This is a genomic window from Xanthomonas sp. fls2-241-TYG-148, assembly GCF_030208815.1.
Taxonomy (GTDB): Bacteria; Pseudomonadota; Gammaproteobacteria; order Xanthomonadales; family Xanthomonadaceae; genus Xanthomonas; species Xanthomonas campestris.
On record NZ_JARVTE010000018.1, the window covers coordinates 1 to 57,671 of the forward strand.

Consider the following 57,671-nt stretch of genomic DNA (forward strand, 5'->3'; position numbering starts at 1 on the left):
GCTTTACCCGAAACCCTCAGTCCGAAAGGATTGGGGGTTTCTTTTTGCCTGCAATTTGACCAAAGACATATCCATCGGCGAGAAGATGGCCATACGTGGACGCGCTCGGTCCTAGCGCTTTAATGCTGGCTGGGCTTGGACACGCTTGCTTTGGTGTTGGTATTGGTGTTGGTGTTGGTGTTGGTGCGCAGCGCCCAGCGACAGAATGCATGTGGTGAGGCTGCGTGGATCGACCGTTTCTTAGTCCGCTTTACTGATCAGCCTGGCGTTATGCGCAAGCGCTCTGCGTGAAACATTGGCCTCTTCGGCACCGGGCAATAGGCATTTGCTGACACGCTGCGGCAGAGATGAGTGGTGTGCTTAGCAACTGCGATGTCTGAGCACGTTCCTGTAGAGCCGCGATGTGTCTAGATCACTTGGTAAGTCCGGTAGACGGCTAGAATCTGCGGCTGCACGCGGGGATCTAGGTCCGCTCATACCGCCATAGCATTTGTGTTTGCCTGCCTGCACCACCATGTGGTGTGCTCCGGTCTGTTGCCGTGTGTCGAGTCGATCTGCATGCCTGAGCTTCCCGAAGTCGAAACCACCTTACGTGGGCTGGCCCCGCATCTGGTGGGGCAACGCATCCATGGCGTGATCCTGCGGCGGCCTGACCTGCGGTGGCCGATTGCAGAGCAGATCGAACAGTTGCTGCCAGGCGCCACGATTACCGATGTGCGTCGGCGGGCCAAGTATCTGTTGATGGATACCGATGCAGGCGGCAGTGCCGTGCTGCATTTGGGCATGTCGGGCAGCCTGCGGGTTTTGCCGGGCGATACGCCACCACGCGCGCACGACCATGTGGATATCAGCCTGCAGAACGGGCGTGTCCTGCGATTCAATGACCCACGCCGCTTTGGTTGCCTGTTATGGCAGCGCGATAGCGAAACGCATGAGCTGCTGGCCAGCCTTGGGCCCGAACCATTATCTGCCGCATTTACGGGCGATTATCTGCACGCATTGGCACGCGGTCGCCGCGCGGCGGTCAAGACGTTCCTGATGGACCAGGCAGTGGTGGTCGGCGTTGGCAATATTTATGCGGCAGAGAGCCTGCATCGCGCAGGAATCAGCCCGCTGCGGGAAGCTGGCAAGGTGTCGCTGGAGCGCTATCGACGGCTGGCGGATGCGGTGAAGGAAATCCTGGCCTATGCAATTCAGCGCGGTGGAACCACGCTGCGCGATTTCATCAGCCCGGACGGCGCGCCCGGTTATTTCGAGCAGGAACTGATGGTGTATGGCCGCGAAGGCGAAGCCTGCAAGCACTGCGGCCGCGAGTTGAAGCACGCCACAATCGGCCAACGTGCCACGGTGTGGTGTGCGGCTTGCCAGCGCTAGCTGCCGCTCAAACACATGCAGTAACGCGACGGAAACAAGCGCCACTTGGTAAGCGGCTACTCGCTGCCAAACGTCGCCGCTTAGACTCCTCCTGAAATCTGTCGAATCATCGATTACATCCACGATGTCACTTTTTAAGCCGCTACCTGCGGCATAGACAGAGCAGCATGGCTTCCAGCTAACGCCTGTCTGTATCACGCGACTAAGAGCGGCTGACAAAACGTAGCGAGCAGTCGTCAGGTGGTGCGGACGGCGCGGAGGAACCGGAATGTACGTGGGTACACGAGGATTCCGAGCACCGGCCGCGCCCGTCTGACGGCTGCGCAATAGTTTTGATAGCTGCTCTAAGTTCACCACTGCCACGTTGTAAGTCGCGAGCCGCAGCGTAGATACAGCAGCTTCCAGCTGAGGCTTGTTGGCATTCGCCAAACGCATTCCACCGCATCACTTTGTAAAACCGCCAGTCTCTGCATAGATGTGCAGCGGCGCTTCCATCTGCTGCGTGTCGGCATCGCGTCTACGTTTCGCATTATTTGGTGCTTTGCCAGTTGCACCTGCAGACATCGGCAGCGCTCGCTCCCGCAGCGCACTTGCTGGTGTGCTGCGCACCAGCGCGCCACAATTGGCTGATCGATGGATGCGGAGTTGGGCATGGCGAAGGTGGAGCGCTTTCCTGTGGTGGCGGTCATGGTGGGACTGCTCGTATTGCCCTCGGCGGGCAACTGCGCAGACACTGCAGCGCGTAAGACGCCCCCCGCCATCGAACGCCTCACGCTCGGTAACGAGGTGATCGAAGTGACGACCACGCCGTCGTTTGGTGGGCGGATCCTGGCGTTTCAGCTGCAGGGCCAGCCGAGCGTGCTCAAGCTCGGGACGACGGTGGAACAGCAGCCGGCACCGCAGGTGTCCGCCACTGCAGGCGATATCGCTTACCTGGGGCATGACGTCTGGGTTGGCCCGCAAAGCCAATGGTGGCTGCATCAACAGGTCAATCCGCAACGCAAGGCAGCAGGCGCGGTGTGGCCGCCGGACCCGTATCTCTCGCTGGCGACGACGCGGGCTACAACACACGACGCGACGCAGCTGGTGATGGACGGCGTGCCCAGCCCGGTGACGGGCGTGCAACTGCGCAAGCGTGTGGCCCTGTCGCCATCGCGCCCGGACACCATCGACGTGCAGGCCAGTGCACGCAACATCCGCACCGAGCCGCTCAGCTGGGATCTGTGGTTCAACACACGTGTGGCTGCAAATACGCGGGTGTTCGTGCCGGTGGCGGAGGCGGCCGATCTACGCCTGCAGCCACCCAGCGATCCCGGTACCGTTGCGCCGCGTTATCGGCTTGAGGGTGGCCTGTTCGTCTTGAGTGCCGACAGGCGCGCGGACACGTTGGTCCAGCGCGGCAAGCTGCTGCTACAGCCGTCCGCTGGCTGGATGGCTGGTTTTGCCGGCACGCAGGTGTTGGTGATTCGCTTTGCGCACCAGCCGAAGGCGCGTATCCATCCCGAACAAGGACAGGTGGAACTGTATCTGGATGCACCCCCGCAGCATCCCGAACACGGTCTGCTGGAAATGGAGGTCCATGCGCCGTATCGCACGCTCGCGCCCGGTGCCGACATGCAGGCGCAGGAGCAATGGACGTTGCTGCGCTATACCGGGCCCGACGAGCCGCAGGCGCAGCGGCAATTCCTGTGCAGCAAGGCGCAGGAGCTTGCGTTGAGCAATGCCTGCGCCGGTTCGCCTGCGGTGCCCTGAGTAGCGCAGAACGTCTGTGCCGGGCGTTGGTGTGGCTATGATGTAGCCCACACCACCGATCAGATCCAGCGCATGCAACGACGCCACTTCCTGAAGAATGCCGCCGCCGCCCTGGCTGCGCTCGGTTTGCCGGCGCTGCCGCAGTGGGCGCTGGCGGCCAAGGCAGTGGGGCTGCGTCGCCTGGGCCAGCCGCAGCCGTTCGATTATGCGTGGCTCAAGGGCCAGGCGCGTGCATTGGCCAAGGCGCCCTACAAAAGCCACAAGCAGGTGTTGCCTGGCCCGCTGGAATCCTTGAACTGGGATCAGTACCAGTCGATCCGCTACCGCCAGGATCACGCGTTGTGGGCCGACGGCAACGGCAAGTTCCAGGCGAAGTTCTTCCATCTGGGCCTGTACTTCCACACGCCGGTGCACATCTACGACATCGTCGATGGCAAGGCGCAGCAGTTGGCGTACGACCCGGCGGCGTTCGATTACGGCCGCAGTGGCCTGGGTGGCAAACAGTTGCCCAAGGACCTGGGGTTTGCCGGCTTCCGGCTCAACACGCGCAAGGATACCGACCGCGATTTCTCCGCGTTTCTGGGGGCGAGCTACTTCCGTGCGGTGGGCAAGGAAGGCCAGTACGGGCAATCGGCACGCGGGTTGGCGATCGATACCGGCACCGGTGGGCCGGAAGAATTTCCCGATTTCATCGCCTATTACCTGGAACAACCGGCCGACGATTCGGACACGGTGGTGGTCTACGGCTTGCTGGATTCGCCCAGCGTGTCCGGCGCGTACCGCTTTGCCATCACCAATGGCGAGGTACTGGTGATGGATATCGACAGTGCGTTGTATCCGCGCAAGGCGATCGAGCGGCTGGGCATCGGCCCGTGCACGAGCATGTACCAGACCGGCGAGAACGACCGCCGCATGGACTGGGACTGGCGCCCAGAAATCCACGATACCGATGGCCTGGCGATGTGGACCGGCGGCGGCGAGTGGATCTGGCGGCCGCTATGCAATCCGCCGCACCTGCGTTTCAACATGTTCGTGGACGAGAACCCGCGCGGCTTTGGCTTGCTGCAGCGCGATCGCAATTTCGATCATTACCAGGACGACGGCGTGTTCTATGAGAAGCGCCCGTGCCTGTGGGTGGAGCCCAAGAGCGGCTGGGGCAAGGGCTCGGTGCAGTTGGTGGAGATCCCCACCGTGGACGAGACCTTCGACAACATCGTGGCGTTCTGGAACCCGCAGGCCAAGCCGCAGCCGGGGCAGGAGCTATTGATGGGGTACCGCTTGTACTGGGGTGCGCACCCGCCGGCCAGTTCGCCGCTGGCGCAGTGCGTGGCCACGCGCACCGGGCTGGGCGGCATCGTGGGCCAGAAACGCAGCCATTTCTCCTGGCGCTTTGCGGTGGATTTTGCCGGCGGTGAACTGGCTGCGCTTGCCAAGGACCCCAAGGCCAAGGTCGACGCGGTGCTGCAGGTGTCGCGCGGCACCACCGAGATCGTCTCGGCGCGGCCGCTGCATGAGCTCAAGGGCTACCGGGCGATGTTCGACCTGGTGCCGCCGGATGAGGGCACCCAGCAGATCGACATCCGTCTGTTCCTGCGCGCCAACGGTAAGCCGTTGACCGAAACCTGGCTGTACCAGTGGACGCCGCCGCCGGCGAACGAACGCAAGATCTACTGACCTGCGTTGCCCGGACCTGGCCGCGCTTAGGCCGGGGTCGAGCGGTTGTCGACCAGCTGCATCCGCGCACGTGGGCGCTGGCAGGCCAGCTCCACGTGGAAGCAGGTGCCGTCCTTGCCACTGGTGATGCGCAGCTCGCCCTGATGGGCCTGTGCGATCTGTGCGGCCATGTGCAGGCCCAGGTCGACCTCGGGTAGGGCACGCCCGGCGGTATGCACATGCGTGGAGGCGTGCAGGACGTCCAGCCGGCGTGGTTCGATGCCGTCCAGGTTGCAGACTTCGATGCGCAGCCGGCCCTGTTCGGTAACTGCGATGGCCTTGATCAGCGAACTCTGCTGGCCTTGCACCACTGCGTTGATCATCAGGCTACCGAACATCTGCGCTAGCCGGATGGCATCGCCATGCACCGGTTCGTCGATGGCCACATGCGCGGAAAGCACCTGGTTGGGATAGGCGGCGCGGGTTTCGTCCACCACCTGCGAGAGCGCATCGAGCAGGTCGCTGCCGTTGCCGTAGTCCAGCTGCAGCCAGTCGCGTTCGATGCCGCGGGCGAAATCGCTGGCGAAGTCGATCAATTCTTCCATGCGCCGCAGGCTGCGCTGCAGCGAGCGGATGGCCCCGCCCTGGCGCTGGCTGAGTTGGTCGATGGACAGCATGTCCACCACCGCATGCATCGATTGCAGCGGGTTACGCAGGTCGTGGCCGAGGATGCCGATGAACTCTTCGCGCAGCCGCGCCGAAGCGCCGACGCGTCCGAGTTCGCTGCGGGCTTGCCGCGATTCCAGCGCGCTCTGTTCGGCGCGGAGTTCGGCCTGGATCTGCGCGCCCAGCAATTGCGCGAGCAGTTCGATCTTCTCCACCAGCGGCGCATCCATCACGCGCGGCTCCGGGTCCAGTGCGCACAAGGTGCCGAACACGCTGCCGTCGTCGAGACGGATCGGCACCGACACATAGCTCTCGAAGCCATACAACTTGGGCGAGGGATGGTCGCGGTAGACCGGGTGCTGCGAGGCATGGCCAAACGACACCGCCTGGTTACGCAGGCGCACGCCATCGCAGAACGTGGTGGCTAGCGGCAGTTCGTCGCCGGGCTGCAGACCGAAGGCGAGCGTGTCCTGCACCTGGCAGGTGACCCAGCGCGCATCGGTGACGCGGGCAACCGCGGCAAAACGCATGCCGGTGAGGCGGGTGAGGATGGTCAGCACATCGGGGACCGACGACAGCCGGCCGACACGCGCGACATCGGCGTGCAATTCGGGAGGAAGCTGACCCATGCGTTTCTTCCCGGACCGTGATGGGCGCAGTTTACAGGAGCCCGGTTGCGTCCGGTTGTGAGAGCGCGGCGTTGCCGGCGCAATCGCGTGTGGTGGTCTGACGATTGGTATAACGCGCTGATACAGCAGTATGTCGCCTGCTGATGGCTGACCCCGCTGGCAGCTGCCGATGCTGTTGTGTGGTGTGGTGTGGAGCCTGCACGCGCGCCACCTGGCACGCGCGCCTGCATCGGGCAGCGGCAGCGCGGAAAGGCGATCGCCGCCAGCAAGGTTGCAGACCTCGTGTCCTTGTCCAACGCACCACGGTTCCCGGCACCCCGGCGTGCGCGTCGTGGCGAAGCGCGACTTACGCCGGCGGCAACGGCAACGCGATCTGCAGCGGGTCGATCCGGCCTTCGCCACGCATGATCTTCTTGAACTCGGCGCGGCTGACCGAGACATAGCGCTCGTTGCCGCCGATCTCCACCTGCGGGCCGTCCTGCACCGCGTGCCCCTGTGCATCCACGCGCACGGTCATGGTGGCCTTGCTGCCGCTGTGGCAGATGGTCTTGATCTCTTCCAGCTCATCGGCCCAGGCCAGCAGGAACTGGCTGCCTTCGAACAGCTCGCCGCGGAAATCGGTCCGCAGCCCGTAGCAGAGCACCGGGATGCGCAGGCGGTCGACCACCTCGCTCAGCTGCCAGACCTGCGCGCGGCTGAGGAACTGCGCCTCATCGACCAGCACGCAGTGCAGCGGGCCGTGCGCGGCAATGTCGCGCTCGATCAACTGCAGCAACTCGGTCTGGCGGTCGAAGGTCTGCCCCTCGGCACGCAAGCCGATGCGCGAGGCGACCACGCCGCTGCCGGCGCGGTGATCGAGCTTGGGCGTGAGGATGGACGTGCGCATACCCCGCTCGCGGTAGTTGTGCGCCGACTGCAGCAAGGTGGTGGTCTTCCCGGCATTCATTGCCGAGTAGTAGAAATAGAGCTTGGCCATCGGGGGATTTTACCGGGCCAAGCCAGCGGCTGCCGGGTCAGGTCCGCGGCGCCGTGTAGCTGCATGAACCGGCCGCGGCGGACCGCCCGCAGCCGCGCCGGTACAATGGCCCGCTCTGTTGGAAGTCCCTATGCACGGTCTCAATCCCCCGCAAAGCGCTGCCGTCCTGCACTGCGAAGGTCCCCTGTTGGTGCTGGCGGGTGCCGGCAGCGGCAAGACGCGCGTGATCGTGGAGAAGATCGCGCATCTGATCGCCATCGGCCGCTATCCGGCCAAGCGCATCGCCGCGATCACCTTCACCAACAAGTCGGCCAAGGAAATGCGCGAGCGTGTGGCCAAGCGTATCCGTGGCGACGGGGCCGACGGGCTGACCATCTGCACCTTCCACGCGCTGGGGTTGAAGTTCCTGCAGATCGAGCATGCCGCGGCCGGGTTGAAGCGCGGGTTTTCGATCTTCGATTCCGACGATGCGGCCGCGCAGATCAAGGACCTGATGCATGGCGCCAAGCCCGATGCGATCGAAGACGCCAAGAACCTGATTTCGCGGGCCAAGAACGCCGGCATGTCGCCCGAGCAGGCGATGGCCGCAGCGCGCAGCAACCGCGAGAAGGAAGCGGCCAGCCTGTATGAGCGCTACCAGGCGCGGCTGACCACCTTCAACGCGGTGGACTTCGACGACCTGATCCGTCTGCCGGTGCAGATCCTGGAGGCCAACGAAGAGATCGTGATGGGCTGGCGCGAACGCATCGGCTATCTGCTGGTCGACGAGTGCCAGGACACCAACGATGCGCAGTACCGGTTGCTGAAGATGCTGGCCGGGCCGCGCGGCAACTTCACCTGCGTGGGCGACGACGACCAGAGCATCTACGCCTGGCGTGGCGCCAACCCGGAAAACCTGCAGCAGATGGGGCGCGACTACCCGGCGCTGGAAATCATCAAGCTGGAGCAGAACTACCGCTGCTCCAACCGCGTGCTGCGTGCGGCCAATGCCTTGATCGCGCACAACCCGCACGAGCACTTGAAGACCCTATGGAGCGACCAGGCCGACGGTGAGCGCATTCGCGTGTGGGAGTGCCGCGACAGCGAGCACGAAGCGGAAAAAGTGGCCGCCGAGATTTCGTTCCTGGGCACGGCCAAACAGGTGCCGTGGAGCGACTTCTGCATCCTGTTCCGTGGCAACTTCCAGTCGCGGCCACTGGAAAAGGCGCTGCAGCTGCTGCGCGTGCCGTACCACCTCACCGGCGGCACCGCGTTCTTGGAGCGGCAGGAGGTCAAGGACCTGCTGTCGTGGCTGCGGTTGATCGTCAACCCGGACGATGACGCGGCATTCCTGCGTGCGGTGCAGTCGCCCAAGCGCGAAGTGGGGGCGACCTCGCTCGCGCGCCTGGCAGAACTTGCCAGCGGCAAGTCGGTGCCGATGTCGCGTGCGGCCGAATCGATGGGCGCTTTGCAGCATCTGCCGCCACGTGCGGCCAACGGCCTGAGCGCGTTCACCGACATCCTGCGCGAGTTGCGCCAGCACGCCACCAGCATGCCGGCAGGCGAGTTGGTGCGCTTGCTGGCCGACAAGTCCGGCCTGCTCAACGACCTGCGCAACCAATCCAAGGACGAAGCCGGGTTCCAGCGCCGCAAGCGCAACCTCGATGAGCTGGCCGAATGGTTCGAAGGCGGCCCGCGTGGCGCCAGCGCCAGCGATCTGGCGGCGCAGTTGGCGTTGCTGTCGCGCAACGACAAGGACGACGGCGGCAATCAGGTGCGCATGATGACCATGCATGCGTCCAAGGGCCTGGAATTCCGCTACGTGTTCATCGTTGGCTGCGAGGATGGCGTGCTGCCGCACGAGGTCAGCCTGGAAGAAGGCAACCTGCAGGAAGAGCGGCGCCTGTTGTACGTGGGCATCACCCGCGCCAAGCAGCAGTTGTGGATGAGCTACAGCAAGTTGACGCGCAAGTTCGGCGAGCATGTGCGACTGAAGCCGAGCCGGTTCTTCGACGAGATTCCGGCGGCCGAACTGCAACGCGACGGCGCCGACCCGGTGGCCGATGCCGAACGCAAGAAGGAACGCGCCAATGCGGGACTGGCGGCGATCCAGGCGTTGTTCGACTAACGCACGCTGACAACACGTACGTGTGAGAGGCGGTAAGTCGCTGGTCGACGTCGATGCGCATCGCTTGCACGATGAGTCCCTGGGGTTTCAATCAGCGAGTTGATGCGCTGTGTTTGCGCGTGCTGCACGCGTCTGGAATCCCGCAGCATGTGGTCGCATGCGTGCTGCGGCGGACGCCTTCTCAACCATGGCAACGATGCAGGCACTCTCGGTCGTGCGCATAGCACGCGATCACGGCGCGCAGCGTGCCAACTGCACGAGTAGAGCGAGGTGTGCAGCAATTGTCGTGTGGCATTTGTTGATGCTTATCGCCAGGCGGTTTTGCCTTGCAAGTAAACGCCTGCCACCCCACGACGCTGCGCCCGCACAGGCTTGCCAGTGAGGCATCTGCACGGCAGGCTGGGTGTTCCTGATGTCGGAGCACACCGTGACCGTGGTGATCGAAACCCCGCGCCTGCGCTTGCGGACGCTTGATGCGGAGCGCGACGCCGACGCAATGCTGGCGTTGGTCAACGACCCCGCCTTCATCGCCGGCATCAACGATCGTGGCGTACGGACCCGCGAGCAGGCGCGCGCGCACCTGCGCGAGTGGGCGCAGGCGCATCAGGAGCGCCACGGGTTCGCGCACTGGGCGGTTGAAACGCGTGACGAAGGCGCCTTCGCAGGCACCCTGGGGTTGTTGTGCCGCGACACCTTGCCGGTACCGCATATCGGCTTTGCGCTGCTGCCGGATTATCGCGGCAAGGGCTATGTGCGCGAGGCCGGGCATGCCGTGCTGCGGTATGCGCGCGATGTGCTGCAGCTGCCGCAGCTGTGCGCGATCGTGTCGCCCGACAACAGCGATTCGATCCGTGCGCTGGAACAACTCGGGCTGCAGCGGCAGGGGCTGCGGGTGCTGAGTCCGGGCACCGAGGAGGTGCTGTATTACGTGATTGATCTTGGCCCTGGCGTGGACAGCTGAGCTGGCCTGCGGCACGCTGCCGGCCTGTCTTGCCGCCAAAAGGACGCGTCATGCCGTTGCTGGTCAATGCCTATTCCACGCTGCGCGATCCCGTGTGGCCGGATTTTCTGCCGCAGGCTGCGGTGCAGCACCGCGACCACACCGACCCGGAGTTGACCAACCATCTGCACGGGTTTGTCGGCTATGTGAGCCAGGCCGGCGATGGCCAGATGACGCAGGCGCGCTACCACCTGATGCGCCACGTGCAGCGGGTGCGCCAGCAGTTCACCTTCGAGGTGGACGATGCCGCCTTCGGTGCGTTGGCCGCGTGGGCCGAGCAGGCCAACGCGGTGTGCTTCCTGGCCGATGGCAGCGTGCGCGACCCGCACGGGCAGGTGCTGCTGAGCCAGGGCGAGCCGCCGCTCGATGGCGATGCGCAGGTGCCGTATCCGCCGGACGCGCTGGAGCGCCGCGCGCGGCAGCAGGATCAGTTGGCCGTGCTGGGGATCCGCGTGCCGCCCAGCCTGCCACCGGTGCCCGGCGAGGCCGAAGCCCGGGTGCGCGATGCCACAGCCGTGGCCGAGCGCATGCGCGCGCTGTTTGCGGTGGCGCTGCGTGCAGAGATCCTGGCCGCAGGCGATCCACCGCCGTCGCTTGCCGAAATGGGCGCGCGGCTGCCGGGCCTGGCGGCCGCGCTGTCACCGCAGGAACTGGAATTTTTCGAGCAGGCGCAGCCGGATCCGCAGCAGCTGGCCAACTTCGGCTGGCGCTACGAAAGCCTGGCGACGCTGCAATGGGCGGCGGGCATGACCGACACGCTGCCGCTGCCAACCGATCTGTGCGATGTGCCGGGCGTGGCCCGGCGCGCGCTGGAGCACGCCGAGGCGCACACGCCGCCGGTGCTGGCGTTGCGCCCGCTGCCGGAGCTGCTGGATGCGCTGGACCGGCACCTGCGCCTGCACTGGGCAGTGCGCCAGGCCGGGCAGTCCAAGCAGCCGGTACCCGCCGGCGTCGTGCCTGGCGTGGTCTACGAGCGGCACTACGCGCTCAACTGGCTGCTGCATTTCGAAGATGCAGCCTGGGACGAGGTGGATACGCCGACCTGAGGGCGTGTTCTGCGGGTAGCGGTTTGTGACGGCGCTGCCATAGCGCCCCGCTGGTACTCCATCGCGCGTGCCGGCTGGAGTGCGGCAAGCAGTTGGGCTGCCCTGCTGCGGGCTGGTGCGCATGTGCCCAAAGCCGCCAGTTACCCTCAGGTGGCAGGCGGGCCTGCAAACGGCCAGGGCTGCACTTCAGCCGATCTGTCGCCGGCTAAGCGGCGTCTCGCTCCGAGGCCGCCACAAAACCGGCCACGCGCGACCTGCACTCTCCTCAGGCGCCAGCCGCATCCAGGCGTGCCTGTAGCGCGCTCAGCGCGTCCTGCAGCTCGGCCACGGTGGTTTCCAGGCTGAGCACGCGGGCTTCCAGCTCGCTGCTGTCGGCGCCGCTGCGGGCGCTCGGCGCCGCACGTGCGGCGGCGGCCTGCAGCGCCTCAAGGTCCAGCTCGCCGCTGAGCAGATGCGCGTAGCGGTCTTCGCGCTGGCCACTGGCGCGCGGCAGCTGCACCGCCAGGCCCCGCTGGATCAGCCGTTCCAGGTGATGACGCACATCGTCGCTGTCATTGAAACGGGCCAGCCGCTCGCTACGCGCAAACAGCTCGCCCAGCGTCTGCGGGCCACGCAACAGCAGCAGGCCGATCACCGCGACCTGTTGCCGGGTCAGGTCCAGTGCGCTGCCCAGCCTGTGTTCGTAACGCTCGGCCCGCGAGGAAAACTGCTGGCGCACCAGGCCCAGGGTTTCCAGCTGGCGCAGCGCGTGATGCACCACGCCGGTCTGCAGGGTGAGCACCGGCTCGCGCGCGGTCTTCTGGTTGGCAGCCACCTGGGCGGCATTGACGGTGAGCGGGTAGGCGTCCGGCGTGGTCGCTTCCTTCTCGATCAGGCAGCCGAGCACGCGGGCCTGGGCGGTATCGAGAACGGGCGTGGGCAATGTCTCTGTCATGCGGCGACTCCTGGGCGATCAGCCCGCAAGGATATGCCGATCCCGTGCCGGCGTTTTGCGCATCGTTCGCCGCGACGCTGCCGCCTTGCATGGCTGTACGGTGCGTCGTGGTTGCGTCAGCCGCCGCTGTCCGTGCGGCCCGCAGCGTCTACGTGCAGATGGATGGCGGGAGACGGCAGAAGGCCTGCGCACGCTGCGGGCCGCATGCAAACCAGGCGCACCGTGGTTGGAAGCGAGAAACCGCCTCGCCGCGTGCACGCCGCAAGACCCACCAGACATGAGGGGCGGCGCGCACGCGGCAGCCGCGGAGCAGGGCGCCACCACGCGAACCGGCTAAAATTGCGCGCTTCATTGCCGTTCCTGTCCTGGTGGATGCCATGCGCCCCTCGCTTCACGCACCGATGTCCCTGCTTGCCTGCGCTGTGCTGGCGCTGTCGGCCTGCAAGCCCACTCATGAAGAGACGGCGCAGCGCGCGCAAGCCGCTGCCGTGTCTGCCAATGCCGCCGCCAGCGCTGCTGCGGCCAAGCCGGCGGCAACAGCCGGCGCGCTCGCCGGCGATGACAACCTCAATGCGGTGCTGTGGATGCAGCGTTCGGAGGAATACCGCGCCGTGGCCGAGCAGACCTACCGCGCCGCAGCCGAGACCCTCGACGCCGCGCTCAAGCAGCCCAACTGGGACGCGCTGGTGCCCGAAGAACGCGGCAATGCCGCCACCGGCCTGAAGCCGGCGGTGGTGCTGGATGTGGACGAGACCGTGCTGGACAACTCGCCGTACCAGGCGCGCCTGGTGCGCGATGGCAAGGAGTACGACGAACTGAGCTGGGACCAGTGGGTGGCCGAAAAGAAGGCCAAGCCGATCCCGGGTGTGGTCGATTTCGCCAAGGCCGCCAACGCCCGCGGCATCACCCTGATCTACATCTCCAACCGCGCCGTGCACCTCAAGGACGCCACCCTGGCCAATCTGCGCAGCGCCGGGCTGCCCGTGGCCGATGACAGCGTGTTCCTGGGCCTGGGCACGGTGGTGCCCGGCTGCGAGCAGAACGGCAGCGAGAAGAATTGCCGCCGCCGCCTGGCCGGCGAGAAGTACCGCGTGCTGATGCAGTTTGGCGACCAGCTCGGCGACTTCGTGCAGGTCACCGCCAATACCGGCACTGCCCGCGGCGCGCTGTTGCAGCAGTACCACGACTGGTTCGGCGAGCGCTGGTGGATGCTGCCCAACCCCAGCTACGGTGGCTGGGAGCCGGCCCAGTTCAACAACGATTATTCGCAACCCTGGCAGACCCGCCACGACGCCAAGCGCGCCGCACTGGAGCTCGCACGATGAACCGTCCCCCGTTACCGCTGGCCGCGCACGAGCGGCTGATCTTTGCGCTGGATGTGCCCGGCCATGACGAGGCCATCGCCTGGGTGGACCGTTTGGGCGAGTCGGTGGCGTTCTACAAGATCGGCATGGAATTGCTGGCGTCGGGCGAGTACTTCCACGTGCTCGATGCGCTGGCCAAGCGCAACAAGCGCGTGTTCGTCGACCTGAAGTTCTTCGACATTCCCGCCACTGTCGCCGGCACCATTCGCCGCCTGTCGCAATGGCCGGTGAGCTATTGCACCCTGCACGGCTGGCACGCCGGCATGCTCGAAGCCGCCGCTGCGGCCAACCAGGGCGACATGCGCCTGCTCGCAGTGACCGTGCTGACCTCGATGGGCCGGCCGGACCTGGCCGCGATGGGCATCGACCGCGAGCCGGTGGACGTGGTGGTGGAGCGCGCGCTGGCCGCCCAGGCCGCCGGCATCGACGGGGTCATCGCCTCCGGCCAGGAAGCCGGCCCGATCCGACGCGCCACCGGCCCGGCCTTTTCGATCGTCTGCCCCGGTATCCGCCCCGGCGGCCCGGTCGGCGACGACCAGCAGCGCACCGTGGGCGTGGCGCAGGCCTTTGCCGATGGCGCCGATGCCATCGTGGTCGGCCGCCCGATCCGCCTGGCCAACGACCCCGCCGCCGCCGCCGCCGCCATCCAGGCCGAAATCCGCGCAGCCGTGGTGCAGCACCGGGATTGAGGCATGCTCTGAGTCAGGCAGTCACGACGCTGCAACGCGCGACGGTGGGTAAATCACCTACAGGGCGTGGGAGAGGACCTGCTGGTGAATCCAAGGTCCAACCGCGAAGCTTGAGCCGCGGGCGACCTTGACGGTGACCATCGCCTGCAAGGATTCAGGCAGCGTGCGCGAGCGCCTCGCCGACCAGGGATGGCATTGACGCGTCGCTTAGCGTCGAGCACTTCCGATGTGGACACCGACTTTGGATGAGTACGTCATGCGTGTCCTTCTGCGTCGATATGTTGCTGCTGCGTTTGTGTGCGCCACGCTTGGTGGCTGTTCTCTGGTCGCCAATGTCCCGGAATTGTTTCGCTATGACGAGCCCACCGACGGTGCGAGGACACGTCTGCGTATTGTTGGCGACGACGGCAACACGGTGATCTACCCGGGCACGACTTGCGACCGCACAAACGTGCCTGGTTTCGGTCGGGCTGCCCGAGCGCTGGTGTTTGGCGGGCAGGATCTGGGCATGCCACGCTTGAGCGATACCCCTCAGCATCCATTGGAACTGGCTGTGCGTGCAGGGCAACCGATGGTGGTTGGCTTCAAGGCGGGCGCTGTCACCAATCCGCCCTGCCCCAAGGCGCCGCCGGGCTATCGCTCGGTATGTTCAGCGCCTGTCGGCCACGGCCCCACTTGCATCACCACGCGTAGCTTCGTGCCGGAATCAGGCGTTGATTACGAGGCGCATCTGGACTTCGGTCCTGGACGCTGTCGCCTGGATGTGTATGCGTTGACCCCGGGCGAGAAGGGCATGATTGAGCGTCGGCTGATAGATGCGCCGCCACCAAGCTGCCCGGTCTCAAAAGAATGATTACGGCGTCATGTGTTCATCTGTCTGGCTTGAGCCTGCGTCGCCTCACTGACCCAGTGCCTGACCAAGCCCAAACGAATGCAGTGACACGTGCTAGTCCTCGTCAGCCTTAGCAGGGCGCTATCGAGGAGCCCGTCACCTGCCGGGAACCGCCTCATTAAAATCAATGGGTTACGTGCACATCTTTAAAGTGTTGCTTTAACGTTAAAGTCGACGTACGATGCCGGCGTCCGATGTCAGTCGGAAGTTGTGCCACGCATTGTCCACCGGGCTTGTCCCGGTTTTTTAAAGGGATCGGGCCTTGTGCCCGATCCTTTTTTTTGACCGGTGGCCGGGCGGCCGCCAGCGATCAAGCCAGGCCACGTGGGAACTGCAGCCCAAATCATCGCGCCTCGGGTACGCCCACGCCGCGCTGCTCGCTGGCGGCAAGCCATGCAGGGCGCGGGCAGCTTCGGGATGATCTCAAGCCCGCACGGACCGGAGCTGCTGTGGGTGCACCACGCCGTGTCGTCGACATCGGCGGCGCGCGTAACGGCATCGCAACCCGGAAGGCACGCACTGACCCACCGCCTGCCGCCCGTCACGGCGCGCCGTTGCGCGGCAACGCCCAGCCCCATGCAGGTTGGCCGCACCACACGGTGATCCCCATTGCCTTGTGCCACGCCGCGGCGGGCGCAGCGTGAGCCCCTGACGGCGGCAACGCTGGCTTTGTCTGGGCCAGGTTTGCCACCGCGCACTCACCGCATTGGATCAGCGCGGCAATAGCGGTCGATGAATTGCTGGTGGGTCGGCATGACGTCCACGCAATGGCTGATGGTCTGCGCCACGCTGGCCAGAAAGCCTTCGGCGTCGGTGTCCGGCACCTGGTCCACCAGCGGGTGATAGCCCTGCGGCAGGATGCCCTGGCCCACCATCACCTGCACCCAGCTGATTTCGGCAAACATCTCTTCGGCATTGCGGTAGAAGCGCCCGCTGTCGCGGAACAGGTCCAGCGTGGTCTGCAGCTCCGGGGTGATCGGCTGCGTACGGCAGTGGCGCCAGAACGCGCTGTCGTCGCGTTCGGTGGCGTGGTAGTGCAGCACCAGGAAATCGCGGATGCGGTCGAACTCGAAGGCCAGCCGGTCGTTGTAGCGCTGCACCAGCACCGGGCTGATGCCCTCGCGTGGGAACAGCTCCAGCAGCTTTGAAATGCCGGACTGGATCAGATGGATGCTGGTCGATTCCAGCGGCTCCAGAAAGCCGCTGGCCAACCCCAACGCCACGACGTTGCGGTTCCAGAACTGCTTGCGTCGCCCGGTGGTGAAACGCAGCGGGCGCGGGTCGGCCAGCGGTGTGCCATCCAGATTGGCCAGCAGCGTGGCGGCGGCTTCGTCGTCGCTGATGTGTGCACTCGAATACACGTAGCCATTGCCGGTGCGGTGCTGCAGCGGAATGCGCCATTGCCAGCCGGCGGCGCGCGCCGTGGAGCGCGTATAGGGTGTGGGCGGGCCGACTTTTTCGCAGGGCACGGCCAATGCGCGGTCACACGGCAGCCAATGGGTGAAGTCGTGATAGCCGGTGTGCAGCGCCTCTTCGATCAACAGGCCGCGGAAGCCGGAGCAGTCGATAAACAAGTCGCCACTGACCACCTGCCCGGAGGCCAGTTGCACCGATTGCACGTGGCCGGTGTGCGCATCCAGCTGCACCTGTTCGATCAAGCCCTCGAGACGCGTGACCCCGCGCTGCTCGGCGTAGCCGCGCAGAAAGCGCGCGTACTGGCTGGCATCGAAGTGATACGCGTAGGCGATGTTGGCCAGCGGCGAATTGGCTGGCACATCGCCGGCGGAGGTCATGAACTTGCCGCGCGTGGCGGCAACGGTATTGAGCGTGTAGGCGCCCAACGGTTGCGCCTTGCCGCGCAGCTGTTGCTTGATCCAGTACTGATGAAACGGCAGCAGCCCGAGCGGATGGCCGATCTGGGTGCCGAAGCCGTGGATATACGAGGTGCCTGGCCGTTGCCAGTCGACGAACTCGATGCCGAGCTTGAAGCTGCCCTGGGTCTGGCGCACGAACTCGGCTTCATCGATGCCGAGCAGATTGTTGAAGGCCTTGATGTGCGGCACGGTGGCTTCGCCGACGCCAATGGTGCCGAGCTGCTCGGATTCGATCAGCTGCACGTTGAAGCTGGGGCCAAGCACGCGGGCAAACGCGGCGGCCGCCATCCAGCCGGCGGTTCCGCCGCCGACGATGACGATGTTGCGGAGTGGAGCGGGGATCATGATGCGTTCGATCCTGCACGAAAGAGGAAACCGCGGATAGGCAAACGGGGCCAAGCGGCCCCGTTCGGATCATGCACACGCCGACAGCGTGCACATGGATGTGCACTGCATCAGAACTTTGCACCCACTTCCAGGACGACACTGCGCGGCACATAGCTGATCTCGCCGTTGTCGACCACGGTGATATCAGGCTGCAAGCGTCCGTCGCTACCGAAGCTGTTGTACTGGTATTGGGTGAAGTTTTTGAAGTTGAAGGCATTCAGCACGTTGATACGTGCGTTGAGCTTGAAGTCGCCCACGACGGTGAACTCCTTGTTCGCCTGCAGATCGACGGTGCGATATCCCCAGATCTTGCCACCCAGCAGGAACTTGCCATTGCCCGGCGGGGTCACGCCCACGGCCTGGCAGGTGCCGCCATCCGGATCGGTAAAGCCGTAGCAGGCGATCGTGTTGATCGGCTCCGGCGTGGCCAGCACCAGCTTTGCACCGAAGGTGACGCCCCACGGGCCATCGATCGAGCCGGACGCAACGAAACGATGCGCCGACACGGCATCCGACTTCACGAACGGGTAGTCGCGAATGGTCGCCTTGTCGAAAGCAAATGGCTCGTCGATCGTGCGGTTCTGGCGCGCGCTGGTATGGGTGTAGGACAGGTTCAAGCCCCAACCCGATTCCTTGGTGTAGGGCTTCTCGGCCGACAGCAACACCTGGCTGCTACGCTGCTCCAAGCCGTTGTAGCCCAGGATCGTATTGCGGTAGCCCGGCACCGGCTCGCCCCAGGGCACGCTGCCGGTGGCGTCGAAGTACGCACCATTCGGGTAGCGGTTGACCAGGCTCATCACCAGGCCGTCATAGGCCAGCACGCGCTGGAAGGTTACGTCGGTCAACCAGTCGCCGACCTGGTTGCTGATACCGATGCTGTACTGATCGCTGTACGGAGTCTTGAGCTTGTTCTTGAACATGAAAAGCTCGGAGCTGTCACTGGTGCCATCGATCGTATTGAGCTGATCAATACCGGTGAAATATGCCGGATTCCATGCCGTGCACGCACGGTCGTCGCGGAAGCAGCCCTGTCCGCTGGCAGCATCGCTGAAGTACACCACCACCGGCGACAGCGCAGCCTTGACCGATTCCAGTGCGAGCTGCTCGAACAGGTTGCGATCGTAAGAGCGACCGGCGCCGCCATGCAGCACCGCGCTCTCATCGCCGAAGAAGTCATACGAGAAGCCGAAGCGCGGTGCCCAGGCGTCCTTGAAGTTCTTGCGGTTGTTGCCGGTGCTGATGTAATCGGCCACGTTGATGCCGCTGGGCAGCAGGCGGTTGGCCCACGGCTGACCCGGGTTGTCGGGGTCGTCCGAATACAGCGCATTGATGAACGGCTGCGAGGTCACGAAGTCGGTGTAAGCCGGGGTGTCTTCATAGTCGTAACGCACGCCGATGTTGAGCATCAGCTTGTCGTTCACCGCCCAGTCGTCCTGCAGGTAGATGCCGTACTGCTTGGACGGCGACTCGACCACCGGCACCTGACCGGGATTGTCGAATGCACGGATATAGCGCACCTGGAAGGGAACCGGCGCAACACCGTTCTGGCCGACTTCATAGCTGAACTGCGGGTTGAGCGAACTGGACTCGCGCGAGGTCAGCTTGATGTCGCGATAGGTCACGCCGGTCTTGATGGTGTGCTCGCCATGCCACTCCAGCGCATTGAAGGTTAGGTCGTTCTGGAACGACCAGCCCTTCTGGCTACGCAGCTTGAAGTCTTCGCCACTGGCAGCACCGGTATTGAGGAATACCCACTGACGCGGATCGGCCTGCGTGCGATCAATGTAGGTGTAGATCGAGCCGTTGCCGACACCGCGCGGCGTCGGCACATTGCGCGAATCCTCGGTGGTGAGGATGGCTTCGTTGAACCAGCTGTCGGCACTGTGCTGCCAGCGCAGGCTGGTGCGCTTGTCCTTGTTGATCTTGTCCACCGCGCGGTCCGGCGCGTTCTGGCCGCCGACATTACTGACCTGGGTTTCGTCACGGTACTGCGTTGCCAGTTCGATGCGATCGTTATCGGTCGGCTCGAAGTCGATCTTGCCGAAGTACAGGTCTTCGGTGAACGGCATGTTGGACGCGCCGTACTGATCGCGAAGATTGGACGGCAGCAGGCCAATGAACGGCGAGGCCTCGGCACTCGGCTGCACGCTCTTGGGCGCCACGTTGTCCTTGCCTTCATAGGCAAAGAAGAAATGCATCCGGTCCTGGATCAACGGGCCGCCGATGGCAAAGCCGTATTCCTTGGTCTGTGAATCGACCTTGGCGTCTTCTTCGTCCGGGCGTCTCTCACGTAGATCCTGATTGGTAAAGCGATAGAACGCCTCGCCATGGAACTCATTGGTGCCGGACTTGGTGGCTGCGGTGATGGCCGCGCCACTGATCTGGCCGTACTCGGCCTTGTAGTTCGACGTGATCACCTTGTACTCGCCGATGGCGAGCTGCGGGAACGGATTGCCCTGGGTCTCGTCCTGGCCGGCAATACCGCCACCGGAGACGTAGCTCTTCTGGCTCACACCGTCGATATACAAATTGCTGGAACTGGCGTTGGAAGCACCGCCGCGCAACTTGGTGTTGCCGTCCTGGTCGATGGTGAACACCATGCCCGGCACAGTGTCGGCGAACTCCAGGAAGTTGCGCGTGGCCTGCGGCAACTGCTGAATCTGCCGCAGCGAAACCGTATTACCCACTTCCGAGGTCTTGACGTCACGAATCATTGGCGCGCTGACGGTCACCGTGTCCAGTGTGGTCGCATCGCCGGCCGGCGCAGCCGCCGTCTCGTTACCCAGATCGACGGTGGCACTGGAGGCCACCGACAAGGTCACCGTACGGCTGATGCCGTTGGATTCCACCTTGTAGGTGCCCGGTTGCAAACCGACGATGGTGTAGTTGCCGTTCGCATTGACCGGCGCGCGTCGCACCGAGCCGGTGGCGACATTGGTGACGACGACTTCGCTGCCGCTCTGCGCGGAGGCGACCTGGCCGCGCAACGTGGCGTTGCTGGACTGGGCCATGGCCGGGGTGGTGGCAAACAACGAGGCGGCCAGGGCGCAGCACAACAGGCTGCGCGCGGGCAGGGTGGAGACGGTACGGTGCTTCTTCATGACTTTCCCCCTCCCAGGGGTAAAGCGCGAACCAGTGGAGTGACTGGCGCGTCGAGGTTGGTGCTTTGATGTGAGTGACACGGGAACAGCGGGCAACAGCAACAAACAACAGGCATTGCAAACAAAAGACTGCAAAAACACTTCAAAACGGGCTGTGCACGCAGCGCCGGAATCAAGGCGTGCTGCACAGCGAGCGCGTCGGTGCACCGTCAGCGATGGACCAGTAACCGTTACCAGTCCGGAACGAAGCGGTGACCATGCACGGGACTAAAAAACCGAACTCCGGTAGCGATAGCAGCAGCCGTTCGACAGCGTGGTCGAACGGCTGCTCAAACAGTTACCAGATGATGCGGGCGCTCATGAACAAGGTGCGGGGCGGGGTGGTCATCGCGCCGTACTGGTTGATGCTCGCGCGCGGGTTGTACACACCGTTGTTTCCCCAATCGATGCTGTACTGATCGTAGTTGCGGAAGTTCAGCGCATTGATCAGATCGCCGCGCACCTGCACCGTCACCGTATCGGTGATGTGCATGTCCTTGGACAGCGACAGGTCCAGCTGGCGGGTGCCGAAGATGTCGCCGCCGGCCAGGAACTTGCCGCCGGGTGCGTCCACCGACACGATGCGGATGTTGTCCGAGGGCGGGCCGCCGTAGAGATCGTACGACACCGCCTCGTTGCGCGGCGGCACCGTGGCCAGGGTCAACTTGGCCGAGGCACTGATGCCCCAGAACAAGTCGTAGATGCCGGTGACCACCAGGCGGTGGCGCGGCACCGAATTCAGATCCAGGAACGGGTAGTTGGCGATCGTGGCGGCATCGAAGCCGTACTGATCGTCATTGCCGCGGTTGCCGCGCGCGCGCGAGAACGTGTAGGCCGCCGTCAGGCCCCAGCCGCTTTCCTTGGTGTAGGCCTTGTCGGTGGACAGCAGCAACTGTGCGGTCTTGGTCTCCACACCGTTGTTGCCGATGATCAGGTTGCCGAATCCCGGCGGCGGCTGGGTCCACGGCTGTGCACCGGCCTGGAAGAAATCGCCATTGGGATAGCGATTACCCAACGTGAGGATCAAACCATCCTTGCTGTGGATGTAGGACACGGTGGCCGAGTTGCTCCAGTCGCCCACGCGGGTGCGCAGGCCGATCGAATACTGGTCCGAATACGGCGTTTTCAGATCGTTGTTGAGCAGGTCGATCTCGCCGTTGCGCACGCGCGCATCGACCAGCCCGCCCAGGCTGTCCGGGTTGCTGAGAAAGGCCGGATTGAAGTTGGTGCAGGTGCCGGCCGCCGGTGTGCAGCCGGAGGATTCGACAAAGCGGATGGTGTACTGCGACAGCGCCGACTTGACCTGTTCCAGGCCCATGATGTCGAACAGGTTGCGGTCGTAGCTGCGCCCGGCACCGCCGAACAGCACCAGCGATTCGTCACCACGGAAGTCGTAGGAGAAGCCCAGGCGCGGCGCGAAGTTGTTGTTGTCCTGTTTGCGGTTACGGCCGTTGCTGATGTAGTCGTTGATGTTCACCCCACCCTTGGCCAGTTGTTCGGCATAGGTGGCGCTGACGGCCGGGTCGGTGCCGGGGCCGTTCAATGCGGCGATCACTTCCGGCGGGGTCACGTTGTCCAGGTAGGACGGAATCTTTTCGCCGTCCCAGCGCACGCCGATATTCAACTGCAACTTGTCGTTGACGTCCCAATCGTCCTGCAGGTACAGGCCCAGCTGCTTGCTGGTGGTGGTCACCGACGGCGCGGCGCCGGCAAACGGCAGATTGAAGCGCACCTGGTAGGGAATGGGCGCGGTGCCTGCGCCATCGTTGACGGCGTAGTAGAACGATGGGTTGGCCGCGGAGTTTTCGCTCTGGGTCAGCTCCACTTCCTTGTACTTCACGCCCATCTTGATCACGTGGTTGCCGTGCCACTCGATGTTGTTGAGGGTGAGGTCGTTCTGGAAGCTCGGGCCTTTTTGTCCCTTGCGCTGGATCGCCAGGCCGCTGGTGGCGTCGTCGTTGATCAGCACGTCGTCTTCGGCAATGGCGCGGGTGTACACGCTCTGGCTGCCGATGGTGTAGGCCGTCGGGTTGAACAGCACGTCTTCGTACGACACGCGTGCTTCGTTGACGTAGTTCTCGCCGAAATGCTGCCAACGCAGGTCGTAGCGTTCTTCGGTGTTGAGGTTGATCTTGGCGGCGATGGCGGTGTTGCGATCGCCCACGCTGTCGCGGCTTTCTTCATCGCGGTACTTGGCGGTGAGTTCCAGGCGATCGTTGGCGCCGATGTCCCAGTCGATCTTGCCGAAGTACAGGTCTTCGTTGAACGGACGGGTGACCGAGCCCAGGCGGCTCTGCACGCCGGCCGGCAAGTCGTCGCGCAGGCTGTTGAAGTTGTCGGGCACCGACACCGGATTGGCCGAGACCTCGAAGCCCTTGCCCTCGTAGCTGAGGAAGAAGTGCGCCTTGTCCTTGACGATCGGCCCGCTGAAGGCCATGCCGTACTCGTCTTGGTGGGTCTGGCGCTTGTTGCCATCGGCATTGGGCGCACCGGCACGTTCGTCGGCCTGGCGCGCGCGGAAATCGGTGTTGGTGGTGCGCCCGAAGATCTCGCCGTGGAATTCGTTGCCACCGGACTTGGTCGACGCCACGATCGCCGCCGACCCCACCTGGTCGAACTCGGCCTTGTAGTTGGAGGTAATGACCTTGTATTCGCCGATGGCCAGCTGCGGGAACGGGTTGCCGGCACTCTGCTGCTGACCGGACACGCCGCCAAACAGATAGCTCTTCTGGCCAACGCCGTCGATATAGACGTTGACCGCCGAGCTGGCCTGCGCGCCGCCGCGGATACGGCTGTTGCCGTTGGCATCGGTCTCGAACTGCATGCCCGGCACGGTGTCGGCAAACTCCAGGAAGTTGCGCGTCAGCTGCGGCACGGTGTTGATCTGCTTCAGCGAGATGTTGGTGCCCACCTCGGAGGTCTTGACCTCCTGCAGCGTGGTGGCGGTGACCTGCACCGCATCCAGCGTGGTGGCATCGCCGGCGGGCGCCGCGGCACCGGCGCCACTGCCGCCCAGATCCAGGCTCACCGACGAGGCCACCGACAAGGTGACGGTCTGTTCAGTGCCGGGGCCGGCGTCGACCTTGTAGGTGCCCGGCGGCAGACCCACCAGCGCGTAGCTGCCATCGGCACCGGTGGTCGCGCGCCGCACTGCACCGCTGGCGACGTTGGTGGCGGTGACCGTGGTTCCGGCCTGACCTGCCGACACCTGCCCACGCAACGTGGCATTGCTGGACTGCGCCATGGCCGGGGTGGTGGCCAGCAGCGAAACGGCGAGCGCGCAGCCCAGCAGGCTGCGCGCCGGCAAGGTCGAGACAGTACGGTAGGTCTTCATGGCGTCCCCCTCCCAGGGGTCAGGCGCCTACCGGCAGTCGCTGGCGTGGCGCGTGTAATGCGTTGTTTCAAGAACAGCGGCAACCAAATCAAGCAAACGGCGTAAGTTAAAAAACCATAAGAAACTGCAAAGATCGCGTGAAGATGCGACGCAGCGCACGCGCCTCAGCCACCGGATGCGCTCCGCGGCGCGCTGGATGCGCGCACGATCAGCTCCGGGACCATCTCCGACAACGCCGGCGGTGCGGCATCGGCCGGTGGCGCCGGAGCGTCCACCAGCTGCTGGCCCAGCAACAGCCGCAGCGCGCGTGCGCCCAGGCCGGCGATGTCCACGCGCATGGTGGTCAGCGCCGGCAGCACGTAGCGGGCCATTGGCACGTCGTCGAAACCGGCCAGTGCGATGTCGTGCGGCACCTTCAGCCCGGCGTGGCCCAGCGCGAACAGGCAGCCCAGCGCCATCATGTCGTTGGCGGCGAAGACCGCGTCCGGGCGGTCGTGCTGCGCCAGCGTCTGCCCGGCGCGGTAGCCGGATTCTTCGTCGAAGTTGCCCGGCAGCACCCACGGCTGCGCCTGCGCATCCAGCGCCAGTTCGTCGCGGTAGCCGCGCAGGCGTTCGTGCGCGTCGAAGTTGTCGTCCGGGCCGGCGATGAAGGCGATGCGGCGGTGGCCGCTGTCGCGCAGGTGGCGGGTCATCACCCGCGCACCGCCGTAGTTGTCCACGTTGAGCACCGGGCGCTGGCTGGCGGTGCCGGCGCAATTGAGCAGCACCGCCGGCAGCCCGCCGGGTAGCGCGTCTTCGTGCACGCCCGAATCGCCCAGCGACGGCGACATCACCACCACGCCGTCGACGCGGCCGGGCAGGCGTTCCAGCGCCTTGCGCTGCGCCTGCGGGTCGCCGTGCGAGCTGGAGACCAGCAGGTGATAGCCCTGGTCGCGCGCCACCTGGTCGATGCCGCGGATCAATTCGGAAAAGAATTCGCCGTGCAGGTCCGGCAACACCACACCGATGGTGTGGGTGCGGCGGCTGCTCAGGCTGCGTGCGGCGTGATGCGGGATGTAGTGCAGCGCGCGCGCCACCTGCAGCACGCGCTCGCGCACCGACTCGGCCACATGCTGATGCCCGTTCATGGTGCGCGACACCGTGGCCACCGATACCTGTGCCTCGCGCGCGACATCCTTGATGGTGACGCTGCCGCTGTCCGAACGTGGCCGGCTCATGGCGTGTTTCCCCAAAGCATGCGCCAGGCGACGCGCGCCAGGGGCTGGCGGACGGTCCATACGGGCAGAGCGTTCGTGGCGAACTTGCGCATGAATGACATCGGCCCCATCCGATGGCGACCTCAGAGCGAGATGGCGCGCACGCTAACAGGAACTGCAAGCGCTTACATGATGCATTGCAGCATCGGGGGAATCCTTACTCCGGCAAGGACTCCGGGCGCGGGCATGGACAACTTTGTCCGAGAAGACAATACCGGTCAGCGCCTGACATCCGGCGCCATCGTACAGCGCGCCGCGCGTCACCGCGCCGCGCACCGTACGCGCCCGCACGGAAGGCCAGCGCCTTGCCGCGGCTGCATTCAGACAGCAAGATGCGCCGATCGATCAGGGGAACATCGTGCGCATGTCGCTATCCACCGTCCGCCCAGGTCGGTTCCAGTCCGCCGGGTGGTTGCTGCTTGCGCTGTTGTGCATGGGCGGCTGCAAGCGCAGCGACCACGCCACCGCGCTGCCAGGTGCCAATGCCGAACCGGCGGCGGCGATGCAGGCCATGACCACGCCGTTGCGCCGCAACGACCTGGTCGCCTATGCACGCATCCGCGTCACGCCCACGCAATACACCGCACTGGAAGCGGCCTGGCGCAGTGGTGCCAGCCGCTGGCCATTGACCGAGCTGCCGCTGCCCAATGAGGTAGGCAGCTTGCTGGGCAACCTGTCGGCCCCGGATGCCGAACGCCGCCTGCAGCAGGCCTTCGACCAGCAACTGGCCGGGCAGGCGCAGGGCATCCGCCAGGCCGCGCAGTCGCTGGGCCAGTTCGGCGTGCAGTACCTGCGCAGCCGCACCGACTACCAACCCGAGCAGCGCGCCCACTACGTGCAGCTGGTCGATGCGCTGAGCGCCTGGGCCGCCACTGCGCCGCTGGCCGACCGCCCGCGTGCCAAGGCCAGCATCGCCGAGCTGGTGGCCGCCGCGCGTGCTACCGGAATCCAGTCCGATGCCGACCTGCAGCAACTGGGCATGGAAGAGAGCCTGCGCCGGCTCGGGCCGTTCTGGGCGGCCTGCAAGAAGGTGCTGGAGCGTTACGACCTGTCGCTGGACAGCAGCCTGGATGCGCTGCGCACCGGCCTGGTCAAGCAGCAGGGCGACAGCGCCCAGGTACGCCTGCGCTACCCGCTGGCCGCGCGCGACATCGATCTCAGCGTCAGCCTGATCAAGCGCGAGGGCCACTGGTATCAGCAGCAGACCCAGGACGACGTGCAGGCCGTGCTGCGCGCAGTGCCGGCGGCGTCCCCACCCGCTGCTGCGGCGGCGCCCGACACGCCGGCGGCCACGCCCGCCCCGCCTGCCAGCACCGGCAAAGGCCCGGGTGGGCGATAATGACGGCGATGCCAGAACAGAATCCCCTGCCGTTCCCGGACGGCCAATCCGCCCCGCCCAGCCCTGCCGGCGCCGAGACCGTCGCAACGGCCGCTGCGCTGCCGCCTGCCGCGCCCGTGGCGCTGGACGCACCGGCGCCCGCCGCGCCAGTGCTCGCCCCGGCACGCGTGGCCAAACGCCCGTGGTGGGCGCGCCTGCTCGGCCGGCTGGCCGACCCGTGGCTGAGCCTGACCATCGAACCCGAACAACCCGGGCGCTACGACGACGGCAAGCCGGTGGTCTATGTGCTCGAGGATTACGGCCTCTCTAATGCCCTGATCCTGGACAAGGCCTGCCGCGAAGCCGGCTTGCCGTCGCCGCTGGTGCCGCTGCCGGGCGACCCGCTGGAGCGCAAGCGCGCCTATCTGGCGTTGTCGCGGCGGAGCAGCAGCAATTCGCTGATTCCCGAACAACGCGGCGGCAAGACCCATTCCGATTCGCTGGCCAAGTTGCTGCAGGCGCACCGCGTGCGCGCCGACCTGGACGTGCATCTGGTGCCGGTGTCGATCTTCGTCGGCCGTGCGCCGGACAAGCAAAGCGGCTGGTTTGCGGTGCTGTTCTCGGAAAACTGGGCGCTGGTCGGCCGCTTCCGCCGCCTGCTCTCGGTACTGCTCAATGGCCGCACCACCATCGTGCGTTTCGCGCCGCCCATCTCGCTGCGCCAGACCATGGCCGAAGGCCTGCCGCCCGAGCGCACGCTGCGCAAGTTGCAGCGCGTGCTGCGCACGCATTTCCGGCGCATCCGCGAGGCGGTGATCGGCCCGGATCTGTCCACCCGCCGTCTGCTGGTGGACCAGGTGCTGGCCGCCGATTCGGTGCGCGAAGCCATCGCCACCCAGGCCAAGCGCGACAACTCCAAGCCGGTCGATGCCTGGCGCAAGGCGCACGCCTATGCCTGGGAAATCGCCGCGGACTATTCCAGCCCGGTGGTGCGTTCGGCCAGCTTCTTGCTCACCCACGTGTGGAACCGCATCTACGCCGGCGTGCTGGTGCATCACCTGGACAAGCTCAAGCAGGCCGCGCCCGGGCATGAAGTGGTGTACGTGCCCAGCCACCGCAGCCACATGGATTACCTGCTGCTGAGCTACCTGTTGTATGAGCGCGGCATCGTGCCGCCGCACATCGTGGCGGGCATCAATCTCAACCTGCCGGTGGTGGGCACGCTGCTGCGCAAGGGCGGTGCGTTCTTCATCCGCCGCAGCATCCGTGGCAATGCGCTGTATTCGGCGGTGCTCAGCGAATACGTGGCGCAGCTGGTGGCTGGCGGTTATTCGATCGAGTACTTCGTCGAAGGCGGGCGCTCGCGCACCGGCCGCTTGTTACAGCCCAAGGGCGGCATGATCGCGATGACGCTACGCGCGTATCTGCGCCAGCCGCGCAAGCCAGTGCTGTTCCAGCCGGTGTACATCGGCTACGAGAAGCTGATGGAAGGCAACAGCTATCTCGACGAACTCACCGGCCGCCCGAAGGAAAAGGAATCGATCTGGGGCCTGCTGTGGTCCATCCCCAAGGTGCTCAAGCAAAATTACGGCCAGGTGGTGGTGAACTTCGGCGAGCCGATCGCACTCAATGACGTGCTGGCCAAGCACGCGCCGGAGTGGAATGGCGAACCACTGCCCGACGATGAAAAGCCGACCTGGCTTGCACCGGCGGTGGACACCTTGGCCACGCAGATCCAGACCCGCATCAACTGCGCCGCCGACGTCAATCCAATCAACCTGCTCGCGCTGGCGCTGCTGTCCACGCCCAAGCATGCGATGGGCGAAGCCGATTTGATCGCGCAGATCGAACTGTGCAAGAAGCTGCTGGCCGAAATGCCGTATTCGGACCGCGTCACTGTCACCCCGCACACGCCGGCGCGCATCATCACCCACGCCGAAGAGATCAACGTGCTCACTCGCGTCTCGCACCCGCTGGGCGATGTGCTGAGCGTCAGTGGCGATACCGCGGTGTTGCTGAGCTACTTCCGCAACAACGTGCTGCATCTGTTCACCGCCTCCTCGTGGGTGGCGTGCTGCTTCCAGAACAACCGCCGCATGAGCCGCGCCGGATTGTTGCGGCTGGGCCGCACGGTGTACCCGTTCCTGCAGGCCGAGTTGTTCCTGCCGTGGAGCGAGGACCGCTTTGCCGAACGCATCGAGCAGACCATCGACATGTTCGTGCGCGAGGGCTTGCTGCTCAACGTCACCGATGACGATGGCGGCATCCTGGCGCGCAACACCGGGCAGACCGACGAGGTGTTCCGCCTGCGTGCGATCGGCCATTCGCTGCAGCAGGCGTTCGAGCGCTATTACATCGCCATTTCGGTGCTGGTGAAGAACGGCCCCGGCGTGCTCGGTGCCGGCGAGCTGGAAAGCCTGTGCCAGCAGGCCGCGCAGCGCCTGAGCCTGCTGTACGCACCGGCCGCGCCGGAGTTCTTCGACAAGACCCTGTTCCGCAGCTTCATCCAGAAACTGCGCGAACTGCGCCTGGTGTGGCCGGACGAGAACAGCAAGCTGATGTTCGACGAGCGCCTGGACGCGTGGGCCAAGGACGCCAAGTTCATCCTCGGTCGCGAGCTGCGCCACACCATCGAACGCGTCAGCCCGGAAGCGGCAAAGCCGGATGTGGTGTCACCGCCGGCTGAGTAAGACGGCGGTACAAACGCCATCGTCTCCTGCAGTACGTGAGGGTGGGCCAATGGCAGGGCACGTGTAGGTAGGCGCAGACGCGCAAGGCGCTTCCCTTCTCCCCCCCGGAGAAGGTGCCCGAAGGGCGAATGAGGGGCGGCCAGCACGCAGTCCTCCGGCGCTGCAGCAGAGCATCGTCATTACGCGCGCATGCCAACAACTTCACGCAGCAGTTCCGTTCGCTTCATCCCTTCCTTGCAGCCCTGCCGATAGCATCGCGCCACCTTTCACAACGATCGGGCGCGTCGCAGCAAGAGCGTGCCCGGCAGGAGACCTCCATGCGCGCAGCCATCCATACCCAATTCGGCGATCCGGCCAAGGTGCTCGAGCTGGGCGAGCGCCCCACGCCGCAGCCAGGCAAGGGCCAGGTGCGCGTTGCGATGCGGCGCGCGCCGATCCATAACCATGACCTGTGGACCGTGCGCGGCAATTACGGCTACAAGCCGGAACTGCCAGCCATCGGCGGCAGCGAAGCAGCAGGTGTCATCGATGCGCTGGGTGAGGGTGTCGAGGGCCTGCAGGTCGGCCAGCGCGTGGTCGCCGCCGGTGTGCATGCGGCCTGGGCCGAGTACTTCCTTGCCGACGCCTCCGGCGTGGTGCCGTTGCCGGATGGTCTGGACGACGAGCGCGGTTGCCAGTTGATCGCCATGCCGCTGAGCGCGCTGATGCTGATCGAATTCCTGCAGGTGAAACAGGGCGACTGGATCGTGCAGAACACCGCCAACGGTGCGGTCGGCAAGACGGTGGCGATGCTGGCCGCAGCGCGCGGCATCGACGTGATCAATCTGGTGCGTCGCGACGCGGGTGTGGAGGAACTGGCATCGCTGGGCATCGGCAATGCGGTGTCTACTGCGCAGGACGGCTGGCAGGCGCAGGTGCGCGCGCTGGCCGGCGATGCGCCCATCGTGCGCGCCATCGATTCGGTGGCCGGCAGTGCAGCGGGTGAGCTGATGGCCTTGCTGGCCGAAGGCGGCGAACTGATTTCCTTCGGCGCGATGACCGGCGAGCCGCTGCAGATCTCCAGTGGCGATGTGATCTTCAAGCAGACCACCGTGCGCGGCTTCTGGGGCAGCAAGGTGATGCAGGCCACCAAGGCCGAGGACAAGCGCCGCATGATCGGCGAACTGCTCAAGGCCGCGCTCGATGGCAGCCTGGCGCTGCCGGTGGAAGCGGTGTTCGACCTGCACGATGCCGCCAAGGCCGCCGCGGCCAGCGACAAGCCCGGACGCAGCGGCAAGATCCTGCTGCGCGCCGGCTAGGACAAGGGCGCGACTCGCCAGCAGGCCGCATTTAGCGCCAAAAACAAGGACACAAAGCCCCTCTCCCCCCGGGAGAGGGGTTGGGGTGAGGGTACGGCCCAAGCGACCAACGCGACGAGCCTCAGCTAAAGCCCGCGGTGGCCATCAGACAAACGCTGCCTGCATCACTTAGTGACCCAACTGCCTATCCCCGCGCTGCCGATACCAACAACCGCAAAGCAAACCCAAGCGGCCGCACGCACCAACCTCACGCCGGCTCGTCAGGCACCAGCTCCATTTCCAGCCGGGTGATGCAGTCCTTGAGGTGCAACTTGCGCTTTTTCAGGCGCTTCATCTGCAGCTCGTCGTCCACATTGGCAGGCACGCGCTGGATCTCCTCGTCCAACGCGCGGTGTGCGCGTCGCAACTCGGCGATCTGCTCGGCAATCTCGGCGGGTGAGAGCGTCTCCACCCCCCGAGCATACACAACCCCCGGCGACCTGCGTCACCCGGCTTGCCAACCCGGCGGAGGCTGCGACAATGCGGGCGCGCCGTTGGGGAAACGGCGGCGCGCCTCACCCCATCATTGCCGCGCGGCCACGGCCGTCGAGAAAGGAGTCTGTACGATGCGTTTGCGTTCTTCCCTGCTGGCCCTGAGCCTGCTCACCGCCTCCGGCCTGACCACGGCCGCCGACGTCACCAAGTACGACGGCTTCCTGTGCTGCAACCTGCGCACCGACGGCAGCTGGATCAGCGACAGCAACTACGCCGAAGACGGCAAGCGCGTGCTTGCCGTGGGCACCCCGGTCAGCGTCACCGGCTTTGGCCGCAACCGCGTCAACCTCAAGATCGCCGGCGAGAAGCAGTCCATCGGTAACGACTACAGCCGCGACCTGGACAACACCGCCTTCGCCGCACGCTACGTGGTCACCGCCGACCCCAAGCTCAAGCTGGCCACCTTCCCGCCCAAGATTCGCCAGGCCATCACCGAAGGCAAGCTCACCGGCGGCATGACCCGCGAACAGGTGTTGATGGCGGTCGGCTACCCGATCAGCAGCGAGAACCCCAACCTGGACGCCTCGCTGTGGCGCTACTGGCGCACCAGCTTCGCCGAATACCAGGTGCAGTTCGGCCCCAGCGGCAAGCTGGTAAAGGTCACCGCCGACCCGCAGTTGATGAATCTGGTCTGGATTCCGTAACGTCATCAAGGTGGTCGCGCCTGGCGCGGCCACCTGCGTTGCACTCACTACCGCGGCAAGCGGTTGGTAAAACGGAAAGCGGCTGGTTGCACGATCCAACGCCCGGCGCTTTGCGGCACTGGCTCAGACCGCACACCAGCCAGGCGCTACGATGCGCGTTCGGCAACCGGCCTCACAGACTGAAGCAACCATGCAGCGAAACCCTGACCTGTATCCCAACGACGATAACGGCGACACCCTCTGGCACATCGCCCAGCAAGGGGTGGATCTTTCCAAGCCGCGGGAGATTGCGTTTTCCGTGGTCTTCCCGACGAAAGAGTCGGCGTTGGAATTTTCCGTGACGCTGCTGCGCTTCGAGCAGAAGGTGCGCTGCTGCCACTACGCAGAAAACACGGCATTTCCCATGGATGTCACGGTGTATCCAACCATGGTGCCGTCGTACAAGGCGATTTCGGCGTTCGAGGAAGAGCTGGCCACCGAGGCCAAGCCCTTGGGCGGCTTGAACGATGGATGGGAATTTTCTGTGGACACGAAAGACGCCTGACGCATTCGGCCGGTTCGGAGGACTGCACAGCGTGCAGACCCCTCCATCGCGCGGCTGGGTGTCAGCGCACTGATTGCGGCACGCGTCGTAGCTGGCTCACGTCATAGCCCATGGCCGCGATGCGCCCAACGGCCTGCTGGTAGTCGGCATCGGAGACCTGCGGCGTGCGCGCCATGTACCAGACGTAATCGCGCTTGCTGCGCGCCACGATGGTCTGGGTGTAGTTCGCATCGCGCCAGGCAATCACGTACTCGGCCTTGAACGGCCACAGGAACTGCATGCTCCAGAGCGCGCCGTTACCTTCCTTTGCGACCTGGCCGACCGGGTGCATGGACTTGAGCGGCGCCTGGAAGCTGCCCTTGCGGAAGGTGAAGGTGGTCTGGATGCGGCCATCCGGTCGCAGCGCGTACCGCTCCACCGCGTCAAAGGCCTTGCGTTCCGGCCGGGTGGGAATGTGCGCGATGACGTACCAGTCGCCCATGAAGCGCGGCACGTCAACGCTGTCTGCGCGGGGCAATGCGGGACGCGGCTCGCTGCCGCTTGCACTCCCACAGACTGCGAGTGTCAGTAAGAACAGCATCGAACCCTGCCGCATGGCAACCTCACCCAAAAGAAATACGTGCCTAGGCCTACGTAGCAACGATGCGTCTGGATGCATAGCGGTGCAAGGTTTCGCTTATGAAGGGCTGGATGCCCATCCATGCTGGGAGTCGCGTTCGAACAGGTGATGTTTCAATGCGACCCCGAATGGCACTGGCTCCAGTAACGCGCAGGCATTGCTGCCGCCCCGCTGACACCGGCGGTGGCCTTGGCGCGTCACCAGCGTTGCCCAAGCTGCAGCGCGATGGTTTACTTGCTTTGGGGAATGGGTAAGTACGCCATGCGTTATGCGGGCCAGATCTGACCTGTGCAGGCTTTTTTCATTAGCTGCGCTCCGCATATGGCCGGAACACCAGGATATCTACAGTGGAGAACGATCCGTGAGAAAAATAATGCAACTAGCGCTTGTATTAGCGCTGGCATCGGCTGGTGCCGCGCAGAGCGCAGCGCCAGATGACTTCGCCTCTCGCGTTGGCAAGGTGGCTGAAAAGTACGAGAGTCTGGCCGAATCGCCTGAAGCAGATCAACTGATAGAACAGGGCAAAAAGAGTCAGGTCAATGCGCGCTTGAAGACGCTAGTGCCGGACAACGAAAAAAACGTAGTGGATTACTTCGTCCTGTCGAACCTGCTTTATAGGTCGGACATCCCTGCAAGCGATGCGTATATGAAGATTGCAGAGAAAGGGGCGCCAGACAATCCGCTCATTTTATTCGAGCGTGCGATGCATGAGCATCGTGCCGGACAATGTGCCGCAGCACTTCCTCTCTATGAGAAAGCTGGCGCATTGTTAGAGGGGCGCCGTCGCCCGGTTGCGCTGTGGGCATATGTCACGCATTGCCGCCTCGTGCTTGGCGATGCGACCGGTGCGATCAAGGCGTGGGAAAAGGTGGACTTCCGGGAAAAGCACACAGCCATCGAAAAAGCGATGTACGAGATCTTCTCCAAGACCGACCCGGATGCTGACCGAGAGCAGCTGATTCAATCCATTCATGCCGGTGACGCCGGTGCGGTCTGTAAGCTCGTCAAGCTGGACAAGAACTGGGAAATCGACTGGTGGAATACGAAGGAACAGCCCGATTTTCTGAGGCACGACCTTGCGTTGATAAACGGCTTGGCTAAAAACAACAAGTCAATGCAACTCGCTGCAGGGCTATGTGTCGAGGCAGTCAAGCTTGAGGACGCGGCTTTCAAAGACTACGTGTCTTCGGCGGGCTATTGGGGCAATGGCTACGCACTTCCGCAAGATCCGGCTGCAACATACACATTGATCAGTCAACTTAGCCAACGCAAATTAGCGACAGCTGCGCAACTCCTGGAGCATTACGGCGCCCAGCCGGAAGCGCGACATCAGCAGAGCCCTGGCGATCGCTGGACACTGGATGTGCTCGCTTACCTGTACAGCGCGAATGACCACAAGGCCAAGTTGAAGGCCCTGGATCTGTACGGCTGGAAGACGCTCCACATTGAGAACTATGCGTTGAGCTATGTCAGGGGGCTTGCCGAAACGGATCCCGGCTATAAGACAGTGGTGGCTGACGCTGCACGCGACTTCCCGCACAGTACCGAGCTGCAACTGCTCAACCTTCGCCTGCACAGTGAGTCCAGTGACAAGCTGGACTATCTGATGCGTTATGTGGCATCGCAGTTCCCCAACGTCAGAGAGCATTTGACTGGACCCTACCGGCTCAACGACTTCATGTCTGCGTTGAAGAACGAGAGTGCGCATTGATCGTAACGTTGGGGGCGCACTGAACTTGCGTTCGTGCGCCTTCGATCAGTTGCCAGCGCCAAGGCGATTTCGCGCTGCATACATGCACAAACGCGCGTGCGTTTGTGTGCTTCGGCGATCGTGCACGATGGGGTCCTGAACATCCTCACAAGCAACACCCCAGCATGTCACCAAGGCGACACGGCCGTTTCTCCATACGGATAAATGCGCGCGATCTTCCCATCTGCAGTGTGCTCGAGCGGCGCCATCTTGATGCTGCGCAGATGGGTCTGGCCGCCCGACAACACGGCGTCGTGATAGAACAGATACCACTGGTCTTCGAAGGCGCAGATGGAGTGGTGCGTGGTCCAGCCGACCACCGGGTCGAGCAGCACGCCCTGGTAGACGAACGGGCCGTAGGGTGAGTCGCTGGTGGCGTAGCAGATCAGATGGGTGTCGCCGGTGGAATACGACAGGTAATAGCGGCCGGCGTGGTGGTGAACCCAGGGGCCTTCGAAGAAACGGCGGGCGTGATCGCCGGCGCGTAGCGGGGTGCCGTGTTCGTCGAGGATGACGATCTCGCGGGTGGGTTCTGCCAGTTGCGTCATGTCCTCGCGCAGGCGTGCGACGCGCGGGCCGAGTGCGGGCGCATCGTCGGCCGGTTCCTGATGGGTCTGCGCGTAGACATTGTCGCGGTAGTGCTGCAGCTGGCCGCCCCAGATGCCGCCAAAGTACAGGTAGTGCGCGCCGTCGTCGTCGGCGAAGACGGCCGGGTCAATCGAGTAGGTGCCGGCGATGGGCTCGGGTTCGGCCACGAACGGGCCCTGTGGTCCATCGCCGACCGCCACGCCGATCTGGAAGATGCCGTCGGCCCGTTTTGCCGGGAAATACAGGTAGGTCTTGCCATCGCGTTGCGCGGCGTCCGGCGCCCACATCTGACGCTGTGCCCACGGCACATCGCGCACGTGCAGCACCTGGCCCAGGTCTTCCACCGCCGCATCAGGATGCGCCATGCGGAACACGTGGTAGTCCGCCATGTCGAAGTGCGAGCCATCGTCGCTGAAGGCGACACCAGCATCGATATCGTGCGAGGGATAGATGTACAGGGCGCCGTCGAACACATGCGCGGACGGGTCGGCGGTGTAGACGTGGGTGACCAGCGGTGTGGAAATGGCGGTGCGCGCCAGGGCCTGCAGTGCGGCGGCTTCCAGTTCATTGGACATGCGCGTACCTGTGCATGAGAGGGAGGGGAGGGGTGTCAGCCAGCAGCCAGCGGCGCGGCCTGGCGGCGCGTGCCCAGCTCGTGTTCGATGCGGGTTTCCAGCGCCTTGTCGATCTCGTACAGCGCCAGCAGCGCGGTGCCGAGCAGGAACGGAATGGACGCATACACGCTGATGGCCAGGCGGATGCCACCGGTGACTGCGGCGCTCTGTTGCGGGATTGCCGCGTCATAGCCGTAGAACGCCAGGATGCCGGCGACCAGGGCGCCGCCCACGCTCAGCCCGATCTTCAGGCCGCACAACATGGCCGAGAAGATGATGGCGGTGGCACGCCGGTGGTTCTTCCATTCCGAGTAGTCGGCCACGTCGGCGATCATCGCCCACAGCAACGGGATGGTGATGCCGTAGAAAAAGCCGTGCAGCACGTAGGAGGCGAACACCCAGCCGATCGCCGTGGGCGAGTAAACGTAGAACGCCAGCAGAAACAGGGTGGACATCAGCAGCGCGCCACCGAACACATTGCGCTTGCCGTAGCGGTCCGCCAGGCGCTTGGAAAAACCAATCCCCACGATCATCGCCAGGATGCCGCCGGCGCTGAACACGCTGAAGGCCGAGGTGGGCGCGTCCTGCGGCCACTGCAGTGCGCTCATGCCGGCACCGGTGAGCACGCTGTTGATGGCGCCGATGAAGCGGTTGAAGCCGGCGTTATCCAGAAACTGCGCCAAGGCGCCGGCGTCCAGGTAGTACTTGAAGTAGTAGATGTACATCCCGCCTTTCATGGCGAGATTGATGAACACCAGGATGGTCAGCGCCAGCATCACCAACCAGGGCTTGTTGCGTACCAGGTCGGTGAGGTCCTGGCGCACGCTGGTGCGCTGCTCGGTGATCGGCAGCACGCGCTCGCGCGTGGTGAAAAAGGTAATCAAAAAGCACAGCGTGCCGATCGCGGCGAACAACGCCATGGTGTTGCGAAACCCCTGCGCCTTGTCGCCATTGCCCAGGATCAGCACCAGCGGCAGCAACAGCACCTGGATGATGAACTGCGCGAAGGTCACTGCCAGAAAGCGATACGCCGACAAACTATTGCGTTGCTCCATGCTGCCGGTGAGCACGCCACTCAAGGCCGAATACGGCAGGTTGTTGGCCACGTACACCAGCATCAACAGCGTGTAGGTGGCGAAGGCGTAGATGAGCTTGCCGTGCTCGCCCAGTGCCGGGGTATTGAACGCGGCCAACGAGAGCGCGCCGAACGGCAGTGCCGTCCACAGGATCCACGGGCGGAACTTGCCCCAGCGCGTGCGTGTGCGATCGGCCAGGATGCCGATGATGGGCGTGAACACGAATGCGCCCAGCAGGCCGACCACGAAGATCAGCGTGGCGGCCGCGCTTGCCGGGATACGGAAGACATCGGTGTAGAAAAACGCGAGGAAAGTGACCAGGGTCTGGAAGATCAGATTGGCCGCCAGGTCGCCCAGGCTGTAGCCGATCTTTTCGCGCAAGGACAGCTGCTGTGACCGATCATTCATGAGGTGGGGCAGGCTCGAGGAGTGCTGCGGAAACGCCGCGGCGCGCAGTGCGCCACCGGTCGCGGTTGGGAGGACCCGCGACCGGTGACGGCAACACTCAGAAGGTACCGCGGATGCCGAGCATCACCGTGCGCCCCGGCTGGTACAGGTCATAGGTGGCGTTGGGCCAGGCGTAGGTGGTGCGCAGCGGTTCGTCGGTGAGGTTGGTCACGTTGAGCGTGATCTGCGGCTTGGATGGCAGCCAATCCAGTGCGTAGCTCGCCGACAGATCCAGCTGGCCGCGTGCGTCTGCGTTGAGGCGTGCATACGGGATGCCGTTCTGGTTGGCGCCGGAGATCACCATGTCGTCGTTCCAGGTGTAGGACAGGCGCACCGAGGCGGCGTTCTTTTCCCAGTACACGGTGCCGTTCCACAGGTTGGGCGCCACGCCCACGGCCACCGCCGGCACGCCTTCGCCTTCGGAAGACTGGGTGACGTGGGTGTAGTTCACGCTGAAGCCCAGGCCGTCGACCAGCTTGTCCAGCGGCTGCACCCAGATCGCTTCGGTGCCGCGGATGTTGAGCACGCCATCGGCGTTGACCTGGGTCTGCACGTCCACGGTGGCTGCATTCGGGCCGCCGCGCTGGTCCAGGCCGGCCTGCTGGATCGGCAGCAGGCTGTCGTACGGCACGCCCAGATCATTGAACGGGATGCGCCGCACGCCGTTGACGGTGAAGCCGCTGATGCGCTTGTTGAACAGGGTCAGGCCTACATAGCCTTCTCCGCCGGTGTACCACTCGCCGCCGAAGTCGACGTTGGTGGACAGGTACGGTGCCAGGTTGGGATTGCCTTGCGTCGCGGTCTGCGCGGAGGGGTCGCTGAAGTTGGTGTTGGGCAACATCGCGCTGGGGTCGGGACGGGTGAGCGTGCGCGAGCTGGACAGGCGCATGACCACGTTGTCGGCCACATCCCAGGCCACGTTGAACGAAGGCAGGGTTTCCTTGTAGTCAGAATCCAGCACCTGCACCTGGCGGATGCCGTTGATGGTGACCGGGCCGGTGATGGTCTGGTCGGTGGTCACGTAGCGCACGCCGGCATTCAGGCGCAGCGTGCGGTTCCACACTTCGGTTTCGGCGTTGGTTTCGATGTAGAAACCCAGGTTCTTTTCGCGGATGCCGCCGGCCGAGGCGCCGGTGTTGGCGGAGTTGGTTTCCGGTGCGGAATCACGCAACGCGTAGTAGTTGGTATCGCCGAGGAAGCGGTTGAAGTCGGCGGTGATGAACCCGCCCGGGCCGGGCCGCAAATAGCTGGACAACGCCGCATTGGGAATCGCCGAACCCGGCCCGCCATTGCACACGTTGCCACCGCCGCCGCGGCAGATCACCTGCTCCCACGCGGTGCTGTTGTCGAAGCCGCGGATGGTGCGCTCGGCCTGGTCGTAGGACGTGCCGATCTTGATGTTGCGCTTGTCTTCGCCGAACTGCAGGTCGGCACGTGCGCCGCGTGTGTGGGTGACGCGCTTTTCGTTCTGGATGTTGACGCGGCCACCGGCCCAGCCCCAACCCAGGTTGGGGTCGTTGAGGTCCAGCGGGCTGCTGATCGACGGGCGGTCGCCGCCTTCGTTGCGGTAGTCCACGGTGGTGAACGGCGAGGTGACCAGGATGCTGGGCGACTCGCGCGCCAGCCAGCTGCGCGTGGCATTGGCCTGCACATTGAGCTTGATGTCCTGGTTCTCACCGAACAGCAACTCTGCGCCCGGATTGACGCTCCAGAACTTGACCTCTTCGCGGTATGGGCGCGCTTCCAGGAAGTACTGCGCGTTGGCAAAGGTGGCGCTGGTGACCACGTTGTTCTGATCCAGCTGCATGCCGAGCGGGATCATGTTGCCGTTGCGGCCGATCAGATTCATGCTGATCCGCTCGGTGGTGCGCTTGGCTTCGGAATACAGCGTGTCCAGGTAGAAATGCATGCTGTCCGACGGCCGCCATTCCAGCGACATCACCGAGGCATCGCGGTCGCGATCGCCCGTCATGTAGACGCTGCGGCCCAGGCGCGGAATCAACGCGTCGCTGATCTGGTCGATGCTCAGGCCCGGATTGCGCGCCAGCAGCCAGGCCGCGTCGATGGTTTCGCCCGTGGTGAGGCCACTGCCGGCGGTGGCCGGTACGCGATCGGGAATGCGCCAGTTGCCGCCGCCGTTGACGTTGCAGGCGGTGGGTTGGTTGGTTGCCGGCGTGCCGGCCGGTGGGGTGAGCCCGCACTGGGTGTAGGTGAGGCCGGGATTGGTCCAGCCCACGCTCTCAAAGCCTTCCACGCCCAGTTTGCTGCGCACCGAGGCCACGCCGAACAGCGCGCCGAAGGTGCCTTGCTCGTTGGTCCAGCTGCCCATCACCGCGCCGCGCGGGGTGGTCTTTTCGCTGGTGCTGTTCCAGTCTGCCTGCGCCTGGTAGGTGACGTGCACGCCGGGGCGATCGAATGGGCGCGCGCTGCGCATGTCCACCACGCCGGAGACGCCGCCCTCGAGCATGCTGGCGGTGGGCGTCTTGCTCACGGTGAGCTGGGTAAAGAACTCGGTGGGAAACAGGTTGAGGTCGACCTCGCGGTTCTGGTTCTGCGCGTTCAGGCCGATCGAGGCGGTGGCGATACTGGCGCCGTTGAGCGTGGTCTTGGTGAAGCTGGTGCCCAGGCCGCGGATGGCGATGTTGAGGCCTTCCCCATTGACGTCGCGCGAGAGCTGCACGCCGGGGATGCGGTTGAGCGACTCGGCGATATTCATGTCCGGGAACTTGCCGATGTCTTCGGCAAACACGGTGTCGGCAAAGCCGACCGAATCGCGCTTGGCATCGGTGGAAAACTGGATGCTGCGCCGGTAACCGGAGACGGTGACGGTATCGAGCTGGGTGACGGCATCGCCGCTGCCGGCGGTAGTGGGCGGCGTCTGTGCGGTCGTGGCCGCAGCGCTTGCATCGGTGGATTGCGCAAAGGCGCAGGTGCTGGCCATGCCCAGCAAGGCGGTACTCAATGCGCAGGACAACGTGGTACGTGCATAACTGTTCTTCACCGTAATCCCTTCCCTATCAGGTGAGCAGATGTCCCACGCATCGCCCCTGCGCAGGGAGTGCCGGCACCGGCGGATGCGGGGCGGCGATGAAGCGGCGGAGCAACAGGCGACTGGTGGCGCCGGATGTTAGCGCTACCAAATCGCAGACATCACGCTGCAGGGCAGCATAGATTGGCAGGCATAGCGGAGGCGGCTGTATGGCAGGCAGGTGCGTGGTGTCGCATCACGGCAGTGCGCATTGGCGTGCTGCACTGCGTAATGGATTCTGCCGATGCGCATGGTAATGGTAGCGCTATCACCCGTGGCGCAATGCCACCCTCGTGCAGGTGCAGTGGTCGATGAATCGAACCGAAGAACACACGGCCACCGCGCCACGTTCACCGCGTTGCCGCGTTGCGCACAGGGGCAACGCGTACAGGGCATTGGCGGATTGCCGTTGCGCGCTGCCGCCGCGGTGCACGTTGTGAGCGAGTTGCCGGTGAACGCTGCAGCGACCGGGCCGCTGGCGCGGCTGGGCCGGATGCGCTGGCGTGTGTGTGCGCTGTTGCTGGCGGCCACCACCATCAATTATGTCGACCGCCAGGTGCTGGGCGTGCTGGCGCCGTTCCTGCAGACGCAGATCGGCTGGAACGAAATCCAGTACGGCTACATTGTCACCGCCTTCCAGGCCGCGTATGCCCTTGGCTTGCTGTGCAGCGGCGCGGTGATCGACCGCTTCGGCACGCGCGCCGGCTATGCCTTGGCCATCGGCATCTGGAGCCTGGCTGCGATGGGGCATGCGCTGGCCACCACCGTGGTGGGCTTTGCAATTGCGCGGTTTTTTCTGGGGCTGGGCGAATCGGGCAATTTCCCGGCGGCGATCAAGACCGTGGCCGAATGGTTTCCGCGCCGCGAGCGCGCGCTGGCCACCGGCATCTTCAATTCCGGCTCCAATATCGGCGCCATTGTTGCGCCCTTGCTGGTGCCGGTGATCGCCACCGCCTGGGGCTGGCAGGCCGCGTTCTTGTTCACCGGTGTGCTCAGTGCCACCTGGCTGGTGGTGTGGTGGTGCAGCTACCACCCACCCGAGCAGCAGCCGGGGCTGACGGCGGCCGAGCTTGCGCATATCCGCAGCGATGCGCACGAGCCGGTGCAGCGCCGGTTGTCGTGGCTGCAGGTGATGCGGCACCGGCAGGCCTGGGCATTTGTGCTGGGCAAGTTCATCACCGACCCGATCTGGTGGTTCTTTTTGTTCTGGCTGCCCAAATTCCTGCACGCCGAATATGGCCTGAGCCTGCTGCAACTGGGCGCGCCGTTGATTGTGATCTTCGTGCTGGCCGATATCGGCAGCATCGCCGGCGGCTGGGTAGCCGGGCGCTTCATCGCGCGGGGCTGGAGCGTCAACCGCGCGCGCAAGACCGCGATGCTGATCTGCGCGTTGTCGGTGGTGCCCATCGTGTTTGCCGCGCGTGCCGACAATCTCTGGGTGGCAGTCGGTTTGATCGGCCTGGCCACTGCCGCGCATCAGGGTTGGTCTGCCAATTTGTTTACCCTGCCGTCGGACATGTTTCCGCGCCATGCGGTGGCCACGGTGGTGGGCATCGGCGGCTTTGCCGGCGCGGTGGGCGGCATGTTGATCGCCACCTTCATCGGGTTTTTGCTGCAAGCCACCGGCAGTTACGTGCCGGTGTTCCTGATGGCGGGCTCGGCCTACCTGCTGGCGCTGGCCATCGTGCACCATCTGGTGCCGCGGCTGGAGCCGGCGCAGCTGCCCGCCGATGCACCCGCACCTCCCGCCACGCACCCCTGAGGGCCCACCATGTCCACGCATGCATGCGCACTGTTGTTGATGCTCACCGCTGGCCTGGCGCCAGCCGCGCAGGCCGCGCCGCTGGCGGCGGGTGCGTCCAAGTTCCTGGGCAGTGCCTACGGCCCGCAACAGGCGCCGGGGTTTACCCAGTACTGGAACAAGCTCACGCCGGAAAACGCCGGCAAGTGGGGCAGTGTGGAGGCGGTGCGCGACCAGATGGACTGGAGCGGCCTGGATACCGCCTACAACTTCGCCAAGGCCAACGGCATGCCGTTCCAGATGCATGTGCTGGTGTGGGGCAACCAGCAGCCGGAATGGATCAAGCACCTGCCGCCGGCCGAGCAGCGCCGCGAGATCGAGCAATGGTTTGCCGCGGTGGCGCAGCGTTACCCGGATATCGACCTGCTGGAAGTGGTCAACGAGCCGCTGAACGACCCGCCCAGCAAAGACGATAACGGCGGCGGCAATTATCTGCAGGCGCTCGGCGGCAACGGTGCCAGCGGCTGGGAGTGGGTGCTGCAATCGTTCCGGCTGGCGCGCCAGCAGTTTCCGCGCGCACGGTTGATGATCAACGACTACAGCATCACCAATAGCCCGCAGGCCACGCAGCGTTATCTGCAGATCGTGCAGCTGTTGCAGCGCGAGCAGCTGGTGGATGCGATCGGCGTGCAGGGGCACGCGTTCGAAACCACACCCAACGTAGCGATGTCGGTGCACCGCGCCAATCTCGACACGCTGGCCAGCACCGGCCTGCCGATCTACATCACCGAATTCGATCTGGATGGCCCAAGCGATGCGCAGCAGCTGGCCAGCTACCAGCGTGTGTTTCCGGTGTTCTGGGAGCACCCGGCGGTGGCCGGCATCACGCTGTGGGGCTATCGCCCCGGCTTGTGGCGCGACAAGGAAGCGGCTTATCTCATCCGCGCCGATGGCAGCGAGCGGCCGGCGCTGACCTGGTTGCGCGACTACGTGGCCCAGCATCCTGGCGTGCGCGCACCGTGATGCGCTGCCGTGGCTGTACCGTTCTCCCCTGCTGTCTGGTGACCTGAGTCCATGCCCACACCCTTGATCCTGCACGACGACCGCCTGCTGCCGGCAGACCCCGCCACGCGTGCCATCGCGCGCCGCCTGTATGCGCAGACCGCGGCGTTGCCGATCATCAGCCCGCACGGCCATACCGACCCGGCCTGGTTTGCCACAGATGCCCCGTTCGCCAACGCGACCGAGCTGCTGCTGGTGCCCGATCACTACGTGTTCCGCATGCTGTACAGCCAGGGCATCGACCTGGATCAACTCGGCATTCCGCATGCCGATGGATCGCGTGCGCCGGTGGACCCGCGTGAGGCCTGGCGCATGTTCGCCAGCCAGTTCGCGCTGTTGCGTGGCACGCCCTCGGCGTTGTGGCTCAACCACGTCTTCCATCAGGTGTTCGATCTGCGCATCCGCCTGGATGCCGGCAGCGCCGACCACTACTACGACCACATTACCGCCGCGCTGCAGACGCCGGCGTTCCGGCCGCGCGCGCTGTTCGAGCGCTTCAATATTGAGGTGATCGCCACCACCGAGTCGCCGCTGGACACACTGGAGCACCACGCCACCATTCGCGACAGCGGTTGGAGCGGGCGCGTGCTCACCGCCTACCGCCCGGATGCGGTGGTGGACCCGGAGCATGAGCAATTCGCCAGCGCGCTGCAGCAGTTTGGCGCGCTGACCGGCGAGGATGTCATGCAGTGGCCCGGCTATCTGCGTGCGCATCGGCAGCGCCGCGCGTTCTTCGCTGCGGCCGGTGCCACCTCCACCGATCACGGCCATCCCAGTGCGGCCACCGCAGACCTTTCGCCCGCCGAGGCACAGCGCCTGTTCGACACGGTGGTGCGTGGCCAGGCTACGCCGGCGCAGGCCGAATTGTTTCGCGCGCAGGTGCTTACCGAAATGGCGGCGATGAGCGTGGATGACGGCCTGGTGATGCAGCTGCATCCGGGCTGTTTCCGCAATCACAATCGGCAGTTGTTTGAGCGGTACGGGCGCGACAAGGGCGCCGACATCCCGATGCGCACCGATTACGTGCATGCGCTCAAGCCGCTGCTGGACCGGTTCGGCAACGACGCGCGATTTCGCCTGATCGTGTTCACGCTGGACGAAACCAGCTACAGCCGGGAACTGGCGCCGCTGGCCGGGCATTACCCGGCGCTGCTGCTGGGCCCGGCGTGGTGGTTCCACGATGCGCCCGAAGGCATGTGGCGGTTTCGCGAGCAGACGCTGGCCAGCGCCGGCTTCTACAACACGGTGGGCTTCAACGACGATACCCGCGCGTTTCTGTCGATTCCCGCACGCCACGATGTGGCGCGGCGCGTGGACAGTGCATTCCTTGCGAAGCTGGTGGCCGAACATCGGCTGGACGAAGACGAGGCCATGGAGGTCGCGATCGATCTGGCGTACCGCCTGCCCAAGCAGGCCTATAAGTTATGAGCGCGGGCAGCCGCGCTGTGCGCGCCCCTGCGAGGACTGGCGCACTGCAGGCGGCATGTACCTGAGGGGAGTGAGGGAGTGAGGGGATGACACCAGCTGTTATGCAGCAGCAGGCAACCACGACCGCACAGCGCGTGAGCGAGCGCGGTGTAAGCGTGGCGATGACCTGCGCCATCCATCACCTACGGGGTGTGCTGCATCGCCTCTGCAGGCGTGCACGCGATGGGCGTCCAGACCCTACGCAGCGACCGCTGCAGCGCAGCCTGCGCGCGGGCTGCATGGCGCTGGTCTGCCTCTGCAGTACAGCAGGTGTGGTCACAGCGGCGGAGCCAACCAACGCGCCGCGCGAACGGCTCTCGCTCAACGCCGACTGGCGCTTCCAGCGCGGCGATCCGCCCGGCACTACCGTGCGGCTGGAGTACGACGTACGCCCGGAGGTGGTTCGCAGCGAAGACGGCAAGGTGGCCGATGCGCGGCCCGAGCAGGCGCAACGCATCGATGCCGACGCGCGCGACGTCCTCAAACCGTGGATCCTGCCGACTGCCAACAACCTGATCGCCGACCCCACGCAGCGCCATGTGCGCCCGCCCGGGCACCCGGGCAGTGCGGTGGCCTACGTGCAGCCCACGTTCGACGACAGCGCATGGCAGCGCGTGGACCTGCCACACGATTGGGCAATTGCAGGGCCGTTCCTGGCCGATGGCCCGCATGGCGGCATGGGGCGATTGCCGAGCTGGGGCGTTGGCTGGTATCGCAAGGCGTTGCAGATTCCGGTCAGCGACCGCGGTCGCTCGCTGTTTCTCGATCTCGATGGCGCGATGTCCTACGCCACCGTCTGGCTCAACGGCAAGCTGGTGGGCGGCTGGCCGTACGGCTACACCAGCTGGCGCGTGGATCTCACGCCGTACGTGGTGCCGGGCGGGCACAACCAGCTCGCGATCCGGCTGGACAACCCGCCTGATTCGGCGCGTTGGTATCCCGGCGGTGGCCTGTATCGCAATGTCTGGTTGACCAAGACCGGCCCGCTCCGCGTTGCCCAGTGGGGCACGCAGCTGAGCACGCCGCAGGTGTCGGCCGAGCGCGCGCAGGTGCAGCTGGCGGTGCAGCTGGACAATGCCGGTGCCGCCCCCGTGCAGGCGCAGGTGAGCACCGCGCTGTACGCGCTGGATGACGCCAGCGGCCTGCGCCGTGGCCCGGCGGTGGCGCAGATCGCCGCGGTGCAGGTACAGGTGGCGGCGGGTGGCAGTGCACGCGTGCAGGGCAGTACGCAGATCGAGGCGCCACGGCGTTGGGGCCCGCCACCGACACAGCAACCGCATCGCTATGTCGCGGTGACCGAGGTCAGCCAGGGTGGCCGCGTGGTCGATCGTGTCGAAACGCCGTTCGGGGTGCGCAGCGTGGTCTTCGACCCGGACAAGGGCTTGGTCATCAACGGCGAACACGTGCCCATCCGCGGGGTCAACAACCATCACGATCTGGGCGCGCTGGGGGCCGCGTTCAATGTGCGCGCCGCCGAGCGGCAGCTGCAGTTACTGCAACAGATGGGCGCCAATGCCATCCGCATGAGCCACAACCCGCCCGCGCCGGAATTGCTGGAGCTCACCGACCGCATGGGTCTGCTGGTGGTGGATGAGGTGTTCGACAGCTGGGAGATGAAAAAGACCCCGCTGGATTTCCACCTGATCTTTCCGCAATGGCACGAGCCGGATCTGCGCGCCATGCTGCGCCGCGACCGCAACCATCCCTCTATCATTTTGTGGAGCGTGGGCAACGAAGTGGGCGAGCAATACACCGGCGAAGCGGGCGCCGCGATCGCGCGCAGGCTGCACGCCATCGTGCACGCCGAAGACCCTACGCGCCCGGCGACGGCGGCAATGAACTACGCCTCGCCCGAGATGCCGCTGCCGGCGGCGCTGGATGTGATCAGCCTCAACTACCAGGGCGAAGGCATCCGCGATACGCCCGAGTTCGAAGGTACCGAGCGCATCCGCAAGCTGCCGCAATACCCGGCCTTCCATGCCAAATTCCCGCGCAAGGCCATCCTCAGCAGCGAGACGGCCTCGGCGCTGAGCAGCCGCGGCGTGTACCTGTTTCCGGTGAGTGCGCAGAGCAGCGCGCCGGTGCGTGATGGCCGCGGCGGCGATTCGGTGGCCCACCAGGTCAGCGCGTATGAACTACACGCGGTGGATTTCGGCTCAAGTGCCGACAAGGTCTTTGCCGCGTTGGATCGGCATCCGTTCGTGGCCGGCGAGTTTGTGTGGACCGGCTTCGACTATCTCGGCGAGCCCACGCCGTACTACAGCTCACGCAGTTCCTATTCCGGCATCCTGGATCTGGCTGGCTTCCCCAAGGACCGCTACTGGCTGTACCAGGCGCGCTGGCGGCCGGAGCTGCCGATGGCGCACCTGCTGCCGCACTGGAGCTGGCCGGGGCGCGAGGGCCAAGTGACGCCGGTGCACGTGTTCACCTCCGGCGACGAGGCCGAGCTCTTCGTCAACGGCGTCTCGCAAGGCCGCAAGCGCAAGGCGCCGTTGCAGTACCGGCTGCGCTGGGATGCGGTGGTCTACCAACCGGGCGAGCTGCGCGTGCAGGCCTACAAACATGGCAAGCCGTGGGCCAGCGACCGTGTGCAGACCGCCGGCCGTGCCATGCGCATGCAGCTCAACGCCGACCGCAGCCAGATCCGTGGCGATGGCAAGGACCTGAGTTTCATCACCGTGCGCCTGCTCGATGCTGATGGGCGCCCTGCACCGACTGCAGGCGACCGCTTGCGGTTTCGTGTGGAAGGCGCGGGCGAACTGGTCGCCACCGACAACGGTGACCCGACCAACCTGGAGGCCTTCGGCCTGCCCGAGCGCAACGCCTTCAACGGTCTGTGCCTGGTGATCGTGCGCGCCAAACCGGGCGCGCAGGGGCCGATCACCGTGCACGTGCAATCCGACACGCTGCAGCCTGCCAGCATGCAGGTGCTGGCGGAATGAGCGGGGTGTTGCCCGTGGTCGCTCGCTCAGTTACAGAGGCGTCCATCACCCAACGCGCGCGCAACTGCACCCGCTGTGACAGCATCCCTTCCAGGAACCACTGCATGCACCTGTTTCGCCCGATTACCTTTCGATGTGCCGTGTTGCTTTGCGTGCTCGGCACAGCGGTTTCGCCCATCGCCTCGGCGGCCTGCACACCGGGCACCACGGCGCTCAAGGACGCGTATGCAGGCGGCTTTCTGATCGGCACCGCGGTCAATACGGACATCGTCTCTGGCAAGGATGCGGCCTCCGCTGCGCTGGTTGGCTGCCACTTCAACGCGGTGACCGCCGAGAACGTGATGAAGGCCGAAGTGGTGGCGCCGCAGCCGGGCGTGTTCGATTTCACCGCGGCCGATGCCTTTGTCGCCGACGGGCAGCGGCGTGGCATGTTCATCGTTGGCCATACGCTGGTCTGGCATAACCAGACGCCGGAGTGGTTCTTTGTCGATGCAAGCGGCAAACCGAATACGTCGCAGGCCCAACTGGAACGCATGCGCGCGCACATCGCGCGCGTGGCCGGCCGCTACGTGGGCAAGGTGCAGGCCTGGGACGTGGTCAACGAGATCATCGACGAGGACGGCAGCTACCGCTCCACCAACTGGGTGCAGCGCGTCGGCGATGGCGACACCGTGGTGCGCAATGCGTTCGCCTTCGCGCAGCGCTATGCGCCCGACGCACAGCTCTACTACAACGACTTCAACGCCTGGCGGCCGGCCAAGCGCGACGGCATCGTGCGCATGGTCAGGATGCTGCAGCAGGCCGGCATCCGCATCGACGGCGTGGGCATGCAAGGGCATTGGGGCCTGAACTACCCGAGCGTGCAGGACATCGAAGCCGCCATCGATGCCTACGCTGCGCTCGGGGTCAAGGTCATGATCACCGAGCTGGACATCGACGTGCTGCCGGTCACCAAGGAAGGCCAGGTGATCGGCACGGGTTTTGCGCACAAGCAGTTCCAGTTACCCGAATTCAAGCACTTCCTCGACCCGTACCCGGATGGCCTGCCACCACAGGTGCAGACGCAGCTACGCGACCGCTATGCGGAACTGTTCGCGCTGTTCTGGCGCAAGCGCGACAAGCTGGCGCGCGTCAGCGTCTGGGGCGTCAGCGATGGCATGTCCTGGAAGAACGATTACCCCGTGCCCGGCCGCACCAACTACCCGTTGCTGTTCGACCGCAACCACCAGCCCAAGCCGGCCCTGGATGCGGTGCTGGCGGTGCCGGCAGCGGCGCCGCCCGCACCGCGACAGCAGCCCTAGCGTTTCGGGTCCGCTGCCGGGGGCATGCACGCGCCAGTGTGGCTCAGCGCGTCAACACCTGCGGTGATGGTGTCTGCGCCTGCGCGTGGTCCGGCTGTTCCGCCTGCACCGTGCGCTGGGTGTGCGCGTGTTGCGCGTTCTGCTCCTGCAACTGCTGGTAGGTGTCCTGCGCCGGCCGCGCAATCGCCTCCTGCGTCGTCATGTGCGCACGGTTGGCATGGGGATCGGGCGACGCCGTGGGGCCGTCACGGTAAACGAACGCCAGCTCGCCACTTGGATGCGTCGCGGTCGCACGGTTGAAGCTCACCGACAGCTGGTCGCGGTCAGTGAAGCCATTCTGCTTGGCCAGCAAGGTCAGGCTGGCGGTCATGCGCTCGCTGTTGTCGTCCCAGTCCTTGCCCAGCGCCTGCTCGGCCTCGGCCACACCACGACGAAGCTTGCCGTGCAAGGCACGGTTCGCCTCGCTCGGCTCGGCGGCCCGCTTGGCGTCCGGCGGCGTTGCGCTGGTGTCGCGAAAGCCGCTGCCGAACAGTGACGCCGCGGCGTCCTTTTCCAGGATGCCAATTGCTTTCAGGTCCACATGCACGTCCGGCTGCGCGCGCGTGGGGTCAGCCCGCTGCGCGGCTGCTTCGGCCTCGGCCGCCGCAACCAGGTCGCGTGCGCCGTATTGTTGTGGGTAGCCGCGCGCGTCATAGAACAACTTGCCCATGGCCTCGACATTGCTCGGCACAGCCGGATCGATCTTCAGATCGTTACCAAAGCGCAGCCCCTCCTTGGCTGTGTAGATAGCGTGGGGAGCCACGCCCTGTTTGTCGATGTAGCTGGCCATCTCCCTGCTGGCTTCATACAGATCCCCCAGCGTTGCATTGGGGGTGCTGCGCTTGATGTGGCCGGCCAGCGTATTGATGCCGGCGATCTCGTCCTTGGCTTCACGTGTGCGATCTTCCGCGACGTGCGCTTTGATCAGGGCGGTGTAGTCGTGCGGCGAGGGCGATCGGGCAACCTCGGCGATCTTGTTCTCGAATGTCCGGTCGGACGTCTGGATGGCGGCCTTGTTGATCGCATGTCCGATCTCATGGCCAAGAACCATCCGCGCGGTATTGGCCGAGTCATCGCGCGGTACATCCATCCTCGCGCTGCGCAGCACGTCCATGGGCAACGCGATTTGGCCGGTCCTCGGATTGAAGTAACCGTTTCCCTCCTTTTCGGACGGCGCAAAGCCGGACAGCTGCTTCTGATCAATTGCCTGCTGTACTTGCGCCTTGAGTTCCGGCGTGTTGTCCAGCATCTGCCGCAGCGCCCGGCCTTCTGTGGCGTGCGCTGCTTCGAACGTATCCAGCATCTGTTTCAGGTCTGCCATTCCCATCTCCTTATGCGGTGGCCAGGATCTGCACGGTAGACACGCATGCCCGTGCATCGTCCTGCGCAGCGTCCTTACCGACAAAGGCATACACGACGATGTCGCCGCGCTCGAAGTGCCAACGCCCAAGGCTGCCCAGACGCGGCGGCGCGATCCACTGCGCGACGAAACCTGCGTCGACCAGTGCCTGCCGGTAAGGCCCGATGGGTTGTGCACAATCCACAGCCGCTGCGCGCCCGGGCGCCTGCGAAAACGTGATGTCCAACCGCGAGGGTGGCAGGCCGTCTGCATCGGCAACTGAACTCAAGGCATAGCTACTGCCATCGGCCAGCTGACCGGATGCGCCGAAACTCTGCGTGTTGTCTTGCGCCGCAATGTGCAGGCCCGTGTGTGCGGCAACCTGCGTGGGCGTGAGATCGCGTTTGCCGCCGATCGCAAGGATCAGCCGTACGACTGCGTGTGACAGTTGCTCTGACGTCATCTCCGACATGGCCCGCTCCTGTGTATGGGGATTCGATGGGATAGAGGGTTGCGCACCCGCGCAGGCCGCCAGCAATGCGGTCGCCAGTAACAGCGCGCCGCACTGCACGCGACGGCCTGCGCGGGTGACGCGCAGCGTTGGCGGGTCAATCCCGCCGGCGAAATGAGTGTCCATGCTGCAGCTCTCCTTTGGCTCGCCACCGCGCAACGCGCGTACGGCATCACCACTGCGCGTAGTGTAGCTGTCGTGTGCGCTTGGCGCAGGCCAACCGACTGCAGCGCGCTGAGCAGCGTTGCTCGGCAAGCGTTGAGGTGAAGCGTGCTGGCGCGCCGGATGGCATCATTGCGCAGCCCTCCAACAGGAATTGCCGATGCGCTTCCCGACCCGCGTACTGCTGGCTGTCTCGGTGATCACGTTGCTTACGTGCTGCGTGAAGCGCGAGCCACCTGCGCCGCGCTTCACCGCCGTGGGCCGCATCACCACGTTCGATCCGGCGTTTCGCGAGGTGGTGGCGCCGCAGGCGCGCATCGAAAAACTCACCGAGGGCTTCACCTGGTCCGAGGGCCCCACCTGGGTGCGGCAGGGCGGCTATCTGCTGTTTACCGATGTGCCCGAAAACAAGCTGTATCGCTGGTCCGAAGAGGCGGGGTTATCGGTGTTCCTGTCGCCTTCCGGTTACGCCGGCACGGATGTCGCCGCGCTGCGCGAAGCCGGTGCCAATGGCCTGTTTGCCGAACCGGGCGGCACCGTGTTGCTGGCCGATTCCGGTACCCGCATCGTGGCGCGGCTGAACCCTGCCACGCGCACGAAAACTCCGCTGGCCACCAGTTTCGGTGGCAAGCGCTTCAACAGCCCCAACGATGTGGTGCGGCGCAAGGATGGCGTGGTGTTCTTCACCGACCCACCGTATGGCTTGAAAGGCATGAACGATTCGCCAGTCAAGGAACTGCGCTTCAACGGCGTCTATCGCCTGGACACCGATGGCAGCGTGCACCTGCTCGACGACAGCCTGAGTTTTCCCAACGGCATTGCGCTGTCACCGGATCAGCGCACGCTCTACGTGGCCAACTCCGATCCGGCGCGCCCGATCTGGATGGCGTATGCGCTGGATGCGCAGGGCGCGGTGACCGGCAAGCGTGTGTTCGCCGATGCCACCGACCTGGTCAATAAAGACACACCCGGCTTGCCTGACGGCATGGCGGTCTCGGCAGATGGCCGCCTGTTCGCCACCGGCCCCGGCGGCGTCATCGTGTTCGATCCGGACGGCCGCAGACTCGGCCGCATCGAAACCGGTGCCGCCATTTCCAACTGCGCGTTCGGCAATGATGGCCACACGCTGTACATGACCTCGCACGCACTGCTGGCGCGGGTGCAGGTGACCTCGCTTGGGTTGGAGTTTGCACGCTGACAAGCGCACCACGCACCGAAGGCTCGCGATAGCCGCTCCACCGTAGGAGCGGCCTTGGCCGCGACAGGGCAGTGCCGATGCACGGCATGTGCAGGCGCTTGATGCAGGCACACCCGCAGCGCACTGGCTAGTCCAGTGACTGCGTCCCCTGAGCCTTCGCCAACACCAGCACATCCTCCAGCTCCGGCCCACCGCCTCGATTGGCGCTACCCGCAGCGAGATAGACATCGCCCTTCACCGCGGCTGCCTGCGTGCCGTGGCGCCCCTGCGGCAACGTTGGCAGTGTCGTCCAGCGCGCCGTACGCGGGTCGTAGGCCTCCACCTCCTCGTGCGCCTTCACCTGACGCGTGCTCTCGCCGCCCATGACGAGCAGCCGGCCATCGCGTGCGATCGCGGCGGTGCCCGCACGTGGCGTCGGCAGTGCGGCCGGTGCAACCGTCCAGGTGCGCTGTGCAATGTCGTACACATCGACTTCGCTGATTGTCTGCGCCAGGGTATTGCCGCTTTCATGCGCGGAACGACGCCCGCCGGCGGCATACAGCTTGCCGTCGAGCACCACCGCATGGAAGTGATCGCGCGCATGCGGTGCGTCGGGCAGCTGCGTCCATTGTTGTGTCCGGGTGTCGAAAGCATCCAGCCAGGGCACGTAGCCGCTCATGTGGCCACGCGTATTGCCGCCGACCAGATACAACACACCGGCATGCTCCACCGTGCCGGCGGCACCGCGACGGCGCTGCGTAGGAATCTCCGGCCCGACCTGCCAATGGTCGGTCTTCGGGTCGTAGATCAGCATGTTGGTGAGCGAGGCTTCTTCGGGATAGTTGCCTGTAAAGCCACCCACCACGTAGAGCTTGCCGGACGACACCACGGCCTGGGCATGATTGACCATCAGCGGCGGCGTCGCGCCCTGCGACCACCGCTGCGTGGTGGTATCGAAGATCTCCAGCGGCCGGTCGTCGCGCCCACCCAGCAGGTACAGACGATCATCGATCGCGACCATGCTGTTCTCATGGCGCGCGTGCGGCGTGTTGTGCGTGGCCACCGTGCGCCACTGCGCGGGCTGCACCGCCTGTGCGGCTTCAGCCGATGCGCGGTTGCCATCGGGTGTGGCGTATACATGCGCAGGAATACATGTGACCCCGGCAGCGAACACGGCTGCGCGGAGCGAAGTCGCCAAAGAGCTCATGGACGTCTCTGCCTGATTGCGATGACTGGCCAGTGTATCGGCACGCGCGTGCGCCGTGACCCTGCAAAAGCAGGCTGATCCGCGCGGTGCAGTGACTCCATACAAAATAATTGCAACGTCACGCCAGGCTGTTTGCATCAAGTCGATGGAGCGCGGTGGACGCGTCTATCGACTGCCGCACGGCGTGACCAACGCAGCACGCCAGAGAGCGGATCACAAACAACGCACTGGCAGCGCTGCATGCTCCCGGGCGCACGCTCTTCACGTCCAACAGTACCCCGCAATGCGAACACTACGGCAACGCACTGACAGGAGAGCCGCGTGGCACGCACCTCGACAACAAAGACCCTCAACACCACGCCGCCCAAGACCGTCGCCAACGCAGCAGCCCGCGGATTGCGCTTGCGTGAGCAACACAGGCGCGGCGGCACGGCGATTGGTGTGGCACGTGCAAGGGACCTGTCCGCCCAGAAGCAGCTCTCGGCCCAGACCATTCGGCGGATGCACGCGTACTTCGCTCGCCACAGCGTGGACAAGACCGGCAAGGGATGGGCGGATCGCACCAAGCCATCCGCCGGCTACATCGCCTGGCTGCTGTGGGGCGGCGATGCCGGGCAGCGGTGGGCCGAGCGACTGCATGCACGCCTGCAGGAGGCTGATAGCAAACAGACCGGAGCGGCTACAAAGAAAGCCGCCAGTACGAAGTCGTCCGCCAAAAAAAGCGTGGCGAAAGCAGGTGCGAGCGCCGCCACGTCGAACAGCGGAGCACGTACAGCCGCGAAGAAGCGCGCGACGCCCCGCAAGGGCACGGCAAAGAAAGCCACGAGCAAACGCGCGACACAGCAGAGCAGCGTGCGAAAGAGCGCCACCAAGAAGGTGGCTGCCAAAAAAGCAACAAGCAACAAGACGGCTGCCAAGAAAAGTGCCAGCAAGAAGAGTGCGCCCTGGAAAAAGCCCAACCCGGCCAAGACATCCAGGCCACTGTCGGCTGCGCAGAAAACCCAAGCCAAGGCCCGCGCCAAGGCTGCAGGCCGCTCCTACCCGAACCTGGTCGACAATATGGCCGTCGCGAAGCAGTCGAAAATCAGGAAAGCCGCGGAGTAGGAGCGGCCAACACAACGTAGTGAGCGTCGGGTGGGTGCGGAGGACCCGGAGTGCACGGCGCTGCATAAGGATCCCGTGCACCGGCCGCGTGCGGCTGCGTTGTCGTGTTGATGGCTGCTCCAACTCGCCAGTACGCAGCATCCAGCCAGCACGTCTGCACCGCAGCTGGCCACCAGGCAGTGCCGGTGCTCCGGGCTAACCGACGCGGCTTGCCAAGCCGGCGCCCTCGCTCGCTACAACGCGGTACGTTGAAAAGGGACGCCGCGCGAACTCAATGGACATCAGCTGCCCGGCTGAGCCTTACGCGCATGACGGCAGCGATCGGAACAGTACTTCACCTCGTCCCAGACACGCTCCCACTTCTTGCGCCAACGGAATGGTCGTCCGCAGTGAACGCAAACCTTCTCTGGCAAGTGTTGTTTCTTGGGCGCTGCCATGTGGGTGCTGACTCAAGAGGCATGGCGATGAGGGCTCAAGCATGTCATAGCCATGTACCGTAGCCATGCCTCGGGAATGAAGCGCTCACGAGGTGACATGGCCAGTCATCTGGCAGGCCACAACTTCGGGCCCATTGTCTATAGTAGGGGGCCGCTGGCAGGCGCCTGCTCTGTGGACCCACCCCAAGCGATGAAGCGCAGGCTTCGTCTCAGACAAGGACGGTCGTGAAAGTATCTCTCCTCGTGTTATCTGCACTGCTCTATGGCATTGCGCTCTGTCTTCCCGCATTGCATGGAGGCAACGATCAACTTGGCGGTTTCGTCATTTTGCTGCTTGGCTGGATCCAGCTGGTCGATGGCCAATGTATCGCCTGGTTAAGCAACCCACTGTTCTTCCTGGCGTGGCTTTGTTACTTCCTCAAACTGGACAAGTTGGCTGCAGCCTTGCTGGTATCAGCCTGCCTAATCGGACTGGATACCTTTCGCGCAACCAGGTTCGACAAGAACGAGGCCGGTCATCAGGTCACGATCGATCACGTGGGCGCCGCGTTCTACGTGTGGGAGTTGAGCTTTCTGATCCTGCTTGCAGTGGTGCTGATGCGTCTTTTGCAGAAGAACGTAGCCATGCGAAGTGATCAGGCGGTCTGAGGGAGCGGGCGGCACTATCTGCAAGCGACAATGTGACAATGAAGTCTGGGCCGCCGGCAGGTCTGAGCTGCGTGGTGAATCAGGTAAATCGCAGGGCGGTGGCGTGCACACCGCTTGGGCTGTTACGCCGCCAATGATCGCCGTAATGTGTTCAGCACTGATCCCTTCGACAGAGGAGACAAGAATGAATGCCAGCGCCAATGTCGGTGACCAGACCATCCCGATCCTTCCCAGCCGCTCGATTGCGCAGACGCTGACGTTCTATCGCGCGCTTGGCTTTGCCGGCGATGCGCACCCGCATGATGCGGGCTACGCGATCCTGCAGCGCGGCGATGTGGAGCTGCACTTCTTTGCGCATCCGGATCTGGACCCGGCGGCCTGTTATGCGGGCTGCTATCTGCGCGTGACTGATGTGGATGGTGTCTATGCCGCAATGCGGGCAGCAGCGCTGCCGGCACAAGGCATCCCACGGATCGATCCAGTCGGCGACAAGCCCTGGGGCATGCGCGAATTTGCGATTGTGGATGAGAGCGGCAACTTGCTTCGGATCGGCCAACAGCTCGAGCCGTGACACGCCGGGAGATTATGACGCCCGGCGCATGGAGTGCTGAGGCCGACTAAGCACAGTCTTCCTGTGGCAAATACGCTGCGACAGTGGCGCGAATCTTTTCTGCGAAATTATAAATATCGTCGATCGAACCGAGATCGATCTGCTCCTCTTCCTTGGCCGCATTGAAAAGCCCAAGCCGGAGCTTTTGAGGGTTGTTGAACCGGAGTCTGCAGATCGGCTTCCGATTGTTGTCGTCCAGGAGGATGGCGCAATAGCTTTGAGCATCCCTCATAAAGACGCGTCTTCCAGGAATGGCTTCGCGTACGATCGCTCTGACAACGTGAAAGCCTTCGATCTCTTCCGGCGTTGTGACGATCAGTGGATCAGGAGCAAGTGAGGCTGCCGCCGTAGGCTGATCTGCGGGGACATGCGAGATGTGATCACCGATCAAGGCAGTTTCAGGTGCCATGGCACCTTTAAGCCGTTCATTGATTCGCTCACTGACCAGCTGATCGAACGCGCGGCGCGTGATCGCTGTGAATTGATCGCGGATCGCCGGCGTAAAGCGTCTTGTTCCGACCAGATCAGCCGAGACCAGCTTGACGAATTCTTCGGTAGGCTGATGCATCCATTCTGCCAGACGTGTCTGGATAGCGCGTGTGTACTTCAATTCATTCGCGGTCGTCAGGATCGTGTCTAGGTCAAACGCCGACTTGGCAAACTTTTTGAGTTCTTCGACATCGCGTTCTTTGAAATCAAGGACGTTGAATTCGAAGAACGGCTTTTCATCCATCTTGTTCGGCTGTTCTAGGTCAGTGAAAAACCTGTAGACCAAGCCGTTCGTCAAAACGCCAAAGCGTGCCGCAGTGACGTGGAAGTAGCGAAATAGCTGGCCTGCATGATTGATGCTTAGCTCGGCACCCGCTTTCTTACACTCGAAAAGAATAATGGGTTTGCCATCGCGAAGAATCGCATAGTCGACTTTCTCGCCTTTCTTCGTGCCGACATCGGCAACGATTTCCGGCGTGACTTCGAGTGGATCGAAAACATTGTATCCAAGGATTTGGATGAGGGGCATCACCATTGCATTCTTGGTGGCCTCTTCTGTCTGAATTAACGCGCGTGTCGTACTGATGCGTGTCGCAAGCACACGCAACTGATCAATAAAATCCATCTAACCCGCTCCCTTCCCCTGTTGTGTAATTTTTACCACAGCAAAGCGACGAGAACGCAATAGGCACAAGTTTTGTGGTTGACGCATGGATCAGTTCGCTAGGACTCGTCGGGGGAGAGCGAATTGTTTGCATGAGGCCGGATGTGTCAGGACTAACGTTGTCCTGCAATGCATTTTGGGTGTGACCGAGGTAAGCGCTTGACCTACGCAGTTGCCAGAAGCTGTTGTACATCTGCCGGCCGCGCAGTTTGGAAGAGGGCATACGCCTGCTGTAGCGCTTCTACAAAACGCTCGTCAGCAGACATCGGCGCAAACGCTGCGTCAACTGTGAGAAATGCAGCGATATCCCGGTGTGCGTCGCCGGTCGCGATACGGCCGATCGCACTTAGCTGTTCGCCCAGCGGATCAACCAACGCAACACCCGCGTGCGCCTGCCTGCGCACAAAGTGCAGCCAGGCTGCGACCGGCAGGCAGAGGCGATCGATGCGGCGGCCGGCGGTGAGTGCATCGGCAATAGTGCCGAGCAGGCGCACCGGAATCTTCTGCGAGCCGTCCCAGGCGATCTGGGCCAGCAGGTGGCGGATGGC

42 protein-coding genes and 1 other RNA gene (1 of these 43 running past the window's edge) are annotated in these 57,671 nt (G+C 64.6%); 24 read left to right on the plus strand and 19 right to left on the minus strand.

Going from position 1 to position 57,671, the window contains the following annotated elements:
• Nucleotides 1–558: 558 nt before the first annotated feature.
• Nucleotides 559–1,374, plus strand: coding sequence for a bifunctional DNA-formamidopyrimidine glycosylase/DNA-(apurinic or apyrimidinic site) lyase (mutM, locus tag QRM60_RS16575; protein ID WP_285446640.1), 816 nt, complete (start codon nucleotides 559–561; stop codon nucleotides 1,372–1,374).
• A gap of 210 nt (nucleotides 1,375–1,584) precedes the next feature.
• Here mutM and QRM60_RS16580 read toward each other — a convergent pair.
• Nucleotides 1,585–1,658, minus strand: a non-coding RNA gene (locus QRM60_RS16580) — sX9 sRNA.
• 349 nt (nucleotides 1,659–2,007) lie between these two features.
• Here QRM60_RS16580 and QRM60_RS16585 point away from each other — a divergent pair.
• Together QRM60_RS16585 and QRM60_RS16590 are read left to right on the plus strand one after the other, a co-directional pair.
• The gene (locus QRM60_RS16585; protein ID WP_285446641.1) at nucleotides 2,008–3,126 is read left to right on the plus strand and encodes a DUF4380 domain-containing protein; all 1,119 of its coding nucleotides are present in this window, start codon (nucleotides 2,008–2,010) and stop codon (nucleotides 3,124–3,126) included.
• Nucleotides 3,127–3,198: 72 nt separating this feature from the next.
• The gene (locus QRM60_RS16590; RefSeq protein ID WP_285446642.1) at nucleotides 3,199–4,800 is read left to right on the plus strand and encodes a glucan biosynthesis protein D; all 1,602 of its coding nucleotides are present in this window, start codon (nucleotides 3,199–3,201) and stop codon (nucleotides 4,798–4,800) included.
• 26 nt (nucleotides 4,801–4,826) lie between these two features.
• Here QRM60_RS16590 and QRM60_RS16595 read toward each other — a convergent pair whose 3' ends face one another.
• Together QRM60_RS16595 and QRM60_RS16600 are read right to left on the minus strand one after the other, a co-directional pair.
• Nucleotides 4,827–6,074: a GAF domain-containing protein gene (locus QRM60_RS16595; protein ID WP_011270100.1), complete on the minus strand. Its 1,248-nt coding sequence runs from the start codon at nucleotides 6,072–6,074 to the stop codon at nucleotides 4,827–4,829.
• 346 nt (nucleotides 6,075–6,420) lie between these two features.
• Nucleotides 6,421–7,050, minus strand: coding sequence for a thymidine kinase (locus QRM60_RS16600; RefSeq protein WP_228420198.1), 630 nt, complete (start codon nucleotides 7,048–7,050; stop codon nucleotides 6,421–6,423).
• A 130-nt stretch (nucleotides 7,051–7,180) separates the two neighbouring features.
• On the opposite strand from QRM60_RS16600, the gene rep reads away from it, so the two are divergent.
• The 3 genes from rep (at nucleotide 7,181) to QRM60_RS16615 (ending at nucleotide 11,203) form a co-directional block, all read left to right on the plus strand.
• Complete coding sequence (rep, locus tag QRM60_RS16605) at nucleotides 7,181–9,157, plus strand: DNA helicase Rep (protein ID WP_076040308.1); 1,977 nt, start codon at nucleotides 7,181–7,183, stop codon at nucleotides 9,155–9,157.
• 412 nt (nucleotides 9,158–9,569) lie between these two features.
• Nucleotides 9,570–10,118: a GNAT family N-acetyltransferase gene (locus QRM60_RS16610; protein WP_285446643.1), complete on the plus strand. Its 549-nt coding sequence runs from the start codon at nucleotides 9,570–9,572 to the stop codon at nucleotides 10,116–10,118.
• A 50-nt stretch (nucleotides 10,119–10,168) separates the two neighbouring features.
• Nucleotides 10,169–11,203 carry a DUF4272 domain-containing protein gene (locus QRM60_RS16615; protein ID WP_285446644.1) on the plus strand — a complete coding sequence of 345 codons (1,035 nt, stop codon included), beginning with the start codon at nucleotides 10,169–10,171 and terminating at the stop codon, nucleotides 11,201–11,203.
• A gap of 265 nt (nucleotides 11,204–11,468) precedes the next feature.
• Here QRM60_RS16615 and QRM60_RS16620 read toward each other — a convergent pair whose 3' ends face one another.
• The gene (locus QRM60_RS16620; protein ID WP_040942125.1) at nucleotides 11,469–12,137 is read right to left on the minus strand and encodes a DUF480 domain-containing protein; all 669 of its coding nucleotides are present in this window, start codon (nucleotides 12,135–12,137) and stop codon (nucleotides 11,469–11,471) included.
• Between the two features lie 368 nt (nucleotides 12,138–12,505).
• On the opposite strand from QRM60_RS16620, the gene QRM60_RS16625 reads away from it, so the two are divergent.
• The 3 genes from QRM60_RS16625 to QRM60_RS16635 all read left to right on the plus strand — a co-directional run bounded on the left by QRM60_RS16625 (nucleotide 12,506) and on the right by QRM60_RS16635 (nucleotide 15,043).
• Complete coding sequence (locus QRM60_RS16625; RefSeq protein ID WP_285446645.1) at nucleotides 12,506–13,462, plus strand: 5'-nucleotidase, lipoprotein e(P4) family; 957 nt, start codon at nucleotides 12,506–12,508, stop codon at nucleotides 13,460–13,462.
• Nucleotides 13,459–14,190, plus strand: coding sequence for an orotidine-5'-phosphate decarboxylase (gene pyrF / locus QRM60_RS16630; RefSeq protein ID WP_285446646.1), 732 nt, complete (start codon nucleotides 13,459–13,461; stop codon nucleotides 14,188–14,190). The genes QRM60_RS16625 and pyrF overlap by 4 nt, the downstream gene beginning before the upstream one ends.
• 256 nt (nucleotides 14,191–14,446) lie before the next feature.
• The gene (locus tag QRM60_RS16635) at nucleotides 14,447–15,043 is read left to right on the plus strand and encodes a hypothetical protein (RefSeq protein ID WP_014509569.1); all 597 of its coding nucleotides are present in this window, start codon (nucleotides 14,447–14,449) and stop codon (nucleotides 15,041–15,043) included.
• A 737-nt stretch (nucleotides 15,044–15,780) separates the two neighbouring features.
• Here QRM60_RS16635 and QRM60_RS16640 read toward each other — a convergent pair.
• From QRM60_RS16640 to QRM60_RS16655, 4 genes are all read right to left on the minus strand, one after another.
• Nucleotides 15,781–17,301, minus strand: coding sequence for a tryptophan halogenase family protein (locus tag QRM60_RS16640; protein WP_103701987.1), 1,521 nt, complete (start codon nucleotides 17,299–17,301; stop codon nucleotides 15,781–15,783).
• 110 nt (nucleotides 17,302–17,411) lie between these two features.
• Nucleotides 17,412–20,444, minus strand: coding sequence for a TonB-dependent receptor (locus QRM60_RS16645; protein ID WP_011039201.1), 3,033 nt, complete (start codon nucleotides 20,442–20,444; stop codon nucleotides 17,412–17,414).
• Between the two features lie 337 nt (nucleotides 20,445–20,781).
• On the minus strand, nucleotides 20,782–23,817 hold the full coding sequence (locus QRM60_RS16650; protein ID WP_285446647.1) for a TonB-dependent receptor: 3,036 nt from the start codon (nucleotides 23,815–23,817) through the stop codon (nucleotides 20,782–20,784).
• Between the two features lie 164 nt (nucleotides 23,818–23,981).
• Nucleotides 23,982–25,034: a LacI family DNA-binding transcriptional regulator gene (locus QRM60_RS16655; RefSeq protein ID WP_012439663.1), complete on the minus strand. Its 1,053-nt coding sequence runs from the start codon at nucleotides 25,032–25,034 to the stop codon at nucleotides 23,982–23,984.
• Nucleotides 25,035–25,437: 403 nt separating this feature from the next.
• Here QRM60_RS16655 and QRM60_RS16660 point away from each other — a divergent pair, with 403 nt between their 5' ends.
• From QRM60_RS16660 to QRM60_RS16670, 3 genes are all read left to right on the plus strand, one after another.
• Complete coding sequence (locus QRM60_RS16660) at nucleotides 25,438–26,412, plus strand: hypothetical protein (protein ID WP_040942118.1); 975 nt, start codon at nucleotides 25,438–25,440, stop codon at nucleotides 26,410–26,412.
• Nucleotides 26,412–29,081 carry a glycerol-3-phosphate 1-O-acyltransferase PlsB gene (plsB, locus tag QRM60_RS16665; RefSeq protein ID WP_115577956.1) on the plus strand — a complete coding sequence of 890 codons (2,670 nt, stop codon included), beginning with the start codon at nucleotides 26,412–26,414 and terminating at the stop codon, nucleotides 29,079–29,081. Before QRM60_RS16660 ends, plsB begins: the two co-directional genes overlap by 1 nt.
• A 317-nt stretch (nucleotides 29,082–29,398) precedes the next feature.
• On the plus strand, nucleotides 29,399–30,379 hold the full coding sequence (locus QRM60_RS16670; RefSeq protein WP_285446648.1) for a zinc-binding dehydrogenase: 981 nt from the start codon (nucleotides 29,399–29,401) through the stop codon (nucleotides 30,377–30,379).
• 247 nt (nucleotides 30,380–30,626) lie between these two features.
• On the opposite strand, the gene QRM60_RS16675 is transcribed toward QRM60_RS16670, so the two are convergent.
• Nucleotides 30,627–30,830 carry a YdcH family protein gene (locus QRM60_RS16675; RefSeq protein WP_014509561.1) on the minus strand — a complete coding sequence of 68 codons (204 nt, stop codon included), beginning with the start codon at nucleotides 30,828–30,830 and terminating at the stop codon, nucleotides 30,627–30,629.
• Between the two features lie 154 nt (nucleotides 30,831–30,984).
• Between QRM60_RS16675 and QRM60_RS16680 the strand changes: the two genes are divergently transcribed.
• A complete protein-coding gene (locus QRM60_RS16680; RefSeq protein ID WP_115007849.1) occupies nucleotides 30,985–31,557 on the plus strand; it encodes a hypothetical protein in 573 nt (190 codons plus the stop codon).
• 190 nt (nucleotides 31,558–31,747) lie between these two features.
• Complete coding sequence (locus tag QRM60_RS16685) at nucleotides 31,748–32,101, plus strand: ribonuclease E inhibitor RraB (protein WP_011039193.1); 354 nt, start codon at nucleotides 31,748–31,750, stop codon at nucleotides 32,099–32,101.
• A gap of 61 nt (nucleotides 32,102–32,162) precedes the next feature.
• Here the strand turns inward: QRM60_RS16685 and QRM60_RS16690 are convergent, their stop codons facing one another.
• Entirely contained in the window at nucleotides 32,163–32,696 is a 534-nt protein-coding gene (locus QRM60_RS16690) for a lipocalin family protein (RefSeq protein WP_068574269.1), read from the minus strand.
• A 397-nt stretch (nucleotides 32,697–33,093) separates the two neighbouring features.
• Between QRM60_RS16690 and QRM60_RS16695 the strand changes: the two genes are divergently transcribed.
• Nucleotides 33,094–34,431 carry a hypothetical protein gene (locus QRM60_RS16695; RefSeq protein ID WP_285446649.1) on the plus strand — a complete coding sequence of 446 codons (1,338 nt, stop codon included), beginning with the start codon at nucleotides 33,094–33,096 and terminating at the stop codon, nucleotides 34,429–34,431.
• 167 nt (nucleotides 34,432–34,598) lie between these two features.
• Here the strand turns inward: QRM60_RS16695 and QRM60_RS16700 are convergent, their stop codons facing one another.
• The 3 genes from QRM60_RS16700 to QRM60_RS16710 all read right to left on the minus strand — a co-directional run bounded on the left by QRM60_RS16700 (nucleotide 34,599) and on the right by QRM60_RS16710 (nucleotide 40,196).
• Complete coding sequence (locus tag QRM60_RS16700; RefSeq protein WP_285446650.1) at nucleotides 34,599–35,633, minus strand: glycoside hydrolase family 43 protein; 1,035 nt, start codon at nucleotides 35,631–35,633, stop codon at nucleotides 34,599–34,601.
• A gap of 35 nt (nucleotides 35,634–35,668) precedes the next feature.
• The gene (locus tag QRM60_RS16705) at nucleotides 35,669–37,156 is read right to left on the minus strand and encodes an MFS transporter (protein WP_042595829.1); all 1,488 of its coding nucleotides are present in this window, start codon (nucleotides 37,154–37,156) and stop codon (nucleotides 35,669–35,671) included.
• Between the two features lie 97 nt (nucleotides 37,157–37,253).
• Nucleotides 37,254–40,196, minus strand: a complete 2,943-nt coding sequence (locus tag QRM60_RS16710) for a TonB-dependent receptor (RefSeq protein ID WP_285446651.1) — start codon at nucleotides 40,194–40,196, stop codon at nucleotides 37,254–37,256.
• Between the two features lie 520 nt (nucleotides 40,197–40,716).
• On the opposite strand from QRM60_RS16710, the gene QRM60_RS16715 reads away from it, so the two are divergent.
• From QRM60_RS16715 to QRM60_RS16735, 5 genes are all read left to right on the plus strand, one after another.
• The gene (locus tag QRM60_RS16715) at nucleotides 40,717–41,985 is read left to right on the plus strand and encodes an MFS transporter (protein WP_183111890.1); all 1,269 of its coding nucleotides are present in this window, start codon (nucleotides 40,717–40,719) and stop codon (nucleotides 41,983–41,985) included.
• A gap of 39 nt (nucleotides 41,986–42,024) precedes the next feature.
• Nucleotides 42,025–42,987: an endo-1,4-beta-xylanase gene (locus QRM60_RS16720; RefSeq protein ID WP_285446735.1), complete on the plus strand. Its 963-nt coding sequence runs from the start codon at nucleotides 42,025–42,027 to the stop codon at nucleotides 42,985–42,987.
• A gap of 51 nt (nucleotides 42,988–43,038) precedes the next feature.
• Nucleotides 43,039–44,454, plus strand: a complete 1,416-nt coding sequence (gene uxaC, locus QRM60_RS16725) for a glucuronate isomerase (RefSeq protein WP_285446652.1) — start codon at nucleotides 43,039–43,041, stop codon at nucleotides 44,452–44,454.
• A gap of 86 nt (nucleotides 44,455–44,540) precedes the next feature.
• Nucleotides 44,541–47,435 (plus strand): beta-galactosidase GalB, encoded by a 2,895-nt coding sequence (gene galB / locus QRM60_RS16730; protein ID WP_285446653.1) that lies wholly within the window; start codon nucleotides 44,541–44,543, stop codon nucleotides 47,433–47,435.
• A gap of 104 nt (nucleotides 47,436–47,539) precedes the next feature.
• Nucleotides 47,540–48,736, plus strand: a complete 1,197-nt coding sequence (locus tag QRM60_RS16735) for an endo-1,4-beta-xylanase (RefSeq protein ID WP_285446654.1) — start codon at nucleotides 47,540–47,542, stop codon at nucleotides 48,734–48,736.
• A gap of 43 nt (nucleotides 48,737–48,779) precedes the next feature.
• Here QRM60_RS16735 and QRM60_RS16740 read toward each other — a convergent pair whose 3' ends face one another.
• Together QRM60_RS16740 and QRM60_RS16745 are read right to left on the minus strand one after the other, a co-directional pair.
• Nucleotides 48,780–50,096: an XVIPCD domain-containing protein gene (locus QRM60_RS16740; protein WP_285446655.1), complete on the minus strand. Its 1,317-nt coding sequence runs from the start codon at nucleotides 50,094–50,096 to the stop codon at nucleotides 48,780–48,782.
• Nucleotides 50,097–50,106: 10 nt separating this feature from the next.
• A complete protein-coding gene (locus QRM60_RS16745; protein WP_285446656.1) occupies nucleotides 50,107–50,586 on the minus strand; it encodes a hypothetical protein in 480 nt (159 codons plus the stop codon).
• Between the two features lie 361 nt (nucleotides 50,587–50,947).
• Between QRM60_RS16745 and QRM60_RS16750 the strand changes: the two genes are divergently transcribed.
• Nucleotides 50,948–51,985, plus strand: coding sequence for an SMP-30/gluconolactonase/LRE family protein (locus QRM60_RS16750; protein ID WP_285446657.1), 1,038 nt, complete (start codon nucleotides 50,948–50,950; stop codon nucleotides 51,983–51,985).
• Between the two features lie 127 nt (nucleotides 51,986–52,112).
• Here the strand turns inward: QRM60_RS16750 and QRM60_RS16755 are convergent, their stop codons facing one another.
• Nucleotides 52,113–53,171: a kelch repeat-containing protein gene (locus QRM60_RS16755; RefSeq protein ID WP_285446658.1), complete on the minus strand. Its 1,059-nt coding sequence runs from the start codon at nucleotides 53,169–53,171 to the stop codon at nucleotides 52,113–52,115.
• 321 nt (nucleotides 53,172–53,492) lie between these two features.
• Here QRM60_RS16755 and QRM60_RS16760 point away from each other — a divergent pair, with 321 nt between their 5' ends.
• Nucleotides 53,493–54,275, plus strand: coding sequence for a DNA-binding protein (locus QRM60_RS16760; protein ID WP_042595840.1), 783 nt, complete (start codon nucleotides 53,493–53,495; stop codon nucleotides 54,273–54,275).
• 281 nt (nucleotides 54,276–54,556) lie between these two features.
• On the opposite strand, the gene QRM60_RS16765 is transcribed toward QRM60_RS16760, so the two are convergent.
• Nucleotides 54,557–54,712: a DUF2256 domain-containing protein gene (locus QRM60_RS16765; protein WP_040942102.1), complete on the minus strand. Its 156-nt coding sequence runs from the start codon at nucleotides 54,710–54,712 to the stop codon at nucleotides 54,557–54,559.
• Nucleotides 54,713–54,937: 225 nt separating this feature from the next.
• Here QRM60_RS16765 and QRM60_RS16770 point away from each other — a divergent pair, with 225 nt between their 5' ends.
• Complete coding sequence (locus QRM60_RS16770; protein ID WP_042595842.1) at nucleotides 54,938–55,360, plus strand: hypothetical protein; 423 nt, start codon at nucleotides 54,938–54,940, stop codon at nucleotides 55,358–55,360.
• Nucleotides 55,361–55,544: 184 nt separating this feature from the next.
• Complete coding sequence (locus QRM60_RS16775) at nucleotides 55,545–55,931, plus strand: VOC family protein (RefSeq protein ID WP_042595844.1); 387 nt, start codon at nucleotides 55,545–55,547, stop codon at nucleotides 55,929–55,931.
• 46 nt (nucleotides 55,932–55,977) lie between these two features.
• Here QRM60_RS16775 and QRM60_RS16780 read toward each other — a convergent pair whose 3' ends face one another.
• Together QRM60_RS16780 and QRM60_RS16785 are read right to left on the minus strand one after the other, a co-directional pair.
• Nucleotides 55,978–57,084: a type I restriction endonuclease gene (locus tag QRM60_RS16780; protein WP_011039177.1), complete on the minus strand. Its 1,107-nt coding sequence runs from the start codon at nucleotides 57,082–57,084 to the stop codon at nucleotides 55,978–55,980.
• A gap of 203 nt (nucleotides 57,085–57,287) precedes the next feature.
• Nucleotides 57,288–57,671: the 3' portion of a mannitol dehydrogenase family protein gene (locus tag QRM60_RS16785; protein ID WP_285446659.1), read on the minus strand. It continues 1,080 nt past the right edge of the window; 384 of the gene's 1,464 nt are visible here — the last part of the coding sequence; the start codon falls outside the window, past its right edge — the gene reads right to left on this strand; the stop codon is at nucleotides 57,288–57,290.

Bases quoted from the DNA above. Each gene is read 5' to 3' on its own strand.
- QRM60_RS16695 (WP_285446649.1), top strand. From the start codon at position 33,094: ATGCAACTAGCGCTTGTATTAGCGCTGGCATCGGCTGGTGCCGCGCAG.
- QRM60_RS16640 (WP_103701987.1), bottom strand. From the start codon at position 17,301: ATGATCCCCGCTCCACTCCGCAACATCGTCATCGTCGGCGGCGGAACC.
- QRM60_RS16745 (WP_285446656.1), bottom strand. From the start codon at position 50,586: ATGTCGGAGATGACGTCAGAGCAACTGTCACACGCAGTCGTACGGCTG.
- QRM60_RS16610 (WP_285446643.1), top strand. From the start codon at position 9,570: ATGTCGGAGCACACCGTGACCGTGGTGATCGAAACCCCGCGCCTGCGC.
- QRM60_RS16700 (WP_285446650.1), bottom strand. From the start codon at position 35,633: ATGTCCAATGAACTGGAAGCCGCCGCACTGCAGGCCCTGGCGCGCACC.
- QRM60_RS16735 (WP_285446654.1), top strand. From the start codon at position 47,540: ATGCACCTGTTTCGCCCGATTACCTTTCGATGTGCCGTGTTGCTTTGC.
- plsB (WP_115577956.1), top strand. From the start codon at position 26,412: ATGACGGCGATGCCAGAACAGAATCCCCTGCCGTTCCCGGACGGCCAA.
- QRM60_RS16620 (WP_040942125.1), bottom strand. From the start codon at position 12,137: ATGACAGAGACATTGCCCACGCCCGTTCTCGATACCGCCCAGGCCCGC.
- QRM60_RS16655 (WP_012439663.1), bottom strand. From the start codon at position 25,034: ATGAGCCGGCCACGTTCGGACAGCGGCAGCGTCACCATCAAGGATGTC.
- QRM60_RS16765 (WP_040942102.1), bottom strand. From the start codon at position 54,712: ATGGCAGCGCCCAAGAAACAACACTTGCCAGAGAAGGTTTGCGTTCAC.
- QRM60_RS16715 (WP_183111890.1), top strand. From the start codon at position 40,717: ATGCGCTGGCGTGTGTGTGCGCTGTTGCTGGCGGCCACCACCATCAAT.
- QRM60_RS16705 (WP_042595829.1), bottom strand. From the start codon at position 37,156: ATGAATGATCGGTCACAGCAGCTGTCCTTGCGCGAAAAGATCGGCTAC.
- QRM60_RS16635 (WP_014509569.1), top strand. From the start codon at position 14,447: ATGCGTGTCCTTCTGCGTCGATATGTTGCTGCTGCGTTTGTGTGCGCC.
- mutM (WP_285446640.1), top strand. From the start codon at position 559: ATGCCTGAGCTTCCCGAAGTCGAAACCACCTTACGTGGGCTGGCCCCG.
- QRM60_RS16780 (WP_011039177.1), bottom strand. From the start codon at position 57,084: ATGGATTTTATTGATCAGTTGCGTGTGCTTGCGACACGCATCAGTACG.
- pyrF (WP_285446646.1), top strand. From the start codon at position 13,459: ATGAACCGTCCCCCGTTACCGCTGGCCGCGCACGAGCGGCTGATCTTT.
- QRM60_RS16650 (WP_285446647.1), bottom strand. From the start codon at position 23,817: ATGAAGACCTACCGTACTGTCTCGACCTTGCCGGCGCGCAGCCTGCTG.
- uxaC (WP_285446652.1), top strand. From the start codon at position 43,039: ATGCCCACACCCTTGATCCTGCACGACGACCGCCTGCTGCCGGCAGAC.
- QRM60_RS16590 (WP_285446642.1), top strand. From the start codon at position 3,199: ATGCAACGACGCCACTTCCTGAAGAATGCCGCCGCCGCCCTGGCTGCG.
- rep (WP_076040308.1), top strand. From the start codon at position 7,181: ATGCACGGTCTCAATCCCCCGCAAAGCGCTGCCGTCCTGCACTGCGAA.
- QRM60_RS16595 (WP_011270100.1), bottom strand. From the start codon at position 6,074: ATGGGTCAGCTTCCTCCCGAATTGCACGCCGATGTCGCGCGTGTCGGC.
- QRM60_RS16600 (WP_228420198.1), bottom strand. From the start codon at position 7,050: ATGGCCAAGCTCTATTTCTACTACTCGGCAATGAATGCCGGGAAGACC.
- QRM60_RS16720 (WP_285446735.1), top strand. From the start codon at position 42,025: ATGCTCACCGCTGGCCTGGCGCCAGCCGCGCAGGCCGCGCCGCTGGCG.
- QRM60_RS16685 (WP_011039193.1), top strand. From the start codon at position 31,748: ATGCAGCGAAACCCTGACCTGTATCCCAACGACGATAACGGCGACACC.
- QRM60_RS16680 (WP_115007849.1), top strand. From the start codon at position 30,985: ATGCGTTTGCGTTCTTCCCTGCTGGCCCTGAGCCTGCTCACCGCCTCC.
- QRM60_RS16740 (WP_285446655.1), bottom strand. From the start codon at position 50,096: ATGGCAGACCTGAAACAGATGCTGGATACGTTCGAAGCAGCGCACGCC.
- QRM60_RS16775 (WP_042595844.1), top strand. From the start codon at position 55,545: ATGAATGCCAGCGCCAATGTCGGTGACCAGACCATCCCGATCCTTCCC.
- QRM60_RS16750 (WP_285446657.1), top strand. From the start codon at position 50,948: ATGCGCTTCCCGACCCGCGTACTGCTGGCTGTCTCGGTGATCACGTTG.
- QRM60_RS16645 (WP_011039201.1), bottom strand. From the start codon at position 20,444: ATGAAGAAGCACCGTACCGTCTCCACCCTGCCCGCGCGCAGCCTGTTG.
- QRM60_RS16615 (WP_285446644.1), top strand. From the start codon at position 10,169: ATGCCGTTGCTGGTCAATGCCTATTCCACGCTGCGCGATCCCGTGTGG.
- QRM60_RS16585 (WP_285446641.1), top strand. From the start codon at position 2,008: ATGGATGCGGAGTTGGGCATGGCGAAGGTGGAGCGCTTTCCTGTGGTG.
- QRM60_RS16670 (WP_285446648.1), top strand. From the start codon at position 29,399: ATGCGCGCAGCCATCCATACCCAATTCGGCGATCCGGCCAAGGTGCTC.
- QRM60_RS16755 (WP_285446658.1), bottom strand. From the start codon at position 53,171: ATGAGCTCTTTGGCGACTTCGCTCCGCGCAGCCGTGTTCGCTGCCGGG.
- QRM60_RS16690 (WP_068574269.1), bottom strand. From the start codon at position 32,696: ATGCGGCAGGGTTCGATGCTGTTCTTACTGACACTCGCAGTCTGTGGG.
- QRM60_RS16660 (WP_040942118.1), top strand. From the start codon at position 25,438: ATGTCGCTATCCACCGTCCGCCCAGGTCGGTTCCAGTCCGCCGGGTGG.
- galB (WP_285446653.1), top strand. From the start codon at position 44,541: ATGACACCAGCTGTTATGCAGCAGCAGGCAACCACGACCGCACAGCGC.